Source organism: Marinococcus halotolerans DSM 16375 (assembly GCF_000420725.1).
Lineage (GTDB): Bacteria > Bacillota > Bacilli > Bacillales > Marinococcaceae > Marinococcus > Marinococcus halotolerans.
The window spans coordinates 170,959-228,629 of the sequence record NZ_ATVM01000003.1 but is presented as its reverse complement, the minus strand read 5'-3'; the positions used below and the strand labels follow the sequence as shown (position 1 = coordinate 228,629).

Here is a 57,671-nt window from a genome sequence, read left to right as displayed (position 1 = left end):
CCTCCGTCTCCCGGACCGTCGTTTCCGGTGCGGCTTCCTCAGGTGCTGCGTAGGCAGCAGTTTTCTGCTGCTCAAAGCTTTTCAGAATCGTCTCGGAGCGCTCAATCACCTGTGGCGGCAGCCCGGCGAGCTTGGCCACGTAAATGCCGTAGCTGCGGTCGGCCTTGCCCGGCTCCACCCTGTGCAGGAAGATGATTTCCCCGTCCTCCTCCACCGCCCGCACGTGCACGTTCCGAAGCGCCGGCAGATGGTCCTCCATCACGGTCAGCTCGTGGTAGTGCGTGGAGAAAAGCGTTTTGGCCCCGATATTGGCATGAATGTATTCCATGATCGCCTGCGCGAGCGCCATGCCGTCGTACGTGGACGTGCCGCGCCCGATTTCGTCAAGCAGAATCAGGCTGTCGGCGCTCGCATTCAGGAGCGCCTGCTGCGTTTCCTTCATTTCCACCATAAATGTACTCTGGCCGCTCGTTAAGTCGTCGGCTGCCCCGATGCGGGTGAAAATCCGGTCAAACAGCGGCAGCTCCGCCTCCTCGGCGGGCACGAAGCAGCCAATCTGCGCCATGATCGCAACCAGCGCCACCTGGCGCATCACCGTGCTTTTCCCGGCCATGTTCGGGCCCGTAATCAACAGCATCCCGTGCTCGTCCATATGGGTGTCGTTTGCCACAAATTCGCCGGCGGTGAGCATCGTCTCCACCACCGGATGACGGCCGCCGCGGACAGCAAGCGTTTTGTCCGTGCTGAAGGACGGGCGCACGTAGCCGAGCCGCTCGCTCACATGGGCGAAGTTCTGGAGCACATCCATCTCGCTCAGCAGGTCCGCGAGCTCCTGAAGCGGACGCACGTAGCCCGCGACGCGTTCGCGCAGGTCGAGAAACAGCTCGTACTCGAGATGAACGGCGCGGTCCGCCGAGCCGAGAATCAGGTCCTCTTTTTCCTTCAGCTCCGGGGTGATGTAGCGCTCGGCGTTGGTGAGCGTCTGCTTGCGCTCGTAGCGGCCGTCCGGAATCAGGTGCGTGTTCGCCCGTGTAATTTCAATATAGTAGCCGAACACCCGGTTGTAGCCGACCTTGAGCGACTTGATGCCGGTTTCGGCCCGCTCCTTCTGTTCAAGCTCCGCGATCCACTGCTTGCCGTTCTGGCCCGCTTCGCGGTACTGGTCGAGCTCCTCATGAAAGCCGGAGCGGAACATGCCGCCCTCCTGGACGCCAAACGGCGGGTCATCCACCAGGCTCCGGTCGAGCAGCTCCTCAAGCTCCTGAAAGGCAGACACATCCACGAGGCGCTCGTTAATGGCCGCATTGTTCATGCCCCCGAGCAGGTCGGCAATCGCCGGCACCGCCTGCAGCGTCCGCCGCAGCTGCACGAGCTCACGGGCGTTAATGTTGCCGTAGACGGCTTTGCCGGCGAGCCGTTCAATGTCGTACACGTCGCGCAGATGCTCACGCAGATCCTCGCGGGCAAAGAAGTTTTCCGCAAACGAGGCCACCATGCCGTAGCGCTCTTCGATCGCCGGGCGGGAAAGGAGCGGCTCCTCGATCCAGCGCCGCAGCTTGCGGCAGCCCATCGCAGTGACGGTACGATCGAGCACGCCGAGAAGCGAGCCGTCCTTCGTTTTGCCCATCATCGTCTCCGTCAGCTCCAGGTTGCGCCGCGAATGCATGTCGAGCTGCATCGTCCGGTTCGGCTCATACACCGTAAACGGCTGCAGGTGGCCGAGCGAGCGCTGCTGGGTGCGCTCCACGTAGCTCAAAAGAAGCGCCGCCCCGTCCCGGAGCGTGCCGCTCTCAAGGGCGCGGGTGAGCTCCTCCCATTCCGGCTTCAGCTCCGGCACCGAGCCGGTCGAAATCATGCCGCGGTAGATGTCGGCCATGACGCCCTCCTGCTCCTCGGGCACGACGATTTCCTTCGGGTGCGCAGTCGTCATTTCACGCTGCCATTCGCCGACGTCATCGGACAGAAGCGCCGCAGCCGTCTCCCCGGTCGTGAGGTCCGCTTTGACAAACGCCGTTTCCGTTCCGTTCGGCACCATCGCCACGAGAAAGTTATTTTCCGTCTCATCAAGGGCGCGCCCTTCCATGATCGTCCCCGGGGTGATCATGCGCACCACCTCGCGCTTCACGACCCCCTTCGCCTTGGCCGGGTCCTCCACCTGCTCGCAGATTGCAATTTTGTACCCTTTTTCGATTAATGTTGCAATATACCCTTCGGCGGAGTGATACGGCACCCCGCACATCGGGATATCATTTTCGTTTTTCTGGCCGCGTTTGGTGAGCGTAATTTCGAGCTCGCGGGCGGCAAGCTCCGCATCATCAAAGAACATTTCGTAAAAGTCGCCGAGCCGGTAAAACAAAAAGGCGTCCGTATAGGCCGCTTTAATGTCCTTATACTGCTTCATCATCGGTGTATCTGTCTCTGGCATCAAAAAGCCTCCGTTATGTTTGTTTCACTGCGTTTTTATTGTACATCGTTCCGTCTGCTTCTCTAACGGGAAGCGTTCTGCGGTAGTCCCTCATATTATATCACTGTTTAAAGAGAAACTAAATTACAGTATGTGAAATTTATAATAGCCCGAAAAGCAGAAAACCGCCTCCCGTTATACGGAAAGCGGTTCTTTTTTATGAGCTGCCGGTGTCGTCTTCATTCTCCCAGATCGAAGCCGTGATCTGGTCACTGATCAGCTGCAGAATGTAGTTGACCTCGGTCTGGCTCTGGCGGAACTGCCCGACGATCGGAATGTTTTCGATCTCTTCGTGCAGGTCGTTGATCTGTGCTTCCACCTGGCGCTTGGCTTCCGTTTTTTCGTAGTGCTGGAAGTTGACCGCCTGCTTCTGCTTGTCTTTGATTTCCTGGATCAGGTTCTGGATCCGCACGTTGTCGTTAATCTGCGTTTCGGCGCGGATGAAAAAGTCCACTTCCTCGGTTTCCTTCAGCCGTTCGGCGAGGCGCCCGGCTTCCTGCATCACTTCTTCTTTCGTGTAGGCCATCTTGCTTACACCTCCGCGAATTCCACAACATGGCCGTCGAGCGACCACGTTTTGGCTTCGTCAATCTGGACGTAGATCACTTCGCCGATGACGTCTTTTGACGCCCGGAAGTTCACGAGCTTGTTCGTGCGCGTGCGTCCGGAGAGCACGTCGGCGTTTTTGCGGCTTTCGCCTTCGACGAGCACCTCAAGCACCTGGCCCTCGAGCTCTTTGTTGCGGCGGTTCGAAATATCGCCCATGAGCGCATTCAGGCGGGCGAGCCGCTCTTTTTTCACGTCCATCGGCACGTTGTCCTCCATCTTCGCCGCCGGCGTATGCTCGCGCGGGGAGTAGATATAGGTGAACGCGCTGTCGTAGTCCATCTCGCGCATCAGGGACATGGTGTCTTCAAACTGCTCCTCCGTTTCGTTCGGGAAGCCGACGATGATGTCGGTCGTAAACGACGCGTGCGGGATCGCTGTCTTGATTTTACGGGCGAGCTCGACGTATTCCTCGCGCGTGTATTTGCGCCCCATCAGCTTGAGCATGTCGCTGTTGCCGGACTGCACCGGCAGGTGGATATGCTCGACGAGGTTGCCGCCCTGCGCGAGCACCTCAATCAGGTAGTCGTCAAAGTCGCGCGGATGGCTTGTAGTAAAACGGATGCGCGGAATGTCGATTTTATGCAGCTCGTTCATGAGCTCGCCGAGCCCGTAGTCGAGCCCGAGGTCCTTGCCGTAGGCGTTGACGTTCTGCCCGAGGAGCGTGATTTCCTTGTAGCCCTGGCGCGCAATCTCGCGCACCTCGGCGATAATGTCCTCCGGCAGGCGGCTCCGCTCCTTGCCGCGCGTATACGGCACGATGCAGTACGTACAGAACTTGTCGCAGCCGTACATGATATTGACCCACGCCTGCGTGCCGCCGGCGCGTTTTTTCGGCATGTTTTCGATGACGTCGCCTTCCTTCGACCAGACCTCGATCACCATTTCCTTGCCCTGGATGGCATCGCGGAGAAGCTCCGGCAGGCGGTGGATGTTGTGCGTGCCGAAAATCATGTCGATGTGGTGGTGCTTCTGCATGATGCGGTTTACGACGTTTTCCTCCTGCGACATACAGCCGCATACGCCGAGCATCAGCTCCGGCTTTTCGCGCTTGAGCGCCTTCAAGTGGCCGATCTCACCGAACACTTTGTTTTCCGCATTTTCGCGGATCGCGCACGTGTTCAAAAAGATGAGGTCCGCCTCTTCGGTGTCCTTCGTTTCGGCAAAGCCCATCTCCTCGAGGATGCCGGCCATATTTTCGGTATCGTGGTAGTTCATCTGGCAGCCGTACGTGCGGATCAGGTACTTTTTGCCGTAGCCGATGCCGCGCATGTCCTCGGGTATGTCAAAGTCGTAGTGCACCGACGCGTCCTGCTTTGTCCGCTTGCGCCCTGCTTTATGGTCGGGCTGGTCGTTGATGACGATCGACCGGCCCCCGATTTTCATGTATTGTTTGCCGTCTTCGTTGCTTTCCACTTCGGCTTTGGAAAAATCAAAGTATTTTTCGTATGCCGGATCGACCGCCGGAGTCGTTTGTTCAGACGTATCCGTTTGCTTTTTATCAGTCACGGTGGTCTCTCCCTTCTCTATAGGTACGGGCGGACATGCCGCCCGTGATTTTTATCGTCGCTTCATATTATAAGCCGAAAACCGGCAAAACTCAAATCACCGTTCGACGCGGAGCGGACGGTAGCGGTTGATGGCCGCTGCGATTTCAAACCGGCGCGGGCGCGCAAAATCACCCGGATGCTGGTTTTTAAACGGCGACAGGCCGTCAAGCGACTGCTTGTCGATCGTCTGCTCGATGTAGTCGAGCACCTCCGGAAGCGGCGCCGGCTGCTGTAACTGCCTGCTCGCATGCCGGATCGCCTCGGCAATCGCGTTCGTCTGGCTGCCGGTAATCAGCTGCTCGACCGCGCTCAGGTCGATCGTTTCCGTTCCGTACATCACCGTGTCGCGGCCCTTGCCGCTCACCTTTTCTTTTTTGCCTTTACGGGCGTCAAAGCGGTGAACCGCAATGCGCCGGCCCGTTAAGGCCCCGAACGCTTCCCCGGCTTCCTTTGCCCGGTTGGTCGGGTGCTCGCCGGCAATCCGGCGCGCTTCTCCGGTCACGTCATACGGAACGTACTCTTCAAGCATGATAACATAATCCGCCACGTCAAAATAATCTCCTGCTCCGCCGACGACGAGAATGGTGGAAATGCCTTCGTCGTCATAGAGGGCGCGCACTTTATCAATAAACGGCGTGATCGGCTCCTTGCGCTTGGCGACTAGCGCCTGCATGCGGGCGTCGCGGATCATAAAGTTGGTCGCACTCGTGTCCTCATCGATCAACAGCGTTCCGGCGCCCGCCTCGAGGCCCTCCATAATGTTCGCCGCCTGCGACGTGCTGCCGCTCGCGTTTTCGGTCGTGAAAAAGGAGGTGTCCTTGTCGGCCGGAAGATTCGCAATGAACGGACTGATGTTGACCCCGGTGACCGAACGGCCGTCTTCGGCGCGCACCTTCACGGCGCTCGGATCGGCAATCACGAATTCACGGCCGTCGCCGGCGCGGTGGTTGTATACGCCGCGCTCAATGGCTTCAAGCAGCGTGCTTTTGCCGTGGTAGCCGCCGCCGACAATGATCGTCACGCCCTTTGGCACCGCCATGCCGGTAATCGGCCCGCCGTGCGGAAGCTCAATCGTTACTTCGCGCTCCTTCGGCGACTGAAATGAAATTACCTCTTTGCCGCTCATCGGGCGGTTGCTGACGCCGCTTGCGCGCGGGAGCACCGAGCCGTTGGCCACAAACGCAATGCAGCCGTTGTCCTGCAGGTAGCGGCGCACGGCCTGCTGCTGGTCGGCAAGCTCAAGCTGGGCCGTCAGCTTCTGCCTGGAGTACTGCTGCACGGCGTGCTGAATCGCCTCGGGCAGCTGTTTGGTGAGCCGGTCAATGGCCTCCTGGCCCTGGATCGTACGGCCTCTCGCCGGCAGGTGGATCGACAGCCGGACCTCAAGATGATCCTTCGACAGCTTCACCGCCGTCCGGTCGATCATTTCCTGGCCAGGGCCGTCGATAATAATGCCGGGCTTGCCCTTCTGCTTATTCAGCTCCTGCTGCACGGCGAGCGCGAAAAAGTCGATGGCCGCCACGCGGCGCGCATCGCTTTGCTCGACCTCCGGGCCAAGCTCAAGCGTCTTTCTCGAAAGCGTCACCCGCGCACGGGACGGGCTTGCGAACGGGTCGGCCTGCACGTGGTCCATATGCAGCTGAAAATCCGAAAACTCGTGCGTGCCTTTAATATCGTTGTAGGCTTTGTAGCCCTTCCGGTCGATGCGTTTTAGCGTTTGAATCAGTTGTTTCATTGGTATACTCCTCTCAATCGTCTGCCGGCATACAAAAAGACGCCGCATGGACGTCTCAAAGTACCACCGGCTGGTGATATGTATAGAATTGCCGGCAGCGCCTGGGCGCCGCCGGATGCGACGGAAGACGTTTATCTCGGCTCAATAATCAATTTTATCGCCGTTCGTTCTTCGCCGTCAATTTCAATATCGGTAAAAGCGGGAATGCAGACCAGGTCGATGCCGCTTGGCGCCACAAATCCCCTGGCAATGGCTATCGCCTTGATGGACTGATTGATCGCGCCGGCCCCGATCGCCTGGATTTCTGCGGCTCCTTTTTCACGAATAACTCCGGCTAAGGCACCTGCGACAGAATTTGGAGTGGATTTAGCGGATACTTTTAATACTTCCATTTCTAGTACCTCCCTGCGTAGGATCAATGGTAACGCCATTGTATTAGGCATAATTCATGAAAGAAGGGGCATATTCCTGCTTTTTGCTCAATATTCTTTTTTATTCGAAAAATGGGTGGGCTTCGTCAATGCGGATGCGTTCAATCGTCGTCGCTTTTCCGGTTTTCGGATCCGCTTTCACAACGACTCCATTTAACTGTTCCCGCCCCTCGGCCACTTCAAACTTGGTAGGCAGATTCGTCTGAAACTTTCGTATGATGGCTTCGCGCTCCATACCGAGAATACCGTCGCTCGGGCCGGTCATGCCCGCGTCGCACAAAAAGGCGGTCCCGCCGTCGAGGATCCGGTCGTCGGCTGTCTGCACGTGGGTGTGGGTCCCGACAACGGCGCTCACCCGGCCGCTTAAAAACCAGCCCATCGCCTGTTTTTCGCTCGTCGTTTCCGCATGAAAGTCCACGAAAATAAAGTTCGTGCGTGCCGACGCCTCCGTGACCAGCTCATCGGCCTTCTGGAACGGATCGTCGTTCGGATTGCCCATAAACGTCCGCCCGATCAGGTTAATGACTGCCACCTCCTGGTCGTTGATGCGCAGGTATTTAATCCCTTCGCCGGGCACGCCTGCCGGGTAGTTGGCCGGGCGGATCATCATTTTGGCGTCGTCAATGAATTCGAAAATATTTTTGTTGTCCCACGTATGGTTGCCCATCGTAATTACCTGCGCTCCCGCCTGGAGCAGCTGCTTGTAAATCTTTTCGGTGATGCCTTTACCGTGGGCGGCGTTTTCGCCGTTCATGATCGTGACCGTCGGCTGGTATTTGCGCTTCAGGCGCGGCAGGTACTCCTCGACCATGTTTCGTCCCGGGGAGCCGACGATGTCGCCGATAAATAAAAATTTCATGTCTGTGACTTCCTTTCCTCTTGCGTATAAGCATAAAAAAATAAAGCGGTGGCGTTCACCGCTTTATTTTGCATAATCTACTGCCCGGGTCTCCCGTATCACCGTTACGCGGATATGGCCCGGATAATCCAATTCACTTTCAATCCGTTTTGTGATGTCTCTTGCCAGCTGCGGTGCCAGCTGATCGTCCACCACGTCCGGCTTCACCATAATCCGCACCTCGCGTCCGGCCTGAATGGCAAAGGTTTTTTCGACCCCTTTAAAGGATTCCGAAATTTCTTCAAGCCGTTCCAGCCGGCGGATGTACGTTTCAAGCGTTTCTCTTCGTGCTCCCGGCCGTGCCGCGGACAGCGCGTCTGCGGCAGCGACAAGGGAAGCGATCACGGAGGTTGCTTCGGTATCCCCGTGGTGAGAAGCGATACTGTTGATGACGACCTCGTGCTCTTTGTATTTCTTGCCAAGCTCGACGCCGATTTCCACGTGGCTTCCTTCGACTTCATGGTCGATGGCCTTCCCGAGGTCGTGAAGCAGGCCGGCGCGGCGGGCCAGCTGTTCGTCTTCCCCGAGTTCGGCAGCCATCAGCGCGGTCAAATGCGCCACTTCCATGGAGTGCTTCAGCACGTTCTGGCCGTAGCTTGTCCGGAAGTGAAGGCGTCCGAGAATCTTCATAAGATCCGGATGCAGCCCGTGGATGCCCATTTCAAACGTTGCTTCTTCGCCGTATTCGCGGATGAACTCATCCACTTCCCGGCGTGCTTTTTCGACCATTTCCTCGATACGTGCCGGATGAATGCGGCCGTCCTGCACGAGGCGTTCAAGCGCAATGCGCGCCACCTCGCGGCGGATCGGATCGAAGCCGGAGAGAATAACGGCTTCCGGGGTATCATCAATGATAAGATCAATACCGGTTAACGTTTCAAGCGCCCGGATGTTACGTCCTTCGCGCCCGATGATCCGCCCTTTCATTTCATCGTTTGGCAGGTTCACCACAGACACCGTCGTTTCGGCGACATGGTCGGCAGCGCAGCGCTGCAGGGCCAGGGATAAAATATTCTTCGCTTTTTTGTTGGCTTCTTGTTTGGCCTCTTCTGTGCGTTCTTTGATCAGAAGCGCCGTTTCGTGTTCCATTTCCTGTTCGGTTTCGCGGCGGATCAGCTCTCTTGCATCCTCCCGCGACATGCCGGAAACACGTTCAAGTTCCTCCTGTTGTCTGGCGAGAATCTCCTCCACTTTGCTGTTATTTTCCTCAACCTGTTGTTGTTTTTCGTAGAGAGACTCCTCTCTGCGCTCCAAGGATTCTTCCTTTTTGTCCAACGTCTCACTCTTACGGTCAAGGCTCTCTTCCTTCTGCATCAAGCGGTTTTCTTGTTTTTGAACTTCATTTCTTCGTTCATTCAGAGTATTCTCTGCTTCTGCCCGAATTTGATGTGCTTCGTCTTTAGCTTCCAACCGCGATTCTTTTAAGATTGTCTCTGCCTGCCGCTCAGCTTCTTTCACAATCTGGCCGGCTTCGTGCTCGGCGCTTTTGAATTTCGCTTCGGCAATCGCTTTTCGGACAAAATATCCAATCAAACCAACTATCAATGCACCGATAACAAGCAAAATGGAGATGATTGCAGTGTTCATACATGTCACCTCCTCTTGCTATCTGATTGTTCACTTTCGGTTGTTGCGAAAGTTGCATTGATGATTCTTTTTCGTGTCCGCATTGTTCTGCTTGCGAATTAATACGCTCATCGAAGTGCGGAACAAAACAAACGTTCCACTTCTTTATTGTATCTTTACCACGGGGCGCTGTCAAGAAAGCTCACCGGCAGAAATCCCTGTTTTTATGGGGATTGACACCGTTTTCTTCCCTTCCGGCCCTGTGCTTACCCCGCCTCCCCGCCGGATGTTTCGCGCCCGGCTGCTTTTGCCGGAGCTTGTTTCACACGAAAAAAGGCGCCGGAATTCCGGCGCCTCGGTATTGCTTTATCGGTTTGTATCTGCTGTTTCTTCCTCTTCGGCAAGCAGGCCGGATTCATGCTGGGCGTCCGGTTCTTCCTCCGGCTCGTCCGGCTCCGCCTGAATGTCGTCGAGCTTGTAGTGGTCGCGGATTTTCCGTTCAATGGCCGCGGCCGTTGCTTCATTTTCCTTCAGGAACTGCTTCGAGTTTTCCCGTCCCTGTCCGAGGCGCTCGCCTTCGTAGGAATACCATGCGCCGCTTTTAAGCACAATGTCGAGTTCAGCACCGATGTCGAGAATGGAGCCCTCGCGCGAAATGCCTTCGCCGTACATAATATCCACTTCCGCCTGACGGAATGGGGGCGCTACTTTGTTTTTCACCACTTTGATTCTCGTTTTGTTACCAACCATTTCGTTGCCCTGCTTGAGGGTTTCTGCCCGGCGCACTTCAAGACGTACCGAGGAGTAGAATTTCAGCGCACGGCCGCCTGGAGTCGTTTCCGGACTGCCGAACATGACGCCGACCTTCTCACGGATCTGGTTGATAAACATCGCGATCGAGTTCGATTTGCTGATCGCCCCGGAAAGCTTCCGCAGCGCCTGGGACATCAGGCGTGCCTGCAGGCCGACGTGGCTGTCGCCCATTTCGCCTTCAATCTCTGCTTTTGGCACGAGGGCTGCCACCGAATCAATAACGAGAATATCGATCGCGCCGCTGCGCACAAGCGCTTCAGCAATTTCAAGCGCCTGCTCGCCGGTATCCGGCTGGGAAAGGATCAGCTCATCAATGTTAACGCCAAGCGCCCGCGCATAGCTCGGGTCCAGGGCGTGCTCCGCATCGATAAAGGCAGCCGTTCCTCCGTCGCGCTGGGCAGCAGCGATAGAGTGCAGGGCCACGGTCGTTTTACCGGACGATTCCGGCCCGTAAATTTCTACGACACGGCCGCGCGGATACCCGCCGACTCCGAGGGCAATATCGACGGCCAGGGCGCCGGAGGAAATAGTGGAAATGCGGCGGTCGGTCTGATCGCCGAGCTTCATGATCGACCCCTTGCCAAACTGTTTTTCGATGCGGCTTAGTGCTTGATCCAATGCGGCTTTTCTTTCGCTCATCTTATCTCTCCTTCAAGGATATATACTATTTAAACAGATACGCTCTTCCCCACGAAGAAGGTATCCATACATGCCTGCTGTTATTCAGGAAGCGTTCCCGCTGTTTTCCTGCTTTCTATATTATATCGTTTTTTGTTCGATTTGCCAACAGATATGCGAACATTTATTCGTGTTTTTTCTTTCCGTGACACTCCCCGCCATAATCAGGCTGAGGGTAAAAAAACTCTTCAGCGGCGGGTGCCGCTGAAGAGCGAACGGATTACTGGGACTGGCGCTGCGTGTTCCGGCTCGGACGGGCCGGGCGTGGCTTCGCCGGCTCGAGGTTCACGCGGGTGCCGTTGATGCGTGCGTGCCGGAGGGCTTCGTACACAAACGGCGCGCTGTCCTTCGGTACTTCCACAAAGGTAAATTTATCAAAAATATCAATCTTGCCGATCGATTTGCCGGGAATGCCGACAGCGTTCGAAATTTCCTCGATCAATATTTTAGGCGTCATGTTTACATTGCGGCCGACATTGATAAAGAATCTCGTCATGCCGCGGGCGCCGCCGGTTTCACCGAAGCTGTAGCTTTCATCGGATTCACCGACCGTGGAGGCGAAGTTCAGCTTCATCAGCGCACGGACCACATCCTTCGGCTCGTACTCGTTAAGAAGTTCGTCGGTAATGTCATTAAACAGCCCGAGCTCCGACTCCTCCTCCATCTGCGAGGCGATCTGGCGCTTCCACGCCTCCTGCTGCTTTTCCACCACTTCTTCGATGGTCGGCACCCGGTGCGACGGAATGTACATTTTGATTTCCGATTCGATCGAACGCAGATGCTTCATTTCGCGCGGCGTCACAAGCGTCAGCGCTTCGCCTTTGCGTCCGGCTCTGCCTGTCCGGCCGATGCGGTGCACGTAGCTTTCCGGATCCTGCGGAATGTCGTAGTTAATCACGTGAGTGACGTTCTGCACGTCAATGCCGCGGGCGGCAACGTCTGTCGCCACAAGAAATTCAATCGACGCGTCGCGGAATTTTTTCATCACGGCGTCGCGGTGCTGCTGGGTCAGGTCCCCGTGCAGACCGTCTGCGAGGTAGCCCCGCGCCTGCAGAATTTCCGTCAGATCCGCCACCCCTTTTTTCGTCCGGCAGAAAATAATGCCAAGGTCCGGGTCGCGCGCGTCCAGTATCCGGCAGAGCGAATCCTGCTTGTTGCGCTCGAGCACCTTAAAGTAGGACTGCTCGATGTTTGGCGCCGTCACTTCACTTTTGTTGATCGATACTGTGACCGGATCCACCATATATTTTTTCGACAGCTTGCGGATGGCCGGCGGCATTGTCGCCGAGAATAAAAGCGTCTGCCGGTCAACGTTCACCTGCTTTAAAATCGCTTCAATGTCTTCGACAAAGCCCATGTCTAGCATCTCGTCCGCTTCGTCGAGCACGACAGTATTTACCTTGTCGAGCTGCAGCGTTTTGCGGCGCAGGTGATCCTGCACCCGTCCCGGCGTTCCGATGACAATCTGTACGCCCTGCTTGAGCGCTTTAATCTGATGGCCGATCGACTGGCCGCCGTAAATCGGCAGCGAACGGATGTTTAAATGCTTGGAGAGCTTCTGGATTTCCGAGGAAACCTGGATGGCAAGCTCGCGGGTCGGAGTAATGATAATCGACTGCACGTGCGGCTCCTCGGTTACCTTATTTAAAATCGGAATGCCAAACGCCGCCGTTTTACCGGTACCGGTCTGTGCCTGTCCGATCAGATCCTTCTGCTCGAGAGCGTCGGGAATCGCTTTTTCCTGTACCGGGGACGGCTCTTCAAAGCCCATCTCCCGTACGGCCTGCTTAATTTCGTCCTTCATTTGAAAATCATTGAATGTTGTCATTTTCTACCACCTTTTCTTTCCATAACAATCGGCACCCTTCATATAAAGCCATAAAGCGGACACGATCCCTGGTGCCGGCGATGTGAATTTGTTTTGAGATCGTTCCCTTCGGTCCGGAAACTCCGATCCAGACGAGTCCGGGCTCTTTACCCTCATCGCGGTCCGGCCCGGCAACACCGGTAAACGAAATACCAACGTCGGTGCTGAATTTTTCTTTTACCTTTTCAGCCATCGCTTCTGCGCAGGCAGCGCTCACGGCCCCCTCCTGGTCAAGAAGCTTTCGGTCGATGCCGAGAATGCGCTCTTTGGCTGCTTTGGAATACGTCGTGACCGATCCCTGGAATACGCTTGACGCCCCCGGGATGTCCACAACGGACTTTGCGAACCAGCCGCCGGTCAGGCTTTCTGCCGAAGCGATCGTCTGCGCGCGCTCTTTCAGCACTTCCACCGTATGGTTAAAGACCGAATCGTCATCATAGCCGTAAAAATGCTCCCCGACACGGCCGAGCACCTGCTCCTCCACGCCGGCAATCATCTGCACCGCTTCATCCTCGGTGGCGGCGGACGCCGTCAGCCGGAGCGTGACTTCGCCGTCACCGGCCAGAGGGGCGATGGTCGGATTCGTCTGGGCTTCGATTAAATCCTGCAGCTCCTCTTCAAGCGAGGATTCCCCGATGCCGTAAAAACGGAGCACCCGGGACGAAACGAGCCTGCCGCTTCCGGCAAGCGCCGACACGTAAGGCTCGACGTCATACTTGTACATGGATTTCATCTCCCGGGGCGGTCCCGGAATTAAAATGTAATGTGTGCCGCCTTCTTCGACCGCCATCCCGCAGGCCATGCCGTTCTGGTTAACAAACACCGTGCTGTTTTCAGCGTAGTGCGCCTGGCGCATATTGGACGCCGGCATCGAACGGCCCGTGCGGTCATAGTAGTCCCTGATTTTTTGCGCTGACGCTTCGTGCACGAGCAGCTTCCGGCCGGTAAAATCAGCCACCACGTCCTTTGTGATATCGTCCTGCGTCGGCCCGAGGCCGCCGGTCAGGATAACGATATCCGCCCGTTCGGAGGCTTCCCCGACAGCTTCGTGCATCCGGGATTCATTGTCCCCCACCACCGTATGGCGGAAGACATTCACCCCGAGGGAAGCTAATTCCTTCGATAAATACTGGCCGTTCGTGTTGGCAATCTGGCCCAACAGAAGCTCTGTTCCTACTGCAATAATTTCTGCATTCATTACACGTTCCTCCGATACAGCTTACATCGTCTTCATAATCACGGCGCGGTTTTTCCAGAAATAATCGACGCCGGATATGATCGTTAAAATAACAGCGATCCACATAAGGACGTCGCCTGCCGGAAAGCCGGCATAGGAAAATGGAAAGTGATGAAGCAAGAGCACCACGATAGCAACCATTTGGAATGTGGTTTTCCATTTCCCGAGTCCGCTTGCCGCAATAACGTTTCCTTCCCCGGCAGCAACCAGCCGGACGCCGGTGACCGCAAATTCGCGGCTTAAAATAATGATTGCCATCCAGGACGCGAGCATGGAAATGTCAATCAGCACAAGCAGCGCCGCCGTAACGAGAAGCTTGTCTGCTAGCGGATCCAGAAACTTGCCGAATGAGGTCACCAGGTTGTACTTTCTTGCGATATAGCCGTCGAGCCAGTCGGATCCGGCCGCGATTGCAAAGATGACCGCGCCGATGAAATGGTGCACCGGTAGATCAGCGTTTCCGACCGGCCAGGTGCCAAACGGAAAAGGCACCAGAACGGCGATCACGAATAGCGGAATCATCAACACACGGGCAATTGTAATTTTATTGGGTAAGTTCATCTGCGTCCTCCTACTTGCAAATCGTGCCATTCCGTCCACATTCCAGTCTTTCATATTGTATCATATATCTTTTTTTCTTATGGAACAAAACGCATAATTTGTTTATGGTAAAGCAAAGCCTTCGTCCTGAAAAATTCAGAAGCGAAGGCCGGGTTTATTCTTCTGGCACTGCTGTAAATGTAATAATCTGGTGCGTGCCATCTGTAGGATAGGAAAATTCCCGCCCGTTGACGGTCAGCTCCATGTTGTTCGTGTTGCCGACGTTGACGGTAATTTCTTCTGCTTCGTACGTTTCTTCAAGCTCGTCGCCGTCGGACTGGCTTGCAAACATATCGAGCATCTCGCCGTCCGCATCCGTTATATCCACATAGGAGTTGCCGCTGAAGCTCATCGTAAGCTCAAATGCTTCTGCCCCGATCACATCATAGGATGCGTTGTCCCCGTCCGAGGACGTTTCCTCGAGCTGTACGTCGGCGTCCGCAGGCTCCTCTTCTGCAGCGCCTTCGTTTTCTTCCCCGCCGGAGCCCCCGTTATTTTCCTGGGAATTTTCTGCGCTCTCCTCTGCAGTTTCTCCCTCTTCTTCCTCCAAAGACCCGGATTCAAACTGGACACCGGTGCCTTCGTCGTTTTGCTGCTGGGTCTGTGTATCGCTGTTTACATTTTGGAACAACAGCCAGATGCCTGCCCCAATGATAAGAAAAAAAATAAGCGCAATAATAAAGGGCAGGAAGGATGTTTTTTTCTGTTTCTGCTGCGGCCGCTTCTGCTGGCTTCTGCTTCGCGTCTGCTTCCTTGACGCCCGTGACGGCATTTCTGCCGGCTGCTGCCTGGGTGCTGGCAGCTCATGGCCGTACTGCCGGAACACGTCTTCGGCGTTCAGGCCGAGCGCTTCGGCGTAGCTGCGGATAAACGCCCGGGCGTAAAACGCCCCCGGCAGCGCCCCGTAGTCGCCGCTTTCAATTGCCTGCAAATACCTTCGTTGAATTTTCGTGCGCTGCTGCATCAGCTCGAGGCTTGCTCCCTGGCGCTCGCGTTCACCGCGAAGGTACGGTCCTAACTCTGCCATAACGGCTCACCTGCCTCTTTCACGTTAACTAATATCAAAGGATGAAAATCCGGAATCCACCGTATCGTACGAGATCACCTGGCTTTCATCATTTCTGAGCTCAATCATGCAGTCAAAATCTTCCGCCGTATACGACGTTTCGCGGATGAAAATATCCGGATGCTCCACAACTTTGACCGCAGGCAGCCGCATGATTTCCTCCACCAGGTCGCGATGCTTCCGGGCCGCGCGCATTGTCGTGACAATACCGTCGATAATGAACACATGGCTGTTCGTCCGTTCATCGTCGCCGAGCTGGGTGCGCATCGTCTGGCGCAGAAGCGTCGATGATACAAACGTCCAGCGCTTATTGGCACATACACTTGCGGCCACCAGGGATTCAGTCTTTCCAACCCGCGGCATCCCCCGGATACCAACGAGATAATGCCGGTCCTTTTTGAACAGCTCGGCCATAAAGTCGACCAGAAGCCCGAGATCCGGACGCACGAACCGGAACGTTTTCCGGTCATCAGCGTCGCGTTCAATGTAGCGGCCGTGGCGGACAGCGAGCCGTTCGCGTAGACCCGGCTGTTTGACCTTCCGCACAGAAATGATCTGTATCGTATCAAGGATGGCGCGCAGCCGCTGGATGCGGTCAAAGCTGTCGCAGCGCAGAAGCAGCCCCCGGCGGTTGCCCTCCACCCCGTTGATGGTCACGATATTGATTGCAAGCATGCCGAGCAGCGAAGAAATGTCCCCGAGCAGGCCGGGGCGGTTTTGATGAATTTCATATTCCACGTACCATTCGTTGCCAGCCATCAGGCGTCCCCCTCTTTGTCTCTACTTCTTTTATTGTACGTCATTTTTTCCCATTTGAACAGGAAATGCCGGGGGTTTCAGGACGGAAATAAACCGTCAACGCGGAGCACTTCCCCGTGCACGTAAGCGCCGTCCAGCGAGCATAAAAATGCGACCGCGCCGGCCACTTCCTCCGGCGTACCGATTCGCCCGAGCGATACGCGCCCGGCGACGTCCTGCCGTTCCTCCTCCGACAAATGGTCAAGCATCGGAGAGGCGACCGCCCCCGGGGCCACGGCATTCACACGCACGCCGGACGGGCCGGTTTCTTTGGCAAGCGACCGGGTGAAGGATTCCATCATCCCTTTGGCCGCTGCATAGGTGGTTTCCATCGTCGCCCCCTCCCGGGCCCAGACGGAGCTTACCAAAACGATTGTCCCGCTCCGGGCGGCCAGCATGTCCGGCAGGAGCGCGCGGCTGATGGCAAGCGCACTCATCGCATTTGTCTGAATAATGGCATTTCGGTGCGCGTAGGTGGTTTCCTGAAACAGTATGTATTCCTCCATGCCTGCAGCATGAATATAGGTATCAATATTTTTAGGCAGCCGGGCGGTAAACGCCTCCTGGCCTGCCTCGGTGGCAAGATCGCCGTAGACTGTTTCTACCTGTTGCCCGTTCTGGCGGCAGCGCTCTGCGGTCTGTTCCGCTTTTTCATTTTCCCTGTAGTAATGAAGCAGAAGCGGGCGGCCGGAGGCAGCAAGCCGTTCGGCTGCTGCTGATCCAATCGCTCCGCTTGCTCCGGTCACCAGCGTCCAGTCAGGCATCTGCTTCAGCCTTCTGGTCGATAATCGATGTCGTTCGGTTGTCGATGCGGAATTCACTCTGCAGCAGCCTGGAAATATCGTCAAACGTCACCTGCTGCATAATCTCCACCGCGTCCATGACCGATGCGCCGTGAAACGCGTAGCGTGTGCCTTCAGTGGCGAGAAATTCGGTGGAATTCAGCTGTTTAACGAGCTGGCCGAGCAGCTTTTTGCGCATCCGCTCAAAGCGCCGTTCGTCCATGCCTTCGGTCTGGGCGTGCTCGATAATCTCAAGAATTCGGGCCTCGGTTTCCTCCGGCTTCGGTGTGTTGCCGCCAAACGCCGCGAGTGAAAACGAACGCTCAATCATTGCCTCGCTCGAGAAGCTGTCGTCGATCAGTCCTTCGGAGTACAGCGTCTCATACGCCTCCGAGCCTTCCCCGAACAGGGTTTCAAGCAGCAGCTCGAGCCGGGCTTCCTGATACAGCAGATTGTCCGTTTCACTGTGCAGCGACAGCTTGTAGCCGAGAAGCACCTTCGGCAGGCGTATGCTCATCCTTTCGACCGCCTTGGAATGAAGTGCCGTCGCCGGCTCCTCCACTTCAATACGCTCGACGTGGTCCATCGGCGTAAATTCCTTTTCCGCCTGGTTGCTGCGCACGAGCTCAAAAATCTCCTGCGGCTCCACAGCTCCGGCTACGTACAAAATCATATTGGACGGGTGATAAAACGTATGATAGCACGTGTACAGATCATCCTTGGTGATCCGGTTAATGGACTCGGCGGTGCCGGCAATGTCAATCCGGGCCGGATGGCGGTGATACAGGTTGCCGAGCAGCTGGAAGAACAGCCGCCAGTCCGCATCATCGTCATACATGCTGATTTCCTGGCCGATAATGCCCTTTTCCTTTTCCACGCTTTCCTCGGTGAAATACGGGTGCTGCACAAAGTCGAGCAGCGTATGCAGATTCACCGCGGTGTCATCGGTGCTTGAAAACAAATACGCCGTACGCGTAAAGGACGTGAACGCATTGGCCGAAGCGCCCTGTTTGCCGAACGTATCGAATACGTCCCCCTCTTCGTCCTCAAACATTTTGTGCTCCAGAAAATGAGCGATGCCGTCCGGCACCTCCACGCTCTGCTGCTGGCCGATCGGAACGAAGGCATTATCGATGGAGCCGTAGTCGGTCGTAAAGGTGGCAAATGTTTTACTGAACCCCTGCTTTGGAAGCACGTACACCCGGAGGCCGTTTGGCATCACCTCCGAATAGACGGTTTCCTGCAGCTGATCATACTGTTGCTTCTGCATCTTTATCCTCCTTTCCGTGTAGGAAAAATACGGTATCAAGTACGATCGAATTTGCGCATGCAAGCACGTCGTCCACGCTCACCTGCTCAATTTCTTCGATCCATGTTTCAATCGGGCGGACGCGGCCGGCCATTTTTCCCTGAAAATGCAGGGCTGCCAGCCCGCCCGGGGCGTCGGTGGTCTCACGGATCTGGTTGATGAGCATTCCCTTCGTCTGGGCCAGCAGTTCGTCGGAGACGGGCTCCTGCTGCAGCGCCTGCAGCTGTTCGCCGATCACTTCTTTCACCTGCTCATACTGCTCTTTTTCAATGCCGGTCATCACCATGACCAGCCCCTTCTGACTTTCGTAGCGGGAAGCGGCGTAATACGCGAGGCTCCGTTTTTCACGAACTTCCTGAAACAGCTTCGAATGCGGAAAGCCTCCGAACAGGCCGTTCGTTACCTGCATCGCGGCAAACTGCGGATCATCCTGCGTAATCGTCGTCCGGTAGCCAAGCTGTAGCTTGCCCTGGTGGATGTCATCGGACTCCTCCACGTAGCGTACACGCGGCGGGCGTTCTGCCCCGTCCTCGACCGGCGGCAGGGGGCTTCGTTCCGGAAACGGGCCTGTGACCGGCTCCACGTCGTACGACTGCACATCGCCGACCACGTAGACGTCAATCGCGTCTTCCGCCAGAAACTGCTCGTACACGTCGTAGAGCTTCTGCTCGTCAAGCGCCTCCATCTGGTGGGCATCACCGAGCGGGTGCACCGAATACGCTTCGGCGCTGCACATTTCCTGCACGAGACGCATGTTGGCGTAGCGGTCCTTCTCGTCGTAAATCGTATTGATTTTCTGCAGCAGCGTCCGCTTTTCCTCTTCGACAATTTTCGGGTTAAACACGCGGTTCTCTGCAAGCGGCGCGTGCACCATTTCCGCTAGAAAGACGGTCGCTTCGGCAAACAGGTCCTCCTGGGCCGGCAGAAACTGTTCGTTTACAAATTCCATGCGAAAGCTCATCACATGGTAATTGCCGCGCTTGCCGACGTCTACGCTGAACGACGCACCGTACAGGTCGTCGAGCTTTTCTTTTATATGGGACTGCGACGGATAGCGCAGGCTCCCTTTTTTCAGCACTCTGGCCAACAGCGCCCGACCCGCGGCGGTATGTTCGGACAGCGGCGCGCGGCACTGCATAATGACAGCCGTTGTTTTAAACTGCTTCGTTTGAAATAAATGCACCGGAATATTCGTGTTCGTTGTCACTGGCTGCATCAAAATCCTCCTCAACTATGGTGCGTATCTTCCTTTTCTTCGACCGGTTCGCTGTTTCCTCCGCGGGTATCACCGAGCACTTCGCGCGGCTTGCTGCCGCCATAGGGCCCGACAATGCCGCGGTCCTCCATTTCATCGATCAGGCGGGCTGCCCGCGTGTAGCCGATGCGAAACCGGCGCTGCAGCATCGATACCGATGCGCTCTGCATCTGCAAAATCATATCCACTGCTTCGTCAAACAGCTCGTCGCTCGGCCGTTCGGCCTGCGCCGGCTGCTCGTCGGGAATCATTTCCTCCTGATACTTGGCTTTCTGCTGGGCAACGACGGCCTCGACCACCTGTTCCACTTCATGGTCGGACACAAACGCCCCCTGGACACGGGTGGACTTGTTGGAGCCGATCGGGGAAAACAGCATATCGCCTTTACCGACCAGCTTTTCCGCTCCGCCGCTGTCAAGAATCGTCCGGGAGTCCGTCTGGCTCGATACGCCAAACGCAATCCGGGACGGAATATTTGCTTTAATGACCCCGGTGATCACGTCCACGGACGGGCGCTGGGTTGCGATGATCATATGAATGCCGGCCGCGCGTGCCATCTGGGCGAGACGCGTAATCGCGTCCTCCACCTCGCTCGAGGCGACCATCATCAGGTCGGCGAGCTCGTCGACGATGACGACGATGTACGGAAGTTCGGGCTGCTTGGCCCCGCCTTTATCGTTCTGCTTCCGGACCCATTCGTTGTAGCCTTCCAGGTTTCTCGTGCCGGTATGCGAAAACAGATCGTAGCGGCGCTCCATTTCGGCCACCACTTTTTTCAGCGCCTGAGCCGCCTTCTTCGGTTCGGTGACGACCGGTGCCATCAGGTGGGGCACGCCGTTGTATACGTTCAGCTCCACCATTTTCGGGTCAATCATCAAAAGCTTTACCTCATGCGGACGTGCGCGCATTAGAATGCTTGTAATAATGCCGTTGATGCAGACACTTTTTCCGCTTCCCGTCGCCCCGGCGACAAGCAGGTGCGGCATTTTATGCAGGGAGGCAAGAATCGGTTCGCCGGAAATGTCCCGGCCGAGCGCGACATTCAGCACGTGTTCGTCTTTTTTATCGAGCGACTCAAGCACCTCCCGGAGCGTCACCATCGCCACCTCCTGGTTCGGCACTTCAATGCCGACGGCGGATTTGCCCGGGATCGGCGCTTCAATCCGGATGTCCCGGGCCGCGAGCGCGAGCGCGATATCATCGGAGAGGTTCACAATTTTGCTGACCTTCACCCCGACGGCCGGCTGGATTTCGTATTTGGTTACCGCCGGCCCTAAATGCACCTCGGAGACGTTCGCTTTCACTCCGAAGCTCTGCAGCGTTTCTTCAAGCTTTTTGGCGTTGGCCGAAATCTGCGACCGCTCCTGCTGCTGGTTCTGATTTTTCGGTGCCGACAGCATCGTAAGCGCCGGCAGCTGGTAATTTTTGTTCTCCGTCTCCCCTTCGGTCACGCTCAGCATATCCGAGCGGTCCACGTCAGGCCCCGCTTCGGCCGGAGCCTCCACTGCTTCCGGTGCAGATGCTTCTTTTTTGCGGGCGGACTCCTCCGGTTTTGGCGTTTCTTTCGCTGCCGGCGGCTCCTGGTACGCCTGCTCGGTAAACGAAAATATTTTCGGCTTTTCTGCGCCTTCCTTCACTTTTTCCGCAGGGACCTCCGGCGTTTCCTTCTGCTTTTGCTTTGGTGCGGCCTTGGCAGGTGCTTCTTTTTCCCGGGCTTCTTTTTGCTTTTTGCGCTCCGCCCGGCGCTGCTTTCCTTTTTCGACCGCCTGCGCTGCTCCCTGTCTGGAGGTACGGGCCACCCATGCCCCGCCTGTCTGCATTGTATGTTGAAAAGACCACTGCATAAGTAAAAACAGCCCTGCCACCATGAGAAGCACGGACACAATATACGCCCCGGCTGTCCCGATCAGAAAATGAACAGCATCGTAGACGAGAGCACCGATCGCCCCGCCTCCGATAGAGGCTGCTCCAGAGCGGTCGAGCCAGCCGTCACGGCCGAACGTTTCCATAAAAACAGAAATCGCCGGATCGTTCATGCCCGAAGCCCAACGCACCTCTGTAAAGAGAAGCACTCCTAGGAAAAGAAGGGCGCCCCCTGTCCACCGCAGCGGAAACTGCTTCACGAAGTTCCGGTTGATCATCCAGACAATGGAAAAAGCAAGTATAAGTAAGTTTAACATCCACCAGAGGTCCCCGGTGAGCCACTGGGACCCGGAGCGAAGCAGCTGCCCGGCCCACCCCCAGCCGCCTAGCGATATAAGGGCAAGCAGCGCAGCCGCAAGCGCCAGCCATGAAAATGCCGGCTGCCTGTTTCTGTTCGACGAGGATCGTTTTTTCTTGCGCTTCGCCGTTTTTGCCATGGTTTGGCTCCTTTCTCCCAAAAAACTCTATTCAATAAAACACCCCCTGCCCGCCAAACTGGCTAATGCAGGGGTGTGTCATGGCAAGCTTTTCGCGTGCTTTTAAATTTCCATAATAATCGGCAGAATCATCGGGCGCCGTTTGGTTTTTTCAAACAGAAAACGGCTCATGGAGTCCCGGATGCTGCTTTTAAGCGTCGACCATTCGCTCACATTTTCGCTGATCGATTTCTCCAGCGTTTCGGAGACTTTTTTATGCGCTTTTTCCATCAGTTCTTCGGATTCGCGCACGTAAACGAAGCCGCGGGAAATAATATCCGGGCCGCTGACGATGGTGCCGGACTTTTTGCTGAGCGTCACCACGACCACGAGGATGCCGTCTTCGGACAGCAGGCGGCGGTCGCGAAGGACAATATTGCCCACGTCGCCGATGCCAAGGCCGTCAATTAAGACGTTGCCGGCCGGTACCTTGCCGGTTTTTACGGCTTTGCCCTTGCTGAATTCCACAACCTCTCCTTTATCAAGCAGAAAGACGTTGTTGGGATCCATACCGGTTTCTTCCGCAAGCTCCCCGTGTACAAACTGCATACGGTACTCGCCGTGCACTGGAATAAAGTACTGCGGCTTCACCAGGTTCAGCATCATTTTGAGCTCCTCCTGACGGGCGTGGCCGGAGGAGTGCACGTTTTCCCCCATAACGACCTCTGCTCCGATCTGGTAGAGAAAGTCGATCGTCTGCGATACTGTTTTTTCATTTCCGGCTACCGGGTTGGCGGCAATAATAACCATGTCGCCTTCTTCAATGGTTAAATTGTCGTCTTCGCCCTTCGCCATATTCATCAGCGCAGAGACTGGCTCGCCCTGGCTGCCCGTGCATAAAATAGCCACTTTCTTCGGATCCATATCCTCGACCTGATCGGTCGTAATGAAGATATCGTCTTCGGCATCCAGGTACCCGAGCCGGCGCGAAATTTCAATCGTTTTTTCCATTGCCTGGCCATTCACGGCAATCCTGCGGCCGCTTTCCTCCGCTGCACGGATCACCTGCTGGATGCGGTGGATGTTAGTCGCAAAGGTGGTAATTACGATGCGCCCTTCGGTTTCCAGAAAAATATCCATAATGCCGTTTCCGGCAATCGCTTCCGACGGACTCACGCCCGGCACTTCTGCGTTAATGCTGTCAGAAAGCAGGCAGAGAACACCCTTTTTGCCGATCTCGGTCAATTTATCAAGGCTTGTGTACTGCCCGTCGACCGGCGTCTGGTCAAATTTGAAATCACCGGTGTGCACAATAATGCCCTCCGGCGTCTGCACGACCATGCCGACCGAATCCGGAATGCTGTGGTTGGTCCGGAAGAAGCTTGTCTTCAGCTGACCGGTCTGGATGACACTGTTGTCATGCACCACCCGGAAATCCGGTTTCTTGCGGAGGCCTTTTTCTTTTACGTACGACTCCACGATGCCAAGCGTAAGCTTAGTGCCGTAGATCGGCACGTGCACCTGGCGGAGAATGTAGGTTAAGGCTCCGATATGGTCTTCGTGTCCGTGGGTCAAAAAGATCCCGCGGAGCTTTTCTTTGTTCTGGGTTAAGTATGAAATATCCGGAATAACAATATCGATTCCGAGCATGTCATCTTCTGGAAACATTAGTCCTGCGTCTATGACAATCATGTCCTGTTCTGATTCTATAACGTACATATTTTTTCCGATTTCCCCGATACCGCCAAGGGAAAAAACACGAACGTTACCATTCGCTTGTGTGGCCAAAGTATATTTCCTCCTAAATTAAAAATGAATTATTGCTGACGTCGATTTACGGCCCCAAAAAGAAACATTTTTCCCTTTGAGTGAATGGTTTCCGCACAAATCACTTATACTCAGTATAACCCAGGCGGTTTTTGAAATACAAGGGAAACTATTGTGCCCAAATATTTTGAACAGCCTAGCGCCGGCGCTTTCTCCTTCCTTCTTCTATGTATATAAAATTAGACACCGGCAGCAGGGCTGTCGGTGTCTGGATAAAATTAACCATCAGGAAGCGGCGGTAAACCACTGCTCAAGCTGGCGGATTTCAGCATCCGTCAGCGGCACGAGCGGCAGCCGGGTGTAGCGGCCGGTAATGCCCATCTGTTCAAGCATCGCCTTGACCGGGGACGGATTCGGCGCCATAAAGCAGGCCCTCATCTTCGGAAGGAGCGTCCGGTGCGCTTCTGCCGCCCGCTGCACATGTCCGGAAAAGAAATCTGTCATCATCTGCTGCAGATCCTCCCCGGCGATGTGCGCCGCCACAGATACCACGCCGTGGCCTCCGACCGAAAGCGTCGGGAGCGTCAGCGAATCATCACCGCTGAACAGCTGGAAATCCTTCGGCGCGGAAGACAGAAAGTGCGAAATCTGATCAAGGTTTCCGCACGCCTCTTTCACCGACGTAATGTTGGAAATCTCCGCAAGTCTAAGCAGCGTTTCCGGCAGCAGATTGACAATGCAGCGTCCTGGAATATTATAAATCATCAGGGGCAGCGTCGTCGCTGCGGCAATCCGTTGAAAATGCTGATACATGCCTTCCTGGTTCGGCTTGTTGTAGTACGGAGTCACCGCCATCAGGCCGTCAATTCCGATCTTTGTCGCTTCGTTCGCCAGGTCGGCGGAGTACGCCGTGTTGTTCGTACCGACGCCGCCGATCACATCCATCCGGCTGCCGGCAATGTCTTTTACCCGGCGGAACAGCTGCAGCTTCTCTTCACTGCTGAGCGTAGGGGATTCTCCGGTGGTGCCGGCTACCACAACGCCGTCGCTTTTTGTCGCAATCAAATGCTCGGTCAGCTGCTCGACTTGCTCCCAGTGAATGTCGCCATTTTCATGAAAAGGTGTAACCATTGCTGTAAGTAACTGTCCAAAAGCCATAGGTCGGCTCCTTTCTCTCATCTGCAGGGGATTGGTGCGGGTCGTGATGAGCCTCTGCAGCTTACTAGGAAACAGATGGGGGACGTACGCCGGCACGTCCGAGATCAAATACGCGGTGAAGGGCAGAGACAGCTTTATCTGTATCCTGTTCATGCACAAGTGCCCAGATGGTCGTATGCGAGTCCGCCGACTGCAAAATCGGCACCCCGGCTTCTGACAGCGCGGTAACAATTTTAGAGGCAACACCCGGAACGCCGGTCATGCCGGCGCCGACGACGCTGACTTTGGCACAGTGCGGCACCGCCGAAATGCGCCAGCCGTCTTCCTCCAGGGCATCTACCGCTGCTTTTGCGTGCGGGTCCGGCACCGTGAACACGGCGCTTTCTGGCCCGATATTAATAAAGTCCACGCTCAGGCCGAGACTTTCCATCCGCTGAAACACGCGCGCATGCATGTTTTCGGTTTGCTCCGGATCCGCCGCGACGCTGATCTGGGTGAGCGACGGAATGTGGGCGATGCCGGTAATCAGGCGTTCGGCCACCTCGCGGCCCGGCGCGCCTCCGAGCATGGACGTAATCAGCGTGCCCGGCTCTTTGGTCGATGTCGACCGGATACGGATGGGAACTTTGCCCTGCATCGCAATTTCAACCGCCCGGGGGTGAATAACCTTCGCCCCCTGGTACGCCATGTTGCAGATCTCCTGATAGGTGACGGTGGAAAGCAGCCTCGCATCTTCCACCACGCGGGGGTCTGCCGTCATCATGCCTTCAACGTCGGTAAAAATGTCCACCCATTCCGCTTTTAAGGCCGTACCGAGCGCAGTCGCCGACGTATCGCTGCCGCCGCGTCCGAGCGTGGTAACCATTCCGTCCTCGCTCACGCCCTGAAAGCCGGTAACGACAACAGCGTCGTGAGTGGCAAGCAGCTCTTCCACTTTTTCCGTGCGCATATCAATGATTTTGGCATTGCCGTGATTGCTGTCGGTAATAAACCCGGCCTGCGCTCCGTTTAAGGCAGCCGCCTTCAGCTGCTTCGAGCGCAGAAGCTCCGTAAATACTACAGCGGATATGGTTTCGCCGCACGATACCAGCAGGTCGCGTTCGGCTCCGCCCTCTCCCGGCTTGCTTTCATCAATCAGGCCGAGAAGGGTATCGGTGGCGTAGGGATCGCCGCTTCGGCCCATGGCAGAAACGACGACCACCACCTTATAGCCTTCACGCACCGCGTCTTCGATATGGCCGGCGGCCTGCTCGCGCAGCTCCTTCGTTTTTACAGACGTACCGCCAAATTTTTGAACGATTATATTCATCGGTCCGGCTCCCTCACAGGTTATTTGATCAGATTAAGGCGGATCAGGCTTTCGGCAATCTGTACCGAGTTATAGGCGGCACCTTTCAGGAGATTATCCGATACGACCCAGAAATGATACGCGTTTTCGCGGTCAAGGTCGCGGCGGATACGGCCGACAAACACATCCGGCAGGCCGACGCTGTTTACAGCCATCGGGTACACCTGATTGTCCGGATCGTCCTGGAGGGTGATGCCTTCGCCTTCGGACAGAGTCTGCTGCAGCTCTTTGACATCCGGATTTCCGGTTTCTGTTTCAATATAGACCGACTCCGAGTGACCCGTGGCAACTGGAAGACGTACGCACGTAGCCGCCACCGGAAGATCATCCATATGAAGAATTTTTTTCGTTTCATTGATCATTTTCATTTCTTCAAACGTATAGCCGTTGTCCTGGAATTTGTCGATCTGCGGAATCGCGTTAAAAGCGATCTGGTAGTGCTTTTTATCGCCGCTGACCGGCATAAGGTTTGCTTCTGCTTCTTCACCATTCAGCACTGCCGTCGACTGGGTGTTCATTTCATCGACCGCGTCAAGCCCGGCACCGGATACGGCCTGATACGTGGAGACGATCACTTTTTTCAGCCCGTATTTCTGGCGGATCGGCTCAAGCGCCACCGCCATCTGGATCGTCGAGCAGTTCGGGTTGGCGATAATGCCATTGTGGTTGTGCAGGTCTTCTTCATTCACTTCCGGCACAACTAGCGGCGTGTCCGGGTCCATCCGGTAGGCGCTCGTGTTGTCGACGACAATCGCACCCCGTTTAACCGCTTCCGGGGCGAGCGCTTTGGATATGGATCCGCCGGCGGAAAACAGGGCGATCTGCACGCCTTCAAACGATTCCGGTGTTGCTTCCTCAATCGTATATTCCTGGCCCTTGAACGTCATTTTTTTACCGGCGGAGCGGCTCGAGGATAAAAGCTTCAGCTCTCCAACGGGGAAATTTTTATTTTCTAAAGTTTTCAGCATCTGCTGGCCAACAGCGCCGGTTGCGCCTACGACCGCTACAGTATATGTTTCGTTAGACATATTCATTCTCCCTTTCTGGTTCATTCATTTCACATTTATTAAAACAAACTTTGCTTTATTTTACCACACTTGTCAGCACTGAAAAGGTCAATTCTGGCTTATTCTTCGATGCTTACGCTGAAATTGGAGCTGTTTCTCTTCAATAGCTCCGGCACAGGGCCGTTTGGCTGAATGAGCGAGGCGCTCGGCGGCGTCTGCATCATCGCAATTCCCCGCTCCTCGACGTGGCCGAGCTCCACACTGCTGAGCCTGTCGAGGGTTTCATCGATGCCCGGGTGCCGCCCGAACAGCATTTCGTTTCTAGCGTTCCGGGCCATACGGGCCGCTGACGACTCCAGCCCCAGCACAAAAGCGGATTTCAGCTGCGACCGGTGGTTTTCAATCTCGGCTTCTTTGATATTTCCAGCGGATAAACGTTCAAACAGCCCATCGATGGTCTCGAGCAGCTCCTCGACCCGCTCCGGCGCCGCTGCGCTGTAAATTGTATGAAAGCCAGTACGTTCAAAGGCTTCAAACGAAGAAAAAATGGAATACGCCAGGCCCCGGTCCTCCCGGATTTCCTGAAAAAGGCGGCTGCTCATCGAACCGCCGAGCAGGTTATTCCAGAGCACTTCGGCAAAATAATGCTCATGAAAGCGCGAAACGCCCGGGAAGCCGAGACACAGGTGGGCCTGTTCGGTTTCCCGGTGTTTCACTTCTCTACCCGGCACGAACACGGCTAGCTCCTCCCGGTTCACTGCCCGGCGCCCGTCTCCCCAGCCGGCAAACAAACGTTCAAGACAGGCAAGCAGCTCCCCGCTTACATTCCCGGCAGCCGAGATCACAAGCCGCTCCGGCGTGTAATGATCATGGAAAAAATCGAGCAGACGCTCCCGTGTTATCTCCCCGAGCACCGCCTTCGTGCCGAGAATCGGGCGGGCCAGCGGATGGCTGCCGTAGGAAGCCTGCCAGAGCATATCATGAATGATGTCATCCGGCGTATCCTCCACCATGCTGATTTCCTCTAAAATCACATTACGTTCCTTTTCCACATCCTCCGGGTCAAAGCGGGAATGAAAGAACATATCGGCAAACACTTCAGCCGTCTGTTGTGCGTGTTCGTCAAGCACGGTGGCCTGCAGGCAGGTGGTGTCCTTCGCCGTAAAAGCTTCCATTTCCCCGCCGATACGGTCAAAATAGCCGGCAATGTCGGCTGCACTCCGTGTGGAGGTGCCTTTAAAAAGCATATGCTCAATAAAATGAGCCATTCCGTTTTCATCTGCCCTCTCCTGTCTCGAGCCTGCGTCTATCCACAGGCCGAGCGACACCGAGCGCACGTGCGGAATCTGCTCTGAGACCAGCCGTACACCGTTTGGAAGATATTTCGTTTCCGCCATCTGCTTGGTCCTCCTTCTTTGTTCTCTCTCTTTTTATAAAAAAAAGGACCTGGAAACCCAAGTCCCTGCTGATCTATAGCTGGATTACTGAGAAGAAGTGTCGGAGCTTTCTTTTGCAAGCAACGCTTTTCTCGACAGGTTAATCCGTCCCTGATTGTCTATTTCTGTTACTTTGACCATGACTTCGTCTCCGATAGAGACGACGTCTTCCACTTTGTTTACACGCTCGTGATTCAGCTGGGAAATGTGGACAAGGCCTTCTTTTCCTTTAAACAGCTCCACGAAGGCGCCAAACTTCTCGACGCGTTTGACCTTTCCTAAATACGTCTCGCCCGGCTCCACTTCACGAATTAAATCTTCAATGATTTTTTTCGCTTCCTCGTTTTTGTCCTGCTCGGTCGAGGAAATAAAGACTGTGCCGTCCTGCTCGATATCAATTTTCACTCCGGTATCCTCAATAATCTGATTGATCGTTTTCCCGCTCGGGCCGATCACATCACGGATTTTATCCGGCTTGATGTGCATGGACATAATTTTTGGTGCGTACGGGGAAAGCTCACCGCGCGTCTCGCTGATCGTAGCGAGCATGTTTTCGAGTACCTTCATGCGTGCAACCTTTGCCCGTTTGAGAGCAAATTCGAGCACTTCGCGGTCGATACCCGCCAGTTTAATGTCCATCTGAAGCGCTGTGACCCCGTCTGCCGTCCCGGCTACTTTGAAGTCCATGTCGCCGAGGGCGTCTTCCATGCCCTGAATGTCAGTTAACACGGCCAGATCGTCGCCTTCTTTTACAAGGCCCATGGCGATGCCGGCAACCGGTGATTTGATCGGAACACCGGCGTCCATCATGGCAAGCGTGCTCGCGCAGATGCTCGCCTGCGAGGTCGAGCCGTTGGATTCAAGCACTTCGGAAACCAGGCGGATCGTGTACGGGAATTCCTCCTCGGATGGGACGACCTTTTCCAGGGCGCGTTCGCCGAGAGCGCCGTGGCCGATTTCCCGCCGGCCCGGTCCGCGGATCGGGCCGGTTTCCCCGACACTGAAGTTCGGGAAGTTATAGTGGTGCAAAAACCGCTTCGATGTTTCGGTGCCGAGGCCGTCGATGATCTGTACCTCTCCGAGAGCGCCGAGCGTACAGATGCTGAGCGCCTGCGTCTGGCCGCGGGTGAACAGACCGGAGCCGTGCGTGCGCGGCAGAATGTCCACCTCGGACGTCAGCTGGCGGATGTCGTCCGGCCCGCGTCCGTCCGGGCGGATGTGCTCTTCCGTGATCAGGCGGCGGAATTCCGCTTTGACGAGTTTTTCAAAGATATCTTTTACTTCGCTCTGCTGCTCTTCTTCTTCATACGGCTCGGAGATCTGTGTTTTCAGTTCCTGGATGGCCACGTCGCGTTCTTTTTTATCGTTGACCATTACCGCTTCTTTCACGGAGTCCTGGAACTGGCTGCGGATCGTCTCTTCGAGGTCTTTATCCGTCTGGGACAGTTGTACTTCCATTTTCTCCTGGCCAAGCTCACTGATGATTCCTTCCTGGAATTCCACCAGGCGCTTGATTTCTTCGTGGCCGAACATAATGCCTTCCAGCATCGTTTCCTCCGGCACTTCGTCCGCTCCGGCCTCCACCATGTTGATGGCGTCTTTAGTGCCGGCAACCGTCAGTTCAATGTCGCTTCTCGCTGCTTCGGATTCCGAAGGATTGACAACAAATTCGCCGTCGACCCGTCCGATAACCGCACCCGAAACCGGGCCGTAAAACGGAATGTCCGACAGGGAGAGAGCAAGCGACGAGCCGACCATGGCCGCAATTTCCGGAGAAGCGGACTGATCCACACTCATCACCATGTTAATGACCTGCACGTCGTTACGGAAGCCGTCCGGGAAAAGCGGGCGGATCGGCCGGTCAATCAGACGGCTCGTTAAAACCGCCGTTTCGCTCGGGCGTCCTTCGCGCTTAATAAAGCCGCCGGGAATTTTCCCTGCCGCATACAGCCGCTCTTCATAATTTACCGTAAGCGGGAAGAACGGAAGATCCTTTGGTTCCTTTGAAGCTGTCACGGTGGAGAGCACTACGGTGTCTCCGTAGCGGATCATGACCGCTCCGTTTGCCTGTTTTGCGATGTGGCCTGTTTCGACGGTCAGCGTCTGCCCCGCCCATTCAATTGAGTAGGTTTTCTTTTCTTGTTCCAAATTTCAGGACCTCCTATACGTTTTTTCACGTATACGTCTGCCTGTCCGGGTATAAATGTTCCATCCCGCCGGCACTGCCTGCTGGCGGCAGGAACCCCTTTCGTGCGCACAAGCTTAGCGCGGAAGCGCCGCTGCTTACGCGCTAAGCTTGTGAGATGTGCGTAAGGGATCATTTCATACCGCACAGCCGCATACGTTATGCACATGGTTGTTTTTAGGTAAGAGAAAAAGCGGGAGATACCTCCCGCTTCCCAAGTAATTCTTAACGGCGCAAGCCGAGTTTATTAATGATGTCGCGGTAACGCGTGATATCCTGATTACGAACGTACGTTAACAGGTTACGGCGCTTACCAACCATTTTTAAAAGCCCGCGGCGGGAATGGTGGTCCTTTTTATGCTCACGCAGGTGTTCGTTCAACGAAACGATCTGCTCCGTTAAAATAGCGATCTGCACTTCCGGGGAACCGGTGTCGCCTTCATGTGTTTTGTACTCTTCGATCAACTCTGATTTACGCTCTGGTGTTAAAGCCATTCAGTCGACCTCCTTTTGTTATTTTGTTTCAACCATTTCCTCGCAAGCCGCAGGAGGCGCGTGCAAGCCAAGAAGTGGTTTCCATACATCAACCATCTTACCTTTTGCACAGGAAAAACGCAAGGGAAAACAGGTTTTAGTCCCTGATTTCCTGCTCGAGCACCTGCTCGGCAGACCGCTTGTCCTCATGCAGCTGGGAAACAAGCGCATCGAGGGAAGGAAATTTCACTTCCCCGCGCAGCCGGTCCCGCCACTCAATCCGGACGGTCTTACCATAAATGTCTCCGCTGAAATCAAATAGATGAACTTCGATTTCCGGCGGGCCGTCCCGTTCGTCGTGAAACGTCGGCTTGTAGCCGATATTGCACATCCCGCGGTGCCAGTGGCCATCGATCAGCGCACGCACGGCGTACACGCCGTCGTTTGGAAGCAGGTACGGCTCTTCAGACTGAATGTTGGCCGTCGGAAAGCCGATCGTCCGTCCGCGCTTCTCTCCTTCAACGACAGTGCCTTCAAAGGTGTACCAGCGTCCGAGCAGGCGGGCGGCTTTGGCCATTTCCCCCTCCTCCACCATCCGGCGGATCCAGGTGGAGCTCACCTTCTCCCCGCCTTCGGTATACGGGGAGACCGTGGAAAATGTAAAGGCGTCCCTTGAATGATACGGGAGCGTCTCCATCGTGCCGCGCCCGAATTTCCCGTAAGAAAAATCAAACCCGGCCACCGCGTGCTTTACGCCTAGATCAATAATGTAGGCATCCACAAAAGCCTGAGGGTCCAGAGACGCAAATTCCTGGTCAAACCGCACAATGTACAGTTCTTCCACCCCGAGTGATTCGAGCACGCGCTGCTTTTCCTGCAGCGGGGTTAAATAAAACATATCTTCTTCCGTCTGCTTCGAGAGTACCACCTTCGGATGCGGATGGAAGGTCATAACAGCGAGCGGCAGTTTCATGTCCTCTGCTGTCTGCCGGGCCTTTTCAATCACTTCGGCGTGGCCGCGGTGGACCCCGTCAAAGTAGCCCAGCGCCATCACTTTCGGCTTTGAGAGCGACGCTGTTAACGTATGCGGATGTACAAGATGATGAACTTCCATTATTTTCACCTGCCGATATTCTTTCATTCACGCTATCAAAGAAGCATTGTTTTTGGTTTAAAAATGCCGGGCTTATCCGGATGCGCCGTATATACGGCGAGCGGCTTTCCGCTCTCTGCCTTTACTGCCATCGTCTGCTCCTGAAACCATTCCGCCGGCAGCACGCGCCCGTGACTGATCTGCTCTGCTGTTTTCTCCGACACTGTGATGGCCGGAAGGTGAGCCACCGCCCAGTCCACCGGGTACACGGCGTCTGCGAGACGGTCTTTGGCAAGCAGGGATTCGAGCTCCTCCCATGTGGAGCTGTTCCCGGGCCCAAACCCGCCGGACGCCGTCCGGACGAGCTGCTGCAGGTGTGCTGGATAACCGAGCTTTTCCCCGGCGTCAACGGCCAGGGTGCGCACGTAGGTTCCTTTGCTGCAGCTCACATGCACTTTAAAGGAAAATTCTCCGCCCTGCGGAGCCTCGTCCATTTCAAGCAGCCGGAAATCATAAATGTGGGCTTCGCGCACGGGGCGCTCGACCTCTATGCCTTCCCGGGCGTACTCATACAGCTTGCGCCCCCGGACTTTGACGGCTGAATACATGGGCGGCACCTGGGTCACCGTCCCGGTCAGCGCTTTAAGCGCTTCTTCGATGCTCTGCTTTGCCGGAGCTTTTTCCACCGGAAGGGCCGTCACTGTTTCCCCGTCGGCGTCTTCGGTCGTCGTAGTTTTCCCGAGAGTGATGATTCCTTCATACGCTTTTGGGGCTTCGTGCAGGTAATCCACCGCTTTAGTGGCTTTTCCGACACAAAGCGGGAGCACTCCGGTCACCGACGGATCAAGCGTGCCGGAATGGCCGACTTTTTTTGTTTTCAGCAGCCGGCGTGCACGCACTACACAATCATGGGACGTGACCCCAGCTTCTTTCCACAAAGGAATGATTCCATCAATCATAGGGCTGTTTCGCTCACTTCCGTTTCAGAATTCATATACATAGGAAAAGCTGTTTCAAAGTCAGCAACAGCTTTTCCAACTTTAAAACAGCTTCTTTCTTCTACTTCTCCCGCTCATTTAAATCGCGCAGAAGTGATTCAATGCGGTTGCCGTATTCGATCGATTCATCGAAGGAAAAAAAGATTTCCGGCGTTTTACGAAGCTGGATTCGTTTTCCGATTTCACTGCGGATGAACCCCCGGGCTTTTTCGAGGCCCTGGAACGCTTCCTCTTTGTCTTTTTCTTCTCCGAGAACCGTTATAAAAATCGTTGCCTGCTGCAGATCACCGGTCACCTCTACATCAGTCACCGTCACAAACTGCACCCGCGGATCTTTGATTCCGCGCGCAAAAATATCCGACACTTCTTTTTTAATCTGCTCTCCTACACGCTGAGCACGTATATTAGCCATTACTGTTCCTCCTATAACCATTCATAGTGTACGGAGGTTATTTCCCATTCCGTATAACTTTCAATCATATGAATGGCACGCTGCAGCTCTTTTTCTGCCCCGGCCTTTTCGTTATGCACGGTGACAATCGAAAGAGCTGCCCGCTGCCAAAGCTCCTGGTAATCCGTTTCCGCCACGGAGAGATTGCGCTGCTTCAGCTTTGTTTTCACGCTCTGAAGCACCGCCCGTTTCTGCTTTAAGTGACTCGCTTCATAAAGCATGCACTCTACATGGACCACGCCGATCATGTGCGTTTAACTTCCTCCATGATATACGGCTCCATAATGTCGCCTTCTTTAAGGTCATTAAAGTTTTCGAGGGTCACCCCGCACTCATAGCCGGCTGCAACTTCCTTCGCGTCGTCTTTATAACGCTTCAGGTCCTTAATGCCGCCGTCGAAAATCACGACACCGTCGCGCACGACGCGGACTTTGGAGTCCCGGGTGATTTTTCCTTCGAGCACATAGCTTCCGGCAATTGTACCAACGCGGGAGACTTTAAACAGCTGACGCACTTCCACCTGTCCGAGCACGCGCTCTTCGTAGATTGGGTCGAGCATGCCTTTCATGGCTGTTTCAATTTCTTCAATCGCATTGTAGATAACCTGGTGGAGACGAAGATCCACATTTTCTGCATCGGCCGTACGCTTGGCGTTTACGTCCGGACGGACATTAAAGCCGATAATGATGGCGTTGGAGGCCGAAGCAAGGATAACGTCTGATTCTGCAATTGCGCCGGCGCCGGCGTGTACGATATTGATTTTGCAGCCTTCTACTTCTATTTTTTCAAGCGATCCGCGAAGCGCTTCGACCGAGCCCTGAACGTCCGCTTTCACGATCACATTGATTTCTTTCATGTCGTTTTCCTGAATCTGGCTGAACAGATCATCAAGGTTGATCTTCGAGGTTTGGGCGCGCTCTGCGTCCTTTGCCCGGCTTTTACGCGCATCGGCAATCTGGCGGGCTTTTTTCTCTTCTTCAAAGACAACAAACGGATCGCCTGCCTGCGGCACATCGTTCAGACCGATAATTTCCACTGGCTTGGATGGTCCAGCGCTTTTCACCTGGCGGCCAAGATCATCCACCATTGCCCGGATCCGGCCAAAGGCGTTGCCGACTACAATCGGCTCGCCAACATGCAGCGTACCGTTTTGAACGAGCAGAGTCGCAACCGGGCCGCGCCCTTTATCAAGCTCTGCCTCTACGACGCTTCCGCGAGCCCGCTTGTCCGGATTCGCTTTAAAGTCTTCTACTTCAGCAACGAGCAGAATCATTTCGAGCAGTTCATCAATGCCTTCCCCGTTAATCGCAGAAAGATTTACAAAGATCGTCTCCCCGCCGTACGCTTCCGGCACTAACTGAAATTCCATCAGCTCCTGCATCACCCGGTCCGGGTTTGCGCCTTCCTTGTCCATTTTGTTTACCGCGACAATAATTGGCACTTCGGCCGCCTTGGCGTGGTTGATGGCTTCTCTTGTCTGCGGCATGACACCGTCGTCAGCCGCAACAACCAGAACCGTAATATCGGTGACTTCGGCACCGCGCGCACGCATAGTCGTAAACGCTGCGTGTCCGGGCGTATCGAGGAAGGTAATCAGCTTGTTGTTTTCTTCCACCTGATAGGCGCCGATGTGCTGGGTAATACCGCCGGCCTCCCCGGAGGTTACCTTCGTATGGCGGATAGAGTCGAGAAGCGTCGTTTTTCCGTGGTCGACGTGTCCCATAATCGTTACTACCGGCGGGCGATCCTGCAGCTTTGCAGGATCGTCCTGCTCGACATAGTTATCAATATCAAGTTCATCCACCACTTCTTCCTGCTCCACCGCTACGCCGTAATCCGTGGCGATCAGTTCAATGGTTTCTGCCTCGAGCGTTTCGTTGATGGTCGCCATTACGCCGAGATTCATTAATTTTTTAATGATTTCAGAGCTTTCCTTATTCAGCTTTTCTGCCAGTTCCCCGACGGAAAGACTGCCGGCAAACGTGATTTTTTCCGGTGTGGCCTGCTGCTCTTTACGGCCGCCGCCCGGGCGTTTCTGGGTGGTCTTTTTCTTGCTCGGACCTCTGTTTCCCTGGGTATTTCTTGTTTTATTGCTTCTCACTTTACTCATAGTGACATCACTTTCCTTCCAAAGATATCGTTTCTGGATATTGTTCGTTTTTCGTCCATCTACACGTCCTTCTTAATTTATTTCTTCATCTATCAGTTTTATCAGCTTGTTGGCAAAGCCGCGTTCAGTGACGGCTAAAATGGTTCTTGATTCTTTTCCAATCGCCGCGCCGAGACCGGCTTTCGTGCCGGCAACCCGAAAAGGACATGAATAAAAGCTTGTTTTATCCGTGAACTTTTTAATCGTATTGGCAGAAGCATCCCCGGCGACGATGACCAGCTGTGCTTGTTTTGTCTGCACGGTTTTAAGAACGGTGTCATCGCCGCTTTTCAGCTCTCCTGCCCGCGCGGCAAGGCCGAGAAAGGACAATGCTTTATCGTTCATGACTCGCGCCTCTGCGCTCTTCTATGAGACGGTCATAGTCTTCGCCTGAGACCTTCACCTTCAGATGACGGCTCAGCGAATCCTTTGCCTTCGCCTGTAAAAACACATCCTCACTGTCTGTCAAATAAGCGCCCCGGCCGTTCTTTTTGCCGGAGCGGTCGACAAAAACGGTGTTCTCCGGGTCCCGAACGACTCGCACCAACTCTTTCTTGGGCTTTTCTTCTCCAGTAATAATACATTTTCTCATGGGAATTTTTTTAACCATAGCCGTTCACCCTCATTTTTACAAATCTTCTGTGTCTAAATCAATGCTTGTGCTTGTCACCGGGATCTCTTCTGCATCCTCCGGCGAGAAGATACCGAGATCTTCGGCTTCTGTTTCACTTTTAATATCGATCTTCCAGCCAGTGAGCTTGGCGGCCAGGCGGGCGTTCTGTCCGCGCTTGCCGATAGCAAGGGAAAGCTGGTAGTCCGGCACCACGACAAGCGTGCTTTTTTCCTCTTCATTCACCTGAACATCGAGGGCTTTCGCCGGGCTCAACGAGTTGGCGACGTACTCCACCGGATTATCCGACCACTGCACGATGTCGATTTTTTCACCCTTCAGCTCTTTTACGATCGTCTGGACGCGCTGACCGTTCGGGCCGACGCAGGAGCCGACCGGGTCCACTTCCGGATCGTCAGCATACACCGAAATTTTCGAGCGGTCGCCCGCTTCCCGTGCCACTGAAATAATTTCCACCGTGCCGTCATAAATTTCCGGCACTTCAAGCTCAAACAGCCGCTTCAAAAGCCCCGGGTGCGTACGGGAAATAACAATCTGCGGTCCCTTGGTCGTTTTTTCCACTTTGGTGATGTACGCTTTCAGGCGGTCATTATGGTTGTACGTTTCATTTTGCATCTGTTCGCTCTGCGGCAGCAGCGCCTCTACTTTCCCGAGGTCCACGTAAATAAAGCGGTGGTCCTGACGCTGCACGATGCCGGTCATAATATCCTCTTCGCGGTCGATAAAATCGGAATAGATAATGCCGCGCTCGGCCTCGCGCACGCGCTGGGTCACGACCTGCTTGGCTGTCTGGGCAGCGATGCGCCCGAAGTTTTTCGGGGTCACTTCCATTTCTACAACGTCGTCAAGCTCGTACGACGGGCTGATGGCCTGGGCTTCCTCCTGAGAGATTTCAAGCCGCGGATCGAATACCTCTTCGACCACTTCCTTGCGGGCAAATACGTGAATCGATCCGGTATCACGGTTGACGTCCACCCGGACGTTCTGCGCCTGGTTGAAGTTTCGCTTATAGGCCGAAATCAACGCGGCCTCGATGGCTTCGAGCACTATTTCCTTATCGATTCCCTTGTCATTTTCCAGTACGTCCAATGCTTCCATAAAGTCTGCATTCATGGAATTCAGATCCTCCTTTTTCTCGATGCCCGCCGCACCGTTAAAAAATGATGGCGAGCCTTGCTTTAGCTACTTTGCTGTACGGTATATGCACCGTGCGTTCCCTCTGCTTCTGTTTGGTGGTAATCAAAAGCTCACCGTCTTTGAAGTCACTCAGCTTTCCTTCGAACGCTTTTTCTCCTTCAACGGGTTCATACGTGGTCACGTACACGTTTTTTCCGACTGAACGGCGTATATCCGCTTCGTTGTTAAGCGGACGCTCCGCGCCGGGCGAAGACACTTCCAGATAATAAGCCTCCTGGACAGGGTCCATTTCGTCGAGCTGTTCACTCAGCCGTTCGCTCACCCGTCCGCAGTCTTCCAGATGCACACCGGAGGGGCTGTCCACAAATACTCGCAGGTACCAATTTTTTCCTTCTTTTTTATATTCCGTATCCACAAGTTCCAGATCCAGTTCTTCAGCAATCGGCCGCGCCAGACGTGCTGCGATGTCTTTAATACTTTCTTTCATTACGTACCTCCCTGCTGCTTTGTCATCATCTTCATTTCTTCCAATGATAGTATATAGTTTATTTTATGCAGAAAGCTTCAACCATAAATGAAAGAGTGGGTAGATACCCACTCTTTCGCCGTCTCGATATACCTCTCACTGCCCATTATCATAGCACGATTTGTGCATTTTCGCAAGTCTGGCTGGTGGTTAGAACAGAGAAAGTTGGTTCGTATCCGGCAGGCCGTCGAGGCATCCGTGCAGGTCGAGGTGCTCGATCACTGTTTTGGTTGCCTTGCTGCGCTGCTGCAGGTCTTCCTTGGATAAAAACTCCCCGTTGGCGCGCGCTTTCACAATATTAACCGCTGCGTTCGTTCCTACGCCTTCCAGAGCGTTAAACGGCGGAATCAGCTGGTCGCCGTCGACGACAAATTCGCTCGCCTCCGAGCGGTACAGATCCACCTTTTGGAAACGGTAGCCCCGCTCGGTCATTTCAAGCGCAAGCTCAAGCACGGTCACCAGGCTTTTTTCCTTCGGAGAGGCGTCAAAGCCCTTCGCCTGAATTTCATCCAGCTTCGCGCGGATCGAGGTGCTTCCGTTGATCATGGTCGGCAGGTCAAAGTCGTCTGCGCGGACTGTAAAGTACGCTGCATAAAACAGGATCGGATGGTGCACTTTAAAGTAAGCAATCCGGACTGCCATCAGCACGTAGGCGGTGGCGTGTGCTTTCGGGAACATGTATTTAATTTTCAGGCACGACTGGATGTACCACTCCGGCACGCCGTGATTTTTCATTTCCTCAATCCATTCCGGGTCGAGGCCGCGTCCCTTGCGGACAAATTCCATGATTTTAAAGGCGAGCGAATGCTCGATGCCTTTGTAGATCAAATACACCATAATGTCGTCCCGGCAGCCGATCACGTCCTTCAGTTCACACGTGCCGTTCTGGATCAGCTCCTGGGCGTTTCCAACCCAGACGTCCGCGCCGTGGGAAAGCCCCGAAATCTGAACCAGCTCGGAAAAGGTCGACGGCTTCGTGTCTTCAAGCATCTGGCGCACAAACCGGGTGCCGAACTCCGGAATGCCGTACGTCCCCGTTTTACAGTTAATCTGCTCCGGTGTCACGCCGAGCACTTCCGGGCCGCCGAAGATTTTCATGACTTCCTCGTCATCGGTCGGAATCGTCTGCGGGTCGATGCCGCTTAAATCCTGCAGCATGCGTATAACTGTCGGATCATCGTGGCCGAGAATATCAAGCTTCAGCAGGTTGTCGTGGATGGAATGAAAGTCAAAGTGCGTCGTTTTCCATTCCGACGTTTTGTCATCTGCCGGAAACTGAATCGGGCAGAAATCGTGAATGTCGTATTCATCCGGCACGACGATAATGCCGCCCGGGTGCTGGCCGGTTGTCCGTTTAACGCCCGTGCATCCGCTGACGAGCCGGTCGATTTCCGCTCCGCGCAGGTGCAGCTCGTGGTCGCTCTGATAGCCCTTCACAAATCCATACGCCGTTTTGTCCGCCACGGTGCCGATCGTTCCTGCCCGGTACACTTTTTCCTCGCCGAACAGTTCTTTCGTGTAATTGTGGGCCCGCGGCTGGTAGTCGCCGGAGAAGTTCAGGTCAATATCGGGTACTTTATCGCCTTTAAATCCGAGAAACGTTTCAAACGGGATATCGTGGCCGTCTTTAATCATGTCCACACCGCAGCTGTCGCACAGCTTGTCCGGGAGGTCAAAGCCGGAGCCGACCGAGCCGTCATCAAAAAACGTCGACTGCTTGCATTCCGGACAAACGTAATGCGGCGGCAGCGGATTCACCTCGGTAATTTCTGTCATCGTGGCAACAAATGACGAGCCGACCGAGCCCCGGGAGCCGACAAGATAGCCGTCCTCGAGGGATTTTTTCACGAGCTTCTGCGAAATCAGATAGATAACGTCAAAGCCGTTGCCGATAATGCTGTCGAGCTCTTTATCGAGCCTGGTTTTCACGAGCTCCGGTATGGGCGAGCCGTAAATGCTCTCCGCCCGGCGGTAGCACATTTCCCGTATTTCTTTATCCGAGCCTTCGATGTTTGGCGTATACAGGTCGCTTGGCACCGGATGAATCGTTTCCACCTGATCTGCGATCGCCTGGGTGTTTTCCACCACAATCTTTTCTGCGGTGCGGTCGTCCAGAAAATCGAAGCAGGAGAGCATTTCCCCGGTGGTTCGAAAGTGCACCTGCGGAAGCGTCTGGTTGTTCAGCGGATTCGCCCCGCCCTGCGACGCAATCAGAATCTGCCGGTAGCTGTAGTCGTGCTCATCCATGTAGTGGGCATTACCGGTAGCAACGACCGGCAGGTTCAGTTCGTCCCCGGTACGGATGATTTTCTGAATCACATCCTTAACGTCATCGTAGCTTTTCAGAAGCTCTTTTTCCACAAGGTGCGCGTAGTTTTCCGGCGGCTGCACCTCGAGGTAGTCGTAAAATTCAGCGGCTTTTTTCGCTTCGTCCTCCGACTTCTGCATCATCGTTTCAAATACTTCGCCCTTGTCACACGCCGAGCCGACGAGTATGCCTTCGCGGTACTTCTGCAGCTTCGAACGCGGAATTCTCGGTGTCCGGAAAAAATATTCCAGATGAGAAAGCGTGACGAGGTGATAAAGGTTTTTCAGCCCTTCCTGCGTCTGGGCGATCAGCGTGCAGTGTGACGGACGCAGGCGGTGAAAGCCGGACTGGCCCATGTTGTCATTGAGCTGTTTATGGTTCGTAATGTCCTGGGCGAGCGCATCCTTCATCATTTTCCACAGCAGGTATCCGGTCGCTTCCGCATCGTAAATTGCCCGGTGATGGCTCACGAGTTCAATATCAAACGTTTTACAGAGCGTATTCAGCCGGTGGTTTTTTAAATTCGGATACAAAAAGCGGCCGAATTCGAGCGTATCAATTACCGGCATGTCTGCCGTTTTACCGATTTTTTTATAGCCCTCCCGGAGAAAGCCCATGTCAAAGCTTGCGTTATGGGCGACAAGCACCGAGTCTTTGGAAAAGGCGTAGAAGTCTTCAAGCACCGGCTCAATTTCCGGCGCATCGACGAGCATGTCATCCGTGATGCCGGTCAGGTTAATAATGGTGTCGGTCAGTTTTTCATGCGGGTTTGAAAAGCGTTCAAACCGGTCAATTATCTCGCCGTCTTTTACCTTCACCGCTGCGAGCTCGATGATGGAGTCGTACACGACCGACAGGCCGGTTGTCTCCACGTCAAAAACGACATAGGTTCCTGTTTCAAGATCCACGTCCGCCTCGTTGTATGCGATCGGAACGCCGTCATCCACAAGGTTCGCCTCCATGCCGTACAGCACTTTAATGTCGTGCTTTTTGCCGGCATTGTAGGCTTCCGGAAACGACTGGACAACACCGTGGTCTGTGATAGTGACCGCCGGATGGCCCCATTCGGCTGCACGGGCCACGTATTCCCCGGCAGAAACGGTTGCATCCATCTGACTCATATTCGTGTGCGCGTGCAGCTCGACGCGCTTTTCTTCGGCGTCATCGGTTTTGGACGCTCCCTGCACCTGGATCACGTCGTTGGCGATCATAACCAGGTCCCGGACGAACGTATCGTCCTGCACACCGCCCCGGGCTTTTACCCAGATGCCTTTTTGCACGGCTTCAAGCAGCGGCACCTGTTCTTTATCCTTGGAGAACATTTTGATCATTATCGAATCGGTATAGTCGGTAATTTTAAACGTTAACAGCGTCCGGCCGCTGCGGAGCTCTTTCGTTTCCGCTTCGAAAATGTAGCCCTCCACTGTAATGCGGCGCTCTTCCTCACGGATATCCTTCAGCGGCACTGCTTCGTCCTTGATCGGGTAGCCGATCTGAATCGACTGGGACGCACGCTTGGAATCGGCTTCGGATTCCTTTTTCTTTCGCTCCATCATCGCTTCAATCACTTTGGAGTGCTCTTCCTGCTTTTTCTTTTCTTCGAACTGTTCCTTTTCTTCGTCGCTCGTTTTGGCTTCCATCGTAAACGTGGCAGCCGGCAGCCCGAACAGCGGCAGCACATCGTTCATTGCCTGCTGCAGCTTTGGCCCGAGCGAATTCATTTCAATATCGCTTTTACACGGGAAAATCAGCTCGCCCTCCCGTAAAAAAGGCGATCCCCCGTTCAGCCTCATACGCAGGTGGGGATCATAGCTTTCAAGCTTCTGCATAATCAGCGGCCAGTAGTCCGGGATGGCGTCCACCGGCACGGTCGTGCCTTCTTCGTAATGAAGCGTAAAATCAATGTCAGCAATGCTTTCAAACGCGGACTGCAGCTTTTCCTTCAGCAGCGCGTAGACTGTAAACGGCAGCGGCGCTGCAAGCGTCAGGTGAAAATGCCACTGCTTCTGTTCTTTATGAATAACAAGCTTTTCGAGGCGGCCTTCGGTAAAATAACGGTTGGTTTCTTCTTCCGGCATGCCAATCTGTTCAAGTAGCAACTCAAAACGTTCCTGCTGGATGTGACGGTCGGTCTGCACGTTTCTCGCCTCACTTCTTCGTTCTTTTATCATTCATTTTATCAAAAAAATTCTTTTTCGGCAGGCTCAGGGAAGAGGGAAACCCCTCCTGGAGACACCAGAAAGGGTTAATGGATTTCAGCCCACAGCTTCTCTAAATACTGCGGAAGCTCACTGACAGCGACCTCCACGTTTTCTTCAGCTGTGCGGGCTTTTACTTCCACGATCTGCTCCCCTGCTTTTTTCCCGCAGGAGATACGCACAGGCAGGCCATAGAGATCCGCGTCCTTAAACTTCACGCCCGGCCGCTCCTTCCGGTCATCGAGCAGCACGGACCATCCGCTTTTCTGCAGGCTCTCATACAGCTCGCCCCCAAGCTGCTGCTGCTCGTCCTGCTTCGGATTGAGCACGAGCAGATGCAGATCAAACGGGGTGGCTGCTTTCGGCCAGCAGATGCCGCTCTCATCATGGTTCTGCTCAATGACGGCCGCAATCGTCCGGCTCACGCCGACGCCGTAGCTGCCCATAATGATCGGGCGAGCTTTGCCGTTTTCATCCAAAAACGTTGCCCCGAGCGCTTCGCTGTATTTCGTGCCAAGCTTAAACACGTGCCCGACCTCAATACCCTTGGCGAAACGGACCGTGCCCTTGCCGTCCGGGGACGGTTCGCCCTCCTGGATGAAACGCAGATCTGCGTACTGCCTCACCGGGAAGTCCCTTTCCGGCACCGCGTGCTGGTAGTGCCGGCCGTTTTCGTTGGCTCCGCATACGGCTCCCGCCATACCGCGGACCGCGTAATCGGCAAGCACCTCCACGTCTTCAGGCAGACCGAAAGGACCGATAAAGCCGGGCTCTGCTCCAAACACCTCTTCAATCCGCTCGGCGGACGCGGGCTCAAGCACTTCAGCGCCGACGGCGTTTGCTACCTTCACTTCGTTGACATCATGATCGCCGCGCATAAGTACAGCCACCAGGCGGCCGTCTGCGTCAAATGCGACGGTCTTCAGGCACTCTTCACGCTTGATCCCGAGCTTGGCAGCAACTTCTTCAATCGTGCGCTCCTCCGGCGTATCGACCATGGCCATTTCTTCTGCGACCGGCTCCGGTTTTGACACGTTATCCGGTATAGCAGCTATTTCGATGTTGGCTGCAAAATCGCTTTCGTCGGAATACACGATTGTATCCTCCCCGACGTCGGAAAGCACGGTGAATTCATGGGTTTCACCCTGTCCGCCCATTGCTCCGGCATCGGCCTGCACTGCCCGGTAGTCCAGTCCCAGACGGCTGAAAATCCGCTCATAGGCGCGGTACATCGCCCAGTAGCTTTCGTTCTGCGCCTCGTAGGACGTATCAAACGAATACGCGTCCTTCATAATGAATTCGCGCGCGCGAAGCACCCCAAAGCGCGGCCGCGCTTCGTCGCGGTACTTGGTCTGAATCTGGTACAAAATCGCAGGCATGCGTTTGTATGTATTCATTTCATCCTTTACGAGAGCGGCAATATTTTCCTCATGCGTCGGACCGAGGACAAAATCCCGCTGATGGCGGTCTTTAAAGCGCATCAGCGCCGGTCCGTAATTGTCATAGCGGCCCGATGCCTGCCATACCTCTGCCGGCTGCATGGCTGGGAGCAGTACTTCCTGGCCGTTTGCCGCATCCATTTCCTCGCGGACGATGCTTTCGATTTTACGGAGCACCTTATGGCCGAGCGGAAGGTAGGAATAGACCCCGGCTGCACTCTGGCGGATCAGACCGGCCCGGAGCATCAGCTGGTGGCTCGCAATATCCGCTCCCTGCGGCACATCCCGGAGTGTGGGACTGAATAAAAATTGTTGTCGCATACTATATCAACCTCTTTCTCTTATACATCTGCGTCTGTAAGCTCTTTGGTTATTTTAACATAAGAACGGTGACGGGGCTTTGGCTCCGTCACCGTTTTTTATTACGTGAATAAGCGGTTAATATCGTTCCACGTCACTGCAATCATAAGCAGCAGCAGCAGCGCAAAACCGAGAAGGTGAATCATGCCTTCCTTCTGCGGTTCGATCGGCTTGCCGCGGACCGCTTCGGCAATGATAAACAAAAGCCGTCCTCCATCAAGCGCCGGGAGCGGAAGGAGATTGACGATCCCGAGATTGACGCTGATCATGGCAGACCATGCAATCAGGGTGAGCAGTCCGGTTGCAATCACCTGGTCCGTAGCGTCATAGATCCCTACCGGACCTGCAAGGTCATCGAGGGAAAATTCCCCGGTCACAATTGTTCCGAGTGTCTGGAAAATCAGGGTAGAGACTTCATACAGCTGGGTGCCGCCGTACTGCAGTGCTTCCGTGAAGGAACGCTCCGTTTCGGCATAAACGCCGATCTGGCCGATTTCCTCGCTCGATCCCTCCTGTACCGGAACGCCGTCGATGGTAACCGTATCTTCGATTGTTTCCCCGCCGCGTTCAGCGGTGACCGGAACTTCTTCTCCCGGACGATCCTGGACAACGCCAGTCATTTCATTCCATGAATTTACGGACTCGCCGTCCACAGAGGTGATCACGTCGCCTTCTTCAAAAGCGGATTCGCTCAGCGGTGACCCGCCGGCAATCCCTCCGATGGCCGGGGTATCCTGCGGAAGTCCATTAGCCAGAGCGTAAATAACAAACAGCACGAACGCGAGCACAAAGTTCATGAACGGACCGGCAAAAATCGCCACAGCTTTTTTCCACGGCCGTTTGGAGCCAAACTGCCGGTCCCACGGCGCAATCTGTTCACGCTTTTCATCGACAATCAGGTCGCACGTCCGGTCAATGTCGTACCGCTTCAGCCCCGACTCTTCCTCGTCCTCCACCGCTTCAATATAAAGCTCGCGCTCCATATCAATGGATTCCACGGATACAACCTTTGCTTCCGGGTGCTTGGATTTATTGTTTACGATAATTTCTTTTACTTTTCCTGCATCATTAAACGTCAGCCCGATTTCATAGCCTGGTTTAATATTGACCGGATCCGGATCGTCCCCGGCCATTCGCACGTATCCGCCAAGCGGCAGCAGCCGGATGGTATAAACCGTTTCATTGCGCTTCGTCGAAAATATCTTCGGTCCGAAGCCAATCGCAAACTCCCGGCATAAAATGCCGACTTTTTTGGCAAAATACAAATGGCCCCACTCGTGTATGGCCACCAATAAGCCGAACATGACAATTACCGCTATCAGCGTATCCAAAGCTTATTCACCTTCTTCTTTTGCTCTTTCTTCCCATTATAGAGTGTTTGTGAAAGAACGTCACGTTAAAAGCGTCTGCACGTGTTCTCTTGTTTCCCGGTCCACGCGTAAAATCGTGTCGAGGTCCGGATGTTCAATCCACTCGTGGCGCACAAGCGCCTCTTCCACAGCGGTTTCAATTTCAAGGAAGGCACACTGGCTGTTTAAAAACATCGCCACCGCCTGTTCATTGGCAGCGTTCAGCACCGTGCCCATGGAACCACCGGCCCTGCCGGCATCGTAGGCCAGCCGGAGACTGCGGTAGCGTTCAAAATCAGGCGGCTGAAAATGCAGCGTGCCTATTTCCCACAGGTTCAGCGATTCCTTGGCCGGATAGTCAAGCCGCTCCGGATAGGTCATCGCGTACTGGATCGGCACGCGCATGTCCGGCAGTCCGAGCTGGGCTATCACGCTTGTATCCTGGTATTCCACGAGCGAATGAATGATGCTTTCCTTATGCAGCAGCACGTCAATACGGTCGTAGGGAATGCTAAACAGCCAGTGGGCTTCGATCACTTCAAAGCCTTTGTTCATCATCGTCGCCGAGTCGATCGTGATTTTGGCTCCCATGCTCCAGTTCGGGTGGTTCAGGGCATCCTCCACCGTGACCCCGTCGAGGTCGCTTCGCGAATAGTCACGGAAGCTGCCTCCCGAGGCTGTCAAAATCAGGCGGCTCACTTCCTTTAATTCATTTCCTTCGAGGCACTGGGCGATCGCCGAATGCTCGCTGTCCACCGGCAGCAGGCGTACGCCGTGCTCCTTTGCTTTCTCCATCACAAGGTGGCCGGCGGTGACGAGCGTTTCTTTATTCGCAATTCCGATATCCACCTGGTTTTCGATCGCCCGGAGCGTCGGTTCAAGCCCCATGCTGCCGCTGACCGCGTTCATCAAAAAGTCACAGGGGCTGCCCGCAATTTCCATCAGGCCGTCGTGGCCCCAGACGATACGCATCCGCCCGCCGTATTCGGCCTGAAGCGTTTGGGCATCTTCCTTTGTATGGACAGCCGCAATTTCAGGTGAAAATTCTTCAATCTGCTTTCGCACCAGGTCAACGTTTCTCCCGGCAGCAATCGCCGTTATCCGGAACCGTTCCGGATGCAGACGAACAACGTCTAGCGTCTGTGTACCGATGGACCCGGTGGACCCAAGCAATGCTATTCGTTTCATGGCTTAAACTCCTTTAGGTTGGCAACCTGCGTGTGAGGTTTTAACCAAAAAAATAGAAAAAATGAAGCAGGGGCATAACGAAAATCAGGCTGTCGAACCGGTCCAGAATGCCGCCGTGACCAGGAAGGATATTCCCCGAATCCTTAACCGCGTAGTGCCGTTTCAGCGCTGACTCCACCAGATCCCCGAGCTGGCCGAAGATGGATGTCACCACGATAAAAGCACTCATTATCAGGTAGGAATCAAACACCGGGTATACCGCCTCGAAGAGGAAGCCGACAATAAACGCCGCGACAAGCCCCCCGACAAATCCTTCGATGGTTTTTTTCGGGCTGATCTCCGGCCAGGGCCGGTGGCGCCCGAAATTTTTCCCGATAAAATAGGCTCCGGAATCAGTTGCCCAGATCAAGAATAAAATCAAAATGACAACGGCAAGACCGATATCCGGCAGCTGGCGGATCATAATCAAGCTGTGAAACCCGTACCCTATGTACACAGAGGATAAAATGACAAACCCTGCTTCATCAAAGGTGAATGAATTTTTCGTAACTACTGTTAATGCAAGCAGGCCCAGAATCATCGTTAAAAAAATCTCTGTTTTCGTTATATGCTGCAAAAACGGAAAGTCCAGCCATTCTGTGGGCACAAGCAGTATCCACATAAAGCCCATGCTGATTAAACCCCGGAAGGACAGCAGCGGGATCCGTTTCATGCGCATTATTTCAAACATGGCGACAGAAGCAAGCAAAGCGATCAAAAGAGTAAACCATTCGCGGCCCACAAATACAATCGCCAAGACGAGTACTGCTCCGATAAGACCGGTAATCGCCCGCAATCCCATACAAGACCTCCCCTTCAGTCGTTAAACGCCCCCGTACCTGCGTTTTCTCTGCTGATATTCTATGACAGCCTCTGCCAGGCCGTCTTCGTTAAAATCCGGCCAGAGCGTTTCGGTAAACCAAAATTCCGCATAAGCTAACTGCCACAGCATAAAATTACTCAGTCGGATTTCGCCGCTCGTGCGAATAAGCAGGTCAGGGTCCGGGATCTGGTTTGTGTACAGCCGGTTGGTGATTAGTTCTTCATCGATAGCCTCTGCCTTCATCCGCCCCTCTTCCACGTCCCGGGCGAGCTCCTGCACGACGTGGACCAGCTCATGCCGGCCGCCGTAGTTAAGGGCAAAGTTTAAAACAATACCGGTGTTTTCAGCTGTGGCATCCACAGCTTCCTGCACGGCCTGCAACGTATGGTCCGGAAGCTTATCCGCATCCCCCATCATCCGCACCTGGACGTTGTTTTTCATTAGCTTGGGCAGCTCCTTGGCCAGAAACCGCTCCGGCAGCTGCATAAGAAAATTCACTTCTGATTTCGGCCGCTTCCAGTTTTCGGTGGAGAAAGCGTAGAGTGTTAAATACTTTATACCGAGCTCGTGCGCTTTTTCCACTACCTTCGTGATCGCCTTCATACCTTCGCGGTGGCCGGCTACACGGGGCAGGCCTCTTTTTTTTGCCCAGCGGCCGTTGCCATCCATAATAATAGCCACATGGGCAGGCGTATTCACCTTCACTGCCGTGGCGTTTGCCTCCGCCCATGGATTTATTTGATTAAATAGTCGATCGTTCATAACGAGGGCACCAGCCTTTTCCCCTTTGTCTAATTTATATGGCGCGTGTGAAATCAATTCCATATAAAAACCGTTCCTGCCTCAGCATTGTTGAAGAACGGAAAGCAGTATATCTGTTTATGTTTTCTTCCCGGCGAAGTAAAAGACTCCTGCCGGTTTTGTTCTTACAAAAAAACCCTCTTGAGTGCAGAGGGTTCCAGTCTGTTCCTATTGTAACTCGATTCGCATCAAACTTCCATAACTTCTTTTTCTTTTTGTTCCGCTGCCTGATCCACCTGGCCGATGTATTTGTCGGTTGCTTTTTGCACCTGCTCCTGCTCACGCTTCAAATCGTCTTCGGTGATTTCATTATTTTTTTCATCTTTTTTCAGCGTGTCGTTGGCGTCGCGGCGGATATTGCGGATGGCGACCCGTGCTTCTTCGGCGTACTTGTTAATCAGCTTGGTCATTTCCTTGCGGCGGTCTTCCGTCATCGCCGGAATCGGAATGCGGATCACTTCCCCGTCATTACTCGGATTCAGGCCGAGCTCCGCCTTCTGGATCCCTTTTTCCACGTCTTTAATAGAGCTTTTGTCAAACGGCGTCACAACAAGCAGGCGCCCTTCCGGCACTGTGATTGTCGCAAGCTGCTGAAGAGGCACCTCGGCCCCGTAGTAGTCCACTACCACTCGGTCGAGCATGGAAGCGTTCGCTCTTCCTGTCCGCAGGGTTGCTAGCTCCCGGCTTAAAGACTCCACAGATTTTTTCATCTTCTCTTCTGTTGCTTTCATATCATGAGCCATCGTTGTTCCTCCTTATGATTGTTCCAATGTCTTCTCCCATTACTGCTTTCTTGATGTTTCCCTCTTCCATAATCGAAAATACGAGAAGCGGGATGTTGTTATCCATACAAAGCGTCGACGCCGTCGAATCCATCACCTTCAGATCATGATTTAAAATGTCCAGGTAAGTGAGCGACTGGTACTTTTTAGCGTCCGCATTTGCGGATGGGTCTGAGTCATATACCCCGTCTACTTTGTTTTTAGCCATTAAAATAATGTCCGCTTCGATTTCTGCTGCCCGCAGCGCCGCAGTGGTATCAGTCGAAAAGTACGGATTCCCCGTTCCGGCAGCAAAAATGACTACCCGCTTTTTCTCTAAATGACGGATGGCCTTCCGGCGGATGTACGGCTCGGCTACCTGTCTCATTTCTATGGACGTCTGCACTCTTGTAGGAATCTCGATGTCCTCGAGACTGTCCTGGAGCGCAAGCGAATTCATGACTGTGGCGAGCATGCCCATATAGTCAGCGGTGGCCCGGTCCATCCCCTTCGAGCTTCCGGCCATGCCTCTCCATATGTTTCCTCCGCCGACAACGATCACTACCTCTGTTCCCAATTCTACTATCTCACCGATTTGAGAAGCAATAGACTGAATGACTTCCGGATCAATACCGTAGCCCTGCTGTCCTGCTAATGCCTCTCCGCTCAACTTCAACACAACGCGATTGTATTTCTCCATCGTCATGAACCCCGCCTTTGTATTATGTATCGCAGAAGCGCTGCGGCTTCTGCCCTGTTTTGCTTTCAGAAAAAAGGAGAGCCTACGGACCCTAGAGGATTCGATATGGACTCTCCCATACTGCCGATTTATTTCTTAACCTGGTTCATTACTTCGTCTGCAAAGTTTTCTTCACGCTTTTCCATGCCTTCGCCTACTTCATAGCGGGCAAATGTGCGTACGGTAGCGCCTTTGCTTTTCAGGTAGTCGCCTACTTTTTGGTCCGTATCCTTTACAAATTCCTGGTCGAGCAGGCAGATTTGTTCAAAGTACTTGCCAATACGGCCTTCTACCATTTTTTCAACGATGTTTTCCGGCTTGCCTTCGTTGAGCGCCTGCTGCTTCAGCAGTTCACGCTCGCTGTCCGCTTCTTCCTTCGGAACATCTTCACGGGAAATGTATTTCGGGCTGATTGCCGCTACGTGCATCGCAACGTCTTTGGCAAGATCACTGTCTTCTGTGTTTTCAAGAACCGTCAGCACGCCGATGCGTCCGCCCATGTGAAGATAAGCGCCGAATGCATCACCGTCGTTTTTCTCTGCAAGCAGAAAACGGCGCAGGGAAATTTTCTCCCCGATACGTGCGATCTGGTCGTTAATGTAACGCTCAAGCGTTACTCCGCTTTCGATTTCACCAGCAAGCGCTGCATCAACGTCCGCCGGCTGTTCTTTCAACAGGTACGTAGAAACGTCTGCAACGAGCTGCTTGAACGATTCGTTTTTCGCGACAAAGTCTGTTTCAGCGTTTACTTCCACGATCACTGCCTGGTTTCCTTCGTACGTTGCGTACGTAAGGCCTTCTGCTGCTACACGGTCAGATTTTTTCGCTGCTTTGGAAATACCTTTTTCACGCAGGTAGTTGATCGCTTCTTCCATGTTGCCATCTGTTTCGTTGAGTGCTTTCTTGCAGTCCATCATACCTGCACCTGTTTTTTCACGCAGTTCTTTTACCATGCTTGCTGTTACAGCCATTTAAATTCCTCCTTCGAATTTTCCATGCATAAACGCTTGAGCGCTCTTTTTCAAGAAAAAGGGTGATAAAGGGTTTTTCCCTTTTACCACCCTTCGCGTCAGGCCTGGGCCCGTTATATTTATGCAGAGAGCTTACTGGTTTGAAACGCTCTCTTCTTCTGTGTTTCCTTCTTCTTCTTTTGCTGCAGCTGCTTCCTGTTCTTTTTCCTGGGCAGCTGCCTGCTCACGGGCCTTTTCTTCTGCGCCCTGGGTCGCTTCGATAACAGCATCGGCCATTTTTCCTGTAAGGAGACGAACGGCACGGATAGCGTCGTCGTTACCCGGAATGAGCTTGTCGATCTCGTCCGGATCACAGTTAGTGTCCACGATCGAGATGATCGGAATGTTCAATTTGTGTGCTTCTGCCACCGCGATGCGCTCTTTGCGCGGATCGATAATAAACAGGGCATCCGGAAGCTTGTTCATATCTTTAATGCCGCCAAGTACTTTTTCGAGACGGTCTTTTTCTTTGTTTAACAGCATAACTTCTTTTTTCGGAAGAATGTCAAAGGTACCGTCTTCTTCCATTTTTTCAAGGTCTTTCAAGCGGGCAATCCGTTTGCGGATCGTTGCGAAGTTCGTCAGTGTACCGCCTAACCAACGCTGGTTAATGTAGTACATGTTTGAACGGATCGCTTCATCGCGAACAGAGTCCTGCGCCTGTTTTTTCGTTCCGACGAAAAGGATTTTACCTCCGTCTTCTGCAATGCTGCGTACGTATTTGTACGCTTCTTCTACTTTACGTACCGTTTTTTGAAGGTCAATGATATAAATACCATTACGCTCCGTGAAAATATAACGGCTCATTTTAGGGTTCCAGCGACGAGTCTGGTGACCGAAGTGCACCCCTGCTTCAAGCAACTGTTTCATAGAAATAACAGCCATAAAATAATTCCTCCTTAGGTTTTTTCCACCGCAAGCGTCATGTCTGTACAAAACTTTCCATGTGGAAAGCACCTCTGTACAAATCAGCTGTTGCGTGTGTTTTTAACACCAACACGTAATATACCACACGAGTATTCAGGACGCAATGCTAAAGCTTACTTTTCCTGCATCTGCAAAAACAGATGCACCTCCCGCTGGCCGATCGACAGTGTCTTTGCGATATCCTTTTCCTTCCATCCGTCTTTGTATAACATCATAACACGGTTCATCATCGATTCCTTCGGCGCCGCCTCGTCCATCTCCGGTTCCGGCTCCTCCATTTCCATTTCTTCGGCCGGAGTCTCCCGGCCCTCCCACTCGCTTCGGAGACGTTCATTGTCGCGTTTCATTTCTTCGGTATAGTAGATTAAAAGCTGCTCGATTTCCTTCTTGTCATTTTTCACCGCCTGGAGCTCGCGCAATGTGTATTGATGCTTTATCCATAAAGCACCGGCAGCCATCAGGGCAAGCAGACTGAATATCAGAGACATGGGCCCTCTCCTTTCCTACGTTCTTTCTTCCGCCTGTTTTAAATACTGGCGCAGGCGAAAGAGGGCTTTGGAATGAATTTGTGAAATTCTCGACGTGGACAGCGACAATATATGGCCGATTTCGGTCAATGTCATTTCCTCCAGGTAAAAAAGAGAAACGACCTTCTGTTCTTTTTCCGGCAGATTCGCTATTGCTTCCCCGAGTTCCTGCAGGGAGGCCTGATCGGTGAGGTTTTCCTCCGGAGAGGGGGCGTTATGATCCACAATAGCCCCGCGGTACGTTTCATCACGCTCGCCGTCCGGCGTCGCCTCATCCATGGAAAGCATATGCACGAAATAGTTTTCGGCGATCACTTTTGATACTTCTGAGGATTTCATGTCCAGCTCTTCGCCGATCTCCCGGTCCGAAACAAAGCGTCCCTTTTTTTGTTCGAGCCATTCCGCTGTTTCTTCAATTTTCTTTGTTTTCTCGCGGAGAGAGCGCGGCATCCAGTCTTCCTGCCGGAGACCGTCAATAATAGCTCCGCGGATCCGAAAGGAGGCGTATGTATCAAATTTCAAATCCCGGGACAGGTCGAATTTTTTCATCGCATCGTACAGGCCTATCAGCCCGTGGCTCACAAGATCCTCCCGGTTCACATTTTTAGGAAGCGTTGCTGCAATGCGCTGAACGTGATAATGAACAAGGGGCATATAAATGTCGACTAGTTGGTCGGCCGCCGTATCGTCATAATTGTCCAGCCATTTCTCCCAAATCTCCTGATGAGCATGCGCTGTCGATCTACTCATGTAATATTCCCCCTGTTCATATTATCGTTGGTTCTCCCCCGGTCGGCTTGATCCGGAGAGCTCCGGTGGCGACGTCGAACTCTATCGTTCTGCCAATGTGGCCGCCTGTTTCCTCTGCTTTAAGCGGCACCGACCGTCCGGCAAGCATTTCCTTTGCTGCTTCGACATTTCGTTTTCCAATATGCAGATGATCGGTCTGAAACTGAAACATTCTTGCTCCCCCGGCAAGCTTTGCTTCAAGCGAAGCCATTGGAATACGCCGTCCTTCAAAGCCGGCAAACGCCTTTTGCAGAGCCGTATCGGTATACTTCGCTTCGTTAACATGCTGCCCTTCCCGTGCCATCGCAGACGATGGAAGCATCGCGTGAATCAGGCAGGCATATTGATGGGTGAGCGAGTAAATGACGATACCAACACATGAACCAAGACCGCTCGTAGTGAGAGTGTCACCGCCCCGGCCCCACTGCATATCCGCCATTGAGACTTTTATTTTCATTTGTTGAAGATCCGCGTTTCTCATTCCCCGTCCTCCTGTACTCCGAGAGAGGCAAAAATTTTCGGAAGCGAGTGGGCATCCGGGAGCATAAAAAAACGGCCAGCCATCTGCGAGTGATTCTCTCCTTTTGTCATGTTCGTATCAATCATGATCGCTTCGTCTCCTTCAAGGCCTGCTTCGATAAGTCCCTCGCTCAAAAGCGCTCCGATCATGTCCACCGCAGACGAAGGGACCGTCGGCATCATATAAAGGCCGGTAAAATCCGAGAGCGCCGATAAATAAGAGCCCGCCAGAATATTTGTTAATTCGCACACCGCCGACTCGAGCAGCTCCTGTTCATTTTCCGGCGTGTACGGAAGATTCCAGCTTTGCACAAGCGATCTGCCCACTGCCTGCATCTCCTGTGGCTCGAGTACAAAAAATATGCTGCCACTGATGTGACCCGCGATGCGGAGAAATGTGACCGCGGCCACTTTTTCTTCTCCGCCGGCTGCTTCAATCAGCTTCGGAAACGGCACCATCTGTACCGACGGCACGCTGATCTGAACCGGCGTTTTCAGCAGGGAGGACAGTGCCGTTGCGGCATTGCCGCCCCCGATGGTTCCGACTTCTTTTAATATATCGAGCTCTATGTCACGTACGCTCATCATTTCACCTCTTTTCCATACGCAGTAGTTTGTACCAGCTGTCCAATCCGCTCTCCAATCGCCTGGAGCGGGAGAATTTCGTCAATGACGCCAGCCTGTGCCGCCGCCCGGGGCATCCCGTAGACAACAGCCGTTTCTTCTGATTCAGCAACAGCATAAAGTGCCGTCGCTGCTTTTAGCTTTTTTAATCCATATGTACCGTCATTGCCCATGCCGGTTAAAATAACAGCGAGCACGCGCAGGCTTTCCAATTCAGCGAGGGAAGCCAGCAGGATATCCACCGATGGATGATAACGGTCGCCCGTTTTGCTTTCACTCACCGCGGTTATCAGCCGGCTTCCTTTTCGCCGGACTTCAAGCTGCCGGCCCCCGGGAGCAACATAAACGGTGTGTTTCTGCAGTACTCCGCCGTCTTCGGCTTCTTTCACGCTCCAGCTGTAATCGCGGTTGAGCCTGTCAGCAAGTGATCTGGTGAACCCGGGCGGCATATGCTGCACAATGAGCATCGGTAGTTCCACTGCTTCCGGCATCGAACGAAACAGCTGCTGCAGTGCTGCGGGTCCGCCTGTGGACGTTCCGATCACCAGCAGATCCCAATGGCCCGATTTTTCGGGAGGTTGCATGTTCATATACTCAGACTCCGTTCTACGTCCGGGCAGAAGCGAATAACCGCTGCTTCATCCCTGTAATAAAATGCCGGAACGGGGCGCCGTCCGTTTTGGCCGACTGTTCCTTCGTCCACAGCCCTGCTGCAATCTGCTTCATGCTCTGGGCCGCACGGCTGTGAGGGTACGCAATGACAAGCGGTGTCTGTTCCATCACTGCCCTGCTTACTTTAGGGTCATTTGGCACCATCGGCAGCATTACAAGCTGCATGCCAAGAAACCGTTCACTCACTGACATTAGCTTTTGCGCGGCCGCACGGCCGTCTTTTTTCTGCTCCACCCGATTGATAACAGCGGCAAATGGAAAATCGCTTTTGTGGGAGCGGATGTATTTCATCATAGCGTAACCATCCATCAGCGCCGTCGGCTCCGGGGTTGTTACAAGAATCCCGCGCTCGGTCGTCGTAATCAGGTGCATATGGTTTTCGTTCAGCCCTGCCCCCATATCAAAAATAATAAAATCAAATTCTCCTTCAAGCAGCTGAAGCTGTTCATAAAACCGCTGCTTATGCTCCTCCTCCATATGAAAGATGCCGGAAAGGCCCGATCCGCCCGCAATCCACTGCACGCCGGACGGCCCCGATTGAATCAATTCAAAGATGCTTTTATTGTCCGTAAACATCTCCTGAAATGGCAGGAGGGGCGTGTACCCGAGCAGAATATCAAGATTGGCCATACCGGTGTCCATGTCAATCAACAACACCTCCGCACCAGCTTCCGCGAGGGAAATGGCCACGTTCAAGGACACATTGGACTTGCCGACGCCCCCTTTTCCACTGACTACCGACAACACTCTTGTCTGCCTGCGGCCTCGTTTTTGCATTTGCTCGCGCAGGCTTTCAGCCTGATCATTTTTCACCGAGTGTCCCCCCTGCTATTTTTGCTGCAAGCCATTTGTTGTCCGCAGACTCAATGTCCTCCGGCACCTCCTGGCCCGTAGTGACAAATGCCACCCGTAGCGAAAATTCATCAATAATATTCAAAAGTGCTCCAAACGATGTCGTTTCGTCCGCCTTTGTAATGATAATTTCGTTTGATATATAAGGAAGAAATTTTTCAGCAACTTCCTTCATGTCTTTGTATTTAGCCGTCAGGGAGAGCACGAGCACCGTTTTAATCGGCTCTCCCGCGGGAAGGAGCCGCTGCGCTTCTTCCACGGTCTGTTCATGCAGAAAATTTCTTCCTGCCGAATCAATGAACACATAATCGTGCGTCCCGGACTGGGCCACTGCTTCCCTGTAGTCTGCCTGGTCATAGATAACATGCACCGGCGCTTCCATGATGGAGGCGTACGTATTCAGCTGGTCGACAGCTCCCATGCGGAAGGTATCTGTCGTAAAAAAGGCAATAGACTTTTTTCTGCGTAGCATTTCCCTGGCGCCGAGCTTTGCAAGCGTCGTCGTTTTCCCGACACCGGTCTGGCCGACCAGCTGAATCATCCGGGAAGGGGCTGCTTCGGCACGGGGGTGCCGGGCCTCCAGCCACTCCCCTATGCAGTCTTCGAGTACGGCCGCCTCTGGCCGGCTGCCCTTTTCTTCGTACCATTTTTCCATAAACCGGTTCATCAGCTCTTCCTCCACCCGTGCGTTTACTTCCTGCGCCTTTAGGGCAGCGGAAATGGACTGAAAAGGAGCCGGCGCTGAAGCAGGAAGCACGCCCGGCGCTTTTTCCGGTGCCTGGACAGCCTTAACCTCTTTTGGCACGACCGGCTTTACGGCTTCTGCCGGACGCGTGCGCTCTTTTTTCCGGGGCGGAGCGTCATCGATACCTGCATAAACCTCGAGCTTGTTCACAGATTTGAGTCCAAACCATCTTCTGACTTTCACCGGCCTCGAATGCAGAATAACCGCTTCATCCCCAAAGTCCTGCCGCACTTTCGCTACCGCTTCCGGCATCGAATCTACTGTAATTTTTTTCATTCTCATTCATTGTTCACCACCCCGACGCTTTGAATTTCGATGGAAGGCTCCAGTTCGTTATAGGATAATACCGGCATCTGCGGGAAGAACCGCTCAATCAGCTGGCGCACGTGCATGCGCACCGCCGGCGAACAGAGAATCACCGGTGTTTTCCCGATATTCATCAGCTGCTCGGCTTCTGCCCCTATGCGCTGAACCACTCGCTGGGACTCGTTTGGATCCATCGCCAGAAAATTTCCGCTTTCGGTCTGCTGCAGGGTGTCGGCAATTTTCTTTTCAATACCGCCGCTCAGTGTCACAACCTGCAGCAGCTCTTCTCCGTCCGCATACTGCTTGGAAATCTGTCTTGAGAGCGCCTGGCGTACATACTC

At 54.1% G+C, this 57,671-nt stretch carries 50 protein-coding genes and 1 pseudogene (2 of these 51 only partly in view); all 51 read right to left on the bottom strand.

All coding sequences use genetic code 11. From position 1 onward, the window contains the following. Nucleotides 1-2,425: the 5' portion of a DNA mismatch repair protein MutS gene (mutS, locus tag G548_RS0103885; RefSeq protein WP_022792837.1), read on the bottom strand. 161 nt of this gene lie to the left of the window's left edge; the window shows 2,425 of its 2,586 coding nt (coding positions 1-2,425); the start codon lies at nucleotides 2,423-2,425; the stop codon falls past the left edge of the window. Between the two features lie 196 nt (nucleotides 2,426-2,621). Continuing rightward, nucleotides 2,622-2,990, bottom strand: coding sequence for a YlbF/YmcA family competence regulator (locus G548_RS17300; RefSeq protein ID WP_022792836.1), 369 nt, complete (start codon nucleotides 2,988-2,990; stop codon nucleotides 2,622-2,624). A gap of 5 nt (nucleotides 2,991-2,995) precedes the next feature. Further along, the gene (gene miaB / locus G548_RS0103875; protein WP_022792835.1) at nucleotides 2,996-4,579 is read right to left on the bottom strand and encodes a tRNA (N6-isopentenyl adenosine(37)-C2)-methylthiotransferase MiaB; all 1,584 of its coding nucleotides are present in this window, start codon (nucleotides 4,577-4,579) and stop codon (nucleotides 2,996-2,998) included. Between the two features lie 96 nt (nucleotides 4,580-4,675). Then, entirely contained in the window at nucleotides 4,676-6,355 is a 1,680-nt protein-coding gene (locus G548_RS0103870) for an ABC-ATPase domain-containing protein (RefSeq protein WP_022792834.1), read from the bottom strand. 131 nt (nucleotides 6,356-6,486) lie between these two features. Then, nucleotides 6,487-6,747 carry a stage V sporulation protein S gene (locus G548_RS0103865; RefSeq protein ID WP_022792833.1) on the bottom strand — a complete coding sequence of 87 codons (261 nt, stop codon included), beginning with the start codon at nucleotides 6,745-6,747 and terminating at the stop codon, nucleotides 6,487-6,489. A gap of 100 nt (nucleotides 6,748-6,847) precedes the next feature. Continuing rightward, a complete protein-coding gene (locus G548_RS0103860) occupies nucleotides 6,848-7,645 on the bottom strand; it encodes a TIGR00282 family metallophosphoesterase (RefSeq protein ID WP_022792832.1) in 798 nt (265 codons plus the stop codon). 63 nt (nucleotides 7,646-7,708) lie between these two features. Further along, nucleotides 7,709-9,271, bottom strand: coding sequence for a ribonuclease Y (rny, locus tag G548_RS0103855; protein WP_022792831.1), 1,563 nt, complete (start codon nucleotides 9,269-9,271; stop codon nucleotides 7,709-7,711). Between the two features lie 345 nt (nucleotides 9,272-9,616). Further along, nucleotides 9,617-10,702: a recombinase RecA gene (gene recA, locus G548_RS17295; protein ID WP_022792830.1), complete on the bottom strand. Its 1,086-nt coding sequence runs from the start codon at nucleotides 10,700-10,702 to the stop codon at nucleotides 9,617-9,619. A gap of 259 nt (nucleotides 10,703-10,961) precedes the next feature. Continuing rightward, nucleotides 10,962-12,569 (bottom strand): DEAD/DEAH box helicase, encoded by a 1,608-nt coding sequence (locus G548_RS0103845; RefSeq protein WP_022792829.1) that lies wholly within the window; start codon nucleotides 12,567-12,569, stop codon nucleotides 10,962-10,964. Beyond that, on the bottom strand, nucleotides 12,553-13,806 hold the full coding sequence (locus G548_RS0103840; RefSeq protein ID WP_022792828.1) for a competence/damage-inducible protein A: 1,254 nt from the start codon (nucleotides 13,804-13,806) through the stop codon (nucleotides 12,553-12,555). The genes G548_RS0103845 and G548_RS0103840 overlap by 17 nt, the downstream gene beginning before the upstream one ends. A gap of 21 nt (nucleotides 13,807-13,827) precedes the next feature. Then, nucleotides 13,828-14,406 carry a CDP-diacylglycerol--glycerol-3-phosphate 3-phosphatidyltransferase gene (pgsA, locus tag G548_RS0103835; RefSeq protein ID WP_022792827.1) on the bottom strand — a complete coding sequence of 193 codons (579 nt, stop codon included), beginning with the start codon at nucleotides 14,404-14,406 and terminating at the stop codon, nucleotides 13,828-13,830. A gap of 154 nt (nucleotides 14,407-14,560) precedes the next feature. Continuing rightward, a complete protein-coding gene (locus tag G548_RS0103830) occupies nucleotides 14,561-15,472 on the bottom strand; it encodes a helix-turn-helix domain-containing protein (RefSeq protein ID WP_022792826.1) in 912 nt (303 codons plus the stop codon). A gap of 24 nt (nucleotides 15,473-15,496) precedes the next feature. Beyond that, nucleotides 15,497-16,270, bottom strand: coding sequence for a DUF3388 domain-containing protein (locus G548_RS0103825; RefSeq protein WP_022792825.1), 774 nt, complete (start codon nucleotides 16,268-16,270; stop codon nucleotides 15,497-15,499). A 77-nt stretch (nucleotides 16,271-16,347) separates the two neighbouring features. Then, nucleotides 16,348-17,073, bottom strand: a complete 726-nt coding sequence (gene ymfI, locus G548_RS0103820) for an elongation factor P 5-aminopentanone reductase (RefSeq protein ID WP_022792824.1) — start codon at nucleotides 17,071-17,073, stop codon at nucleotides 16,348-16,350. Then, on the bottom strand, nucleotides 17,066-18,361 hold the full coding sequence (gene yfmH, locus G548_RS17290) for an EF-P 5-aminopentanol modification-associated protein YfmH (protein ID WP_022792823.1): 1,296 nt from the start codon (nucleotides 18,359-18,361) through the stop codon (nucleotides 17,066-17,068). The genes ymfI and yfmH overlap by 8 nt, the downstream gene beginning before the upstream one ends. Beyond that, nucleotides 18,342-19,616 carry an EF-P 5-aminopentanol modification-associated protein YfmF gene (gene yfmF, locus G548_RS0103810; RefSeq protein WP_022792822.1) on the bottom strand — a complete coding sequence of 425 codons (1,275 nt, stop codon included), beginning with the start codon at nucleotides 19,614-19,616 and terminating at the stop codon, nucleotides 18,342-18,344. Before yfmF ends, yfmH begins: the two co-directional genes overlap by 20 nt. Before the next feature lie 11 nt (nucleotides 19,617-19,627). Next, nucleotides 19,628-22,015 carry an FtsK/SpoIIIE family DNA translocase gene (locus G548_RS17285; protein WP_022792821.1) on the bottom strand — a complete coding sequence of 796 codons (2,388 nt, stop codon included), beginning with the start codon at nucleotides 22,013-22,015 and terminating at the stop codon, nucleotides 19,628-19,630. A gap of 102 nt (nucleotides 22,016-22,117) precedes the next feature. Further along, complete coding sequence (locus tag G548_RS0103800) at nucleotides 22,118-23,782, bottom strand: ribonuclease J (protein WP_022792820.1); 1,665 nt, start codon at nucleotides 23,780-23,782, stop codon at nucleotides 22,118-22,120. A gap of 264 nt (nucleotides 23,783-24,046) precedes the next feature. Next, nucleotides 24,047-24,919: a 4-hydroxy-tetrahydrodipicolinate synthase gene (dapA, locus tag G548_RS0103795; protein ID WP_022792819.1), complete on the bottom strand. Its 873-nt coding sequence runs from the start codon at nucleotides 24,917-24,919 to the stop codon at nucleotides 24,047-24,049. A 64-nt stretch (nucleotides 24,920-24,983) separates the two neighbouring features. After that, on the bottom strand, nucleotides 24,984-26,228 hold the full coding sequence (gene dapG, locus G548_RS0103790; protein ID WP_022792818.1) for an aspartate kinase: 1,245 nt from the start codon (nucleotides 26,226-26,228) through the stop codon (nucleotides 24,984-24,986). A 20-nt stretch (nucleotides 26,229-26,248) separates the two neighbouring features. Next, nucleotides 26,249-27,295 carry an aspartate-semialdehyde dehydrogenase gene (asd, locus tag G548_RS0103785; protein WP_022792817.1) on the bottom strand — a complete coding sequence of 349 codons (1,047 nt, stop codon included), beginning with the start codon at nucleotides 27,293-27,295 and terminating at the stop codon, nucleotides 26,249-26,251. A 98-nt stretch (nucleotides 27,296-27,393) separates the two neighbouring features. Beyond that, the gene (locus G548_RS17280; protein WP_022792816.1) at nucleotides 27,394-28,671 is read right to left on the bottom strand and encodes a M16 family metallopeptidase; all 1,278 of its coding nucleotides are present in this window, start codon (nucleotides 28,669-28,671) and stop codon (nucleotides 27,394-27,396) included. A gap of 84 nt (nucleotides 28,672-28,755) precedes the next feature. Continuing rightward, a complete protein-coding gene (locus G548_RS0103775; RefSeq protein WP_022792815.1) occupies nucleotides 28,756-30,858 on the bottom strand; it encodes a polyribonucleotide nucleotidyltransferase in 2,103 nt (700 codons plus the stop codon). A 262-nt stretch (nucleotides 30,859-31,120) separates the two neighbouring features. Beyond that, a complete protein-coding gene (gene rpsO, locus G548_RS0103770; protein WP_022792814.1) occupies nucleotides 31,121-31,390 on the bottom strand; it encodes a 30S ribosomal protein S15 in 270 nt (89 codons plus the stop codon). 136 nt (nucleotides 31,391-31,526) lie between these two features. After that, nucleotides 31,527-32,483 (bottom strand): bifunctional riboflavin kinase/FAD synthetase, encoded by a 957-nt coding sequence (locus G548_RS0103765; protein ID WP_022792813.1) that lies wholly within the window; start codon nucleotides 32,481-32,483, stop codon nucleotides 31,527-31,529. Nucleotides 32,484-32,518: 35 nt separating this feature from the next. Next, the gene (gene truB / locus G548_RS0103760) at nucleotides 32,519-33,421 is read right to left on the bottom strand and encodes a tRNA pseudouridine(55) synthase TruB (protein ID WP_022792812.1); all 903 of its coding nucleotides are present in this window, start codon (nucleotides 33,419-33,421) and stop codon (nucleotides 32,519-32,521) included. A gap of 100 nt (nucleotides 33,422-33,521) precedes the next feature. After that, entirely contained in the window at nucleotides 33,522-33,872 is a 351-nt protein-coding gene (gene rbfA / locus G548_RS0103755) for a 30S ribosome-binding factor RbfA (protein WP_022792811.1), read from the bottom strand. Between the two features lie 11 nt (nucleotides 33,873-33,883). Further along, nucleotides 33,884-34,159 carry a DUF503 domain-containing protein gene (locus G548_RS0103750; RefSeq protein WP_022792810.1) on the bottom strand — a complete coding sequence of 92 codons (276 nt, stop codon included), beginning with the start codon at nucleotides 34,157-34,159 and terminating at the stop codon, nucleotides 33,884-33,886. Beyond that, nucleotides 34,156-35,913: pseudogene (infB, locus tag G548_RS17275) on the bottom strand (translation initiation factor IF-2); the annotation flags it as partial. The pseudogene infB and the gene G548_RS0103750, both read right to left, overlap by 4 nt. 180 nt (nucleotides 35,914-36,093) lie before the next feature. Beyond that, on the bottom strand, nucleotides 36,094-36,405 hold the full coding sequence (locus tag G548_RS0103740) for a L7Ae/L30e/S12e/Gadd45 family ribosomal protein (RefSeq protein ID WP_022792808.1): 312 nt from the start codon (nucleotides 36,403-36,405) through the stop codon (nucleotides 36,094-36,096). Continuing rightward, nucleotides 36,395-36,670: an RNase P modulator RnpM gene (gene rnpM, locus G548_RS0103735; protein ID WP_022792807.1), complete on the bottom strand. Its 276-nt coding sequence runs from the start codon at nucleotides 36,668-36,670 to the stop codon at nucleotides 36,395-36,397. The genes G548_RS0103740 and rnpM overlap by 11 nt, the downstream gene beginning before the upstream one ends. An 18-nt stretch (nucleotides 36,671-36,688) precedes the next feature. Beyond that, nucleotides 36,689-37,804 (bottom strand): transcription termination factor NusA, encoded by a 1,116-nt coding sequence (gene nusA, locus G548_RS0103730; protein WP_022792806.1) that lies wholly within the window; start codon nucleotides 37,802-37,804, stop codon nucleotides 36,689-36,691. Between the two features lie 40 nt (nucleotides 37,805-37,844). Next, nucleotides 37,845-38,315 (bottom strand): ribosome maturation factor RimP, encoded by a 471-nt coding sequence (gene rimP / locus G548_RS0103725; protein WP_022792805.1) that lies wholly within the window; start codon nucleotides 38,313-38,315, stop codon nucleotides 37,845-37,847. A gap of 189 nt (nucleotides 38,316-38,504) precedes the next feature. Further along, nucleotides 38,505-42,833: a PolC-type DNA polymerase III gene (locus tag G548_RS0103720; RefSeq protein ID WP_051143832.1), complete on the bottom strand. Its 4,329-nt coding sequence runs from the start codon at nucleotides 42,831-42,833 to the stop codon at nucleotides 38,505-38,507. 74 nt (nucleotides 42,834-42,907) lie between these two features. Continuing rightward, complete coding sequence (locus tag G548_RS0103715) at nucleotides 42,908-44,620, bottom strand: proline--tRNA ligase (protein ID WP_022792803.1); 1,713 nt, start codon at nucleotides 44,618-44,620, stop codon at nucleotides 42,908-42,910. A gap of 101 nt (nucleotides 44,621-44,721) precedes the next feature. Next, on the bottom strand, nucleotides 44,722-45,990 hold the full coding sequence (gene rseP / locus G548_RS0103710) for an RIP metalloprotease RseP (RefSeq protein WP_022792802.1): 1,269 nt from the start codon (nucleotides 45,988-45,990) through the stop codon (nucleotides 44,722-44,724). Nucleotides 45,991-46,050: 60 nt separating this feature from the next. Beyond that, entirely contained in the window at nucleotides 46,051-47,196 is a 1,146-nt protein-coding gene (locus tag G548_RS0103705) for a 1-deoxy-D-xylulose-5-phosphate reductoisomerase (protein ID WP_022792801.1), read from the bottom strand. A 40-nt stretch (nucleotides 47,197-47,236) separates the two neighbouring features. Next, on the bottom strand, nucleotides 47,237-48,037 hold the full coding sequence (locus tag G548_RS0103700) for a phosphatidate cytidylyltransferase (protein ID WP_022792800.1): 801 nt from the start codon (nucleotides 48,035-48,037) through the stop codon (nucleotides 47,237-47,239). Nucleotides 48,038-48,058: 21 nt separating this feature from the next. After that, entirely contained in the window at nucleotides 48,059-48,820 is a 762-nt protein-coding gene (locus tag G548_RS0103695) for an undecaprenyl pyrophosphate synthase (protein ID WP_051143836.1), read from the bottom strand. A 227-nt stretch (nucleotides 48,821-49,047) separates the two neighbouring features. After that, nucleotides 49,048-49,602: a ribosome recycling factor gene (frr, locus tag G548_RS0103690; RefSeq protein WP_022792798.1), complete on the bottom strand. Its 555-nt coding sequence runs from the start codon at nucleotides 49,600-49,602 to the stop codon at nucleotides 49,048-49,050. After that, nucleotides 49,592-50,320, bottom strand: coding sequence for a UMP kinase (gene pyrH / locus G548_RS0103685; RefSeq protein WP_413645502.1), 729 nt, complete (start codon nucleotides 50,318-50,320; stop codon nucleotides 49,592-49,594). The genes frr and pyrH overlap by 11 nt, the downstream gene beginning before the upstream one ends. Before the next feature lie 128 nt (nucleotides 50,321-50,448). Then, entirely contained in the window at nucleotides 50,449-51,330 is an 882-nt protein-coding gene (gene tsf / locus G548_RS0103680; RefSeq protein WP_022792796.1) for a translation elongation factor Ts, read from the bottom strand. A gap of 132 nt (nucleotides 51,331-51,462) precedes the next feature. Further along, complete coding sequence (gene rpsB / locus G548_RS17270; RefSeq protein ID WP_022792795.1) at nucleotides 51,463-52,254, bottom strand: 30S ribosomal protein S2; 792 nt, start codon at nucleotides 52,252-52,254, stop codon at nucleotides 51,463-51,465. Nucleotides 52,255-52,409: 155 nt separating this feature from the next. Then, nucleotides 52,410-52,784 (bottom strand): DUF6115 domain-containing protein, encoded by a 375-nt coding sequence (locus G548_RS0103670; RefSeq protein WP_022792794.1) that lies wholly within the window; start codon nucleotides 52,782-52,784, stop codon nucleotides 52,410-52,412. Between the two features lie 15 nt (nucleotides 52,785-52,799). Further along, on the bottom strand, nucleotides 52,800-53,573 hold the full coding sequence (locus G548_RS0103665; RefSeq protein WP_022792793.1) for a FliA/WhiG family RNA polymerase sigma factor: 774 nt from the start codon (nucleotides 53,571-53,573) through the stop codon (nucleotides 52,800-52,802). A gap of 16 nt (nucleotides 53,574-53,589) precedes the next feature. Beyond that, nucleotides 53,590-54,093, bottom strand: a complete 504-nt coding sequence (locus G548_RS0103660) for a chemotaxis protein CheD (RefSeq protein ID WP_022792792.1) — start codon at nucleotides 54,091-54,093, stop codon at nucleotides 53,590-53,592. Continuing rightward, complete coding sequence (locus tag G548_RS0103655; RefSeq protein ID WP_022792791.1) at nucleotides 54,090-54,716, bottom strand: chemotaxis protein CheC; 627 nt, start codon at nucleotides 54,714-54,716, stop codon at nucleotides 54,090-54,092. Before G548_RS0103655 ends, G548_RS0103660 begins: the two co-directional genes overlap by 4 nt. After that, nucleotides 54,716-55,345 carry a CheB methylesterase domain-containing protein gene (locus G548_RS17265; protein ID WP_022792790.1) on the bottom strand — a complete coding sequence of 210 codons (630 nt, stop codon included), beginning with the start codon at nucleotides 55,343-55,345 and terminating at the stop codon, nucleotides 54,716-54,718. Before G548_RS17265 ends, G548_RS0103655 begins: the two co-directional genes overlap by 1 nt. 16 nt (nucleotides 55,346-55,361) lie before the next feature. Beyond that, nucleotides 55,362-56,240 (bottom strand): MinD/ParA family protein, encoded by an 879-nt coding sequence (locus G548_RS17260; protein WP_022792789.1) that lies wholly within the window; start codon nucleotides 56,238-56,240, stop codon nucleotides 55,362-55,364. After that, on the bottom strand, nucleotides 56,230-57,306 hold the full coding sequence (locus G548_RS0103640) for a flagellar biosynthesis protein FlhF (protein ID WP_022792788.1): 1,077 nt from the start codon (nucleotides 57,304-57,306) through the stop codon (nucleotides 56,230-56,232). Before G548_RS0103640 ends, G548_RS17260 begins: the two co-directional genes overlap by 11 nt. After that, nucleotides 57,303-57,671: the final stretch of a flagellar biosynthesis protein FlhA gene (gene flhA, locus G548_RS0103635; protein ID WP_022792787.1), read on the bottom strand. 1,665 nt of this gene lie beyond the right edge of the window; 369 of the gene's 2,034 nt are visible here — the last part of the coding sequence; its start codon lies off the right edge, out of view — the gene reads right to left on this strand; it ends in the stop codon at nucleotides 57,303-57,305. Before flhA ends, G548_RS0103640 begins: the two co-directional genes overlap by 4 nt.

Bases quoted from the DNA above. Each gene is read 5' to 3' on its own strand.
- G548_RS17300 (WP_022792836.1), bottom strand. From the start codon at position 2,990: ATGGCCTACACGAAAGAAGAAGTGATGCAGGAAGCCGGGCGCCTCGCC.
- G548_RS0103870 (WP_022792834.1), bottom strand. From the start codon at position 6,355: ATGAAACAACTGATTCAAACGCTAAAACGCATCGACCGGAAGGGCTAC.
- G548_RS0103865 (WP_022792833.1), bottom strand. From the start codon at position 6,747: ATGGAAGTATTAAAAGTATCCGCTAAATCCACTCCAAATTCTGTCGCA.
- G548_RS0103860 (WP_022792832.1), bottom strand. From the start codon at position 7,645: ATGAAATTTTTATTTATCGGCGACATCGTCGGCTCCCCGGGACGAAAC.
- rny (WP_022792831.1), bottom strand. From the start codon at position 9,271: ATGAACACTGCAATCATCTCCATTTTGCTTGTTATCGGTGCATTGATA.
- recA (WP_022792830.1), bottom strand. From the start codon at position 10,702: ATGAGCGAAAGAAAAGCCGCATTGGATCAAGCACTAAGCCGCATCGAA.
- G548_RS0103845 (WP_022792829.1), bottom strand. From the start codon at position 12,569: ATGACAACATTCAATGATTTTCAAATGAAGGACGAAATTAAGCAGGCC.
- G548_RS0103840 (WP_022792828.1), bottom strand. From the start codon at position 13,806: ATGAATGCAGAAATTATTGCAGTAGGAACAGAGCTTCTGTTGGGCCAG.
- pgsA (WP_022792827.1), bottom strand. From the start codon at position 14,406: ATGAACTTACCCAATAAAATTACAATTGCCCGTGTGTTGATGATTCCG.
- G548_RS0103830 (WP_022792826.1), bottom strand. From the start codon at position 15,472: ATGGCAGAGTTAGGACCGTACCTTCGCGGTGAACGCGAGCGCCAGGGA.
- G548_RS0103825 (WP_022792825.1), bottom strand. From the start codon at position 16,270: ATGGCTGGCAACGAATGGTACGTGGAATATGAAATTCATCAAAACCGC.
- ymfI (WP_022792824.1), bottom strand. From the start codon at position 17,073: ATGCCTGACTGGACGCTGGTGACCGGAGCAAGCGGAGCGATTGGATCA.
- yfmH (WP_022792823.1), bottom strand. From the start codon at position 18,361: ATGCAGAAGCAACAGTATGATCAGCTGCAGGAAACCGTCTATTCGGAG.
- yfmF (WP_022792822.1), bottom strand. From the start codon at position 19,616: ATGCAGCCAGTGACAACGAACACGAATATTCCGGTGCATTTATTTCAA.
- G548_RS17285 (WP_022792821.1), bottom strand. From the start codon at position 22,015: ATGGCAAAAACGGCGAAGCGCAAGAAAAAACGATCCTCGTCGAACAGA.
- dapA (WP_022792819.1), bottom strand. From the start codon at position 24,919: ATGGCTTTTGGACAGTTACTTACAGCAATGGTTACACCTTTTCATGAA.
- dapG (WP_022792818.1), bottom strand. From the start codon at position 26,228: ATGAATATAATCGTTCAAAAATTTGGCGGTACGTCTGTAAAAACGAAG.
- asd (WP_022792817.1), bottom strand. From the start codon at position 27,295: ATGTCTAACGAAACATATACTGTAGCGGTCGTAGGCGCAACCGGCGCT.
- G548_RS17280 (WP_022792816.1), bottom strand. From the start codon at position 28,671: ATGGCGGAAACGAAATATCTTCCAAACGGTGTACGGCTGGTCTCAGAG.
- rpsO (WP_022792814.1), bottom strand. From the start codon at position 31,390: ATGGCTTTAACACCAGAGCGTAAATCAGAGTTGATCGAAGAGTACAAA.
- G548_RS0103765 (WP_022792813.1), bottom strand. From the start codon at position 32,483: ATGGAAGTTCATCATCTTGTACATCCGCATACGTTAACAGCGTCGCTC.
- truB (WP_022792812.1), bottom strand. From the start codon at position 33,421: ATGATTGATGGAATCATTCCTTTGTGGAAAGAAGCTGGGGTCACGTCC.
- rbfA (WP_022792811.1), bottom strand. From the start codon at position 33,872: ATGGCTAATATACGTGCTCAGCGTGTAGGAGAGCAGATTAAAAAAGAA.
- G548_RS0103750 (WP_022792810.1), bottom strand. From the start codon at position 34,159: ATGATCGGCGTGGTCCATGTAGAGTGCATGCTTTATGAAGCGAGTCAC.
- G548_RS0103740 (WP_022792808.1), bottom strand. From the start codon at position 36,405: ATGAACGATAAAGCATTGTCCTTTCTCGGCCTTGCCGCGCGGGCAGGA.
- rnpM (WP_022792807.1), bottom strand. From the start codon at position 36,670: ATGGTTAAAAAAATTCCCATGAGAAAATGTATTATTACTGGAGAAGAA.
- nusA (WP_022792806.1), bottom strand. From the start codon at position 37,804: ATGAATGCAGACTTTATGGAAGCATTGGACGTACTGGAAAATGACAAG.
- rimP (WP_022792805.1), bottom strand. From the start codon at position 38,315: ATGAAAGAAAGTATTAAAGACATCGCAGCACGTCTGGCGCGGCCGATT.
- G548_RS0103720 (WP_051143832.1), bottom strand. From the start codon at position 42,833: ATGATAAAAGAACGAAGAAGTGAGGCGAGAAACGTGCAGACCGACCGT.
- G548_RS0103715 (WP_022792803.1), bottom strand. From the start codon at position 44,620: ATGCGACAACAATTTTTATTCAGTCCCACACTCCGGGATGTGCCGCAG.
- G548_RS0103705 (WP_022792801.1), bottom strand. From the start codon at position 47,196: ATGAAACGAATAGCATTGCTTGGGTCCACCGGGTCCATCGGTACACAG.
- G548_RS0103700 (WP_022792800.1), bottom strand. From the start codon at position 48,037: ATGGGATTGCGGGCGATTACCGGTCTTATCGGAGCAGTACTCGTCTTG.
- G548_RS0103695 (WP_051143836.1), bottom strand. From the start codon at position 48,820: ATGAACGATCGACTATTTAATCAAATAAATCCATGGGCGGAGGCAAAC.
- frr (WP_022792798.1), bottom strand. From the start codon at position 49,602: ATGGCTCATGATATGAAAGCAACAGAAGAGAAGATGAAAAAATCTGTG.
- pyrH (WP_413645502.1), bottom strand. From the start codon at position 50,320: ATGGAGAAATACAATCGCGTTGTGTTGAAGTTGAGCGGAGAGGCATTA.
- tsf (WP_022792796.1), bottom strand. From the start codon at position 51,330: ATGGCTGTAACAGCAAGCATGGTAAAAGAACTGCGTGAAAAAACAGGT.
- rpsB (WP_022792795.1), bottom strand. From the start codon at position 52,254: ATGGCTGTTATTTCTATGAAACAGTTGCTTGAAGCAGGGGTGCACTTC.
- G548_RS0103670 (WP_022792794.1), bottom strand. From the start codon at position 52,784: ATGTCTCTGATATTCAGTCTGCTTGCCCTGATGGCTGCCGGTGCTTTA.
- G548_RS0103665 (WP_022792793.1), bottom strand. From the start codon at position 53,573: ATGAGTAGATCGACAGCGCATGCTCATCAGGAGATTTGGGAGAAATGG.
- G548_RS0103660 (WP_022792792.1), bottom strand. From the start codon at position 54,093: ATGAGAAACGCGGATCTTCAACAAATGAAAATAAAAGTCTCAATGGCG.
- G548_RS0103655 (WP_022792791.1), bottom strand. From the start codon at position 54,716: ATGAGCGTACGTGACATAGAGCTCGATATATTAAAAGAAGTCGGAACC.
- G548_RS17265 (WP_022792790.1), bottom strand. From the start codon at position 55,345: ATGAACATGCAACCTCCCGAAAAATCGGGCCATTGGGATCTGCTGGTG.
- G548_RS0103640 (WP_022792788.1), bottom strand. From the start codon at position 57,306: ATGAGAATGAAAAAAATTACAGTAGATTCGATGCCGGAAGCGGTAGCG.